The sequence below is a fragment of the Streptomyces sp. SJL17-4 genome, from assembly GCF_036826855.1.
Lineage (GTDB): Bacteria > Actinomycetota > Actinomycetes > Streptomycetales > Streptomycetaceae > Streptomyces.
In genome coordinates this window covers 4241802-4298906 of the sequence record NZ_CP104578.1, presented here as the reverse complement: position 1 = coordinate 4298906, position 57105 = coordinate 4241802, and the positions used below count along the sequence as shown (strand labels likewise).

Annotated in this window: 51 protein-coding genes and 3 tRNA genes (2 of these 54 running past the window's edge); 34 read left to right on the top strand and 20 right to left on the bottom strand. The window is 72.0% G+C overall.

What is annotated here, in order from left to right:
• Both N5875_RS19235 and N5875_RS19230 read right to left on the bottom strand, forming a co-directional pair.
• Positions 1–841, bottom strand: the 5' portion of a protein-coding gene (locus N5875_RS19235; protein WP_318208302.1) for an SDR family oxidoreductase. It extends 953 nt beyond the left edge of the window; the window shows 841 of its 1794 coding nt (coding positions 1–841); the start codon lies at positions 839–841; the stop codon falls past the left edge of the window.
• Entirely contained in the window at positions 841–1686 is an 846-nt protein-coding gene (locus N5875_RS19230; protein WP_318208303.1) for a M24 family metallopeptidase, read from the bottom strand. Before N5875_RS19230 ends, N5875_RS19235 begins: the two co-directional genes overlap by 1 nt.
• 263 nt (positions 1687–1949) lie before the next feature.
• Here N5875_RS19230 and N5875_RS19225 point away from each other — a divergent pair, with 263 nt between their 5' ends.
• Genes N5875_RS19225 through N5875_RS19210 form a run of 4 tightly spaced genes read left to right on the top strand, consistent with a single transcriptional unit; the run spans position 1950 to position 5495 of the window.
• Complete coding sequence (locus N5875_RS19225; RefSeq protein ID WP_338499202.1) at positions 1950–2945, top strand: ABC transporter ATP-binding protein; 996 nt, start codon at positions 1950–1952, stop codon at positions 2943–2945.
• On the top strand, positions 2942–3853 hold the full coding sequence (locus N5875_RS19220) for an ABC transporter permease (protein ID WP_318208304.1): 912 nt from the start codon (positions 2942–2944) through the stop codon (positions 3851–3853). Before N5875_RS19225 ends, N5875_RS19220 begins: the two co-directional genes overlap by 4 nt.
• Entirely contained in the window at positions 3850–4761 is a 912-nt protein-coding gene (locus N5875_RS19215) for an ABC transporter ATP-binding protein (protein WP_318208305.1), read from the top strand. The genes N5875_RS19220 and N5875_RS19215 overlap by 4 nt, the downstream gene beginning before the upstream one ends.
• A 14-nt stretch (positions 4762–4775) precedes the next feature.
• Positions 4776–5495, top strand: a complete 720-nt coding sequence (locus N5875_RS19210) for an ABC transporter permease subunit (protein WP_318208306.1) — start codon at positions 4776–4778, stop codon at positions 5493–5495.
• An 87-nt stretch (positions 5496–5582) separates the two neighbouring features.
• Here the strand turns inward: N5875_RS19210 and N5875_RS19205 are convergent, their stop codons facing one another.
• Together N5875_RS19205 and N5875_RS19200 are read right to left on the bottom strand one after the other, a co-directional pair.
• Positions 5583–6881, bottom strand: a complete 1299-nt coding sequence (locus N5875_RS19205) for an MFS transporter (protein ID WP_338495090.1) — start codon at positions 6879–6881, stop codon at positions 5583–5585.
• Positions 6881–7558: a FadR/GntR family transcriptional regulator gene (locus N5875_RS19200; RefSeq protein WP_318208308.1), complete on the bottom strand. Its 678-nt coding sequence runs from the start codon at positions 7556–7558 to the stop codon at positions 6881–6883. The genes N5875_RS19205 and N5875_RS19200 overlap by 1 nt, the downstream gene beginning before the upstream one ends.
• 123 nt (positions 7559–7681) lie before the next feature.
• Between N5875_RS19200 and lpdA the strand changes: the two genes are divergently transcribed.
• Positions 7682–9085, top strand: coding sequence for a dihydrolipoyl dehydrogenase (gene lpdA, locus N5875_RS19195; protein ID WP_318208309.1), 1404 nt, complete (start codon positions 7682–7684; stop codon positions 9083–9085).
• Positions 9086–9120: 35 nt separating this feature from the next.
• Positions 9121–9780, top strand: coding sequence for a rhomboid-like protein (locus tag N5875_RS19190; RefSeq protein WP_338495088.1), 660 nt, complete (start codon positions 9121–9123; stop codon positions 9778–9780).
• Between the two features lie 136 nt (positions 9781–9916).
• On the opposite strand, the gene N5875_RS19185 is transcribed toward N5875_RS19190, so the two are convergent.
• The 9 genes from N5875_RS19185 to N5875_RS19145 all read right to left on the bottom strand — a co-directional run bounded on the left by N5875_RS19185 (position 9917) and on the right by N5875_RS19145 (position 19783).
• Positions 9917–10723, bottom strand: coding sequence for an HAD family hydrolase (locus N5875_RS19185; protein ID WP_338495087.1), 807 nt, complete (start codon positions 10721–10723; stop codon positions 9917–9919).
• Positions 10720–12009, bottom strand: coding sequence for a serine--tRNA ligase (gene serS, locus N5875_RS19180; protein ID WP_318208312.1), 1290 nt, complete (start codon positions 12007–12009; stop codon positions 10720–10722). The genes N5875_RS19185 and serS overlap by 4 nt, the downstream gene beginning before the upstream one ends.
• Before the next feature lie 498 nt (positions 12010–12507).
• The gene (gene pheA / locus N5875_RS19175) at positions 12508–13443 is read right to left on the bottom strand and encodes a prephenate dehydratase (protein WP_318208313.1); all 936 of its coding nucleotides are present in this window, start codon (positions 13441–13443) and stop codon (positions 12508–12510) included.
• Positions 13444–13524: 81 nt separating this feature from the next.
• Positions 13525–14793 (bottom strand): iron uptake transporter deferrochelatase/peroxidase subunit, encoded by a 1269-nt coding sequence (efeB, locus tag N5875_RS19170; RefSeq protein WP_318208314.1) that lies wholly within the window; start codon positions 14791–14793, stop codon positions 13525–13527.
• 3 nt (positions 14794–14796) lie between these two features.
• Positions 14797–16779: a copper resistance protein CopC gene (locus tag N5875_RS19165; protein ID WP_338495085.1), complete on the bottom strand. Its 1983-nt coding sequence runs from the start codon at positions 16777–16779 to the stop codon at positions 14797–14799.
• Positions 16780–16824: 45 nt separating this feature from the next.
• On the bottom strand, positions 16825–17301 hold the full coding sequence (locus N5875_RS19160; RefSeq protein ID WP_338495083.1) for a copper chaperone PCu(A)C: 477 nt from the start codon (positions 17299–17301) through the stop codon (positions 16825–16827).
• Positions 17298–18029 carry an SCO family protein gene (locus tag N5875_RS19155; RefSeq protein ID WP_318208317.1) on the bottom strand — a complete coding sequence of 244 codons (732 nt, stop codon included), beginning with the start codon at positions 18027–18029 and terminating at the stop codon, positions 17298–17300. Before N5875_RS19155 ends, N5875_RS19160 begins: the two co-directional genes overlap by 4 nt.
• A gap of 47 nt (positions 18030–18076) precedes the next feature.
• Positions 18077–18877 carry a YcnI family protein gene (locus N5875_RS19150; protein ID WP_318208318.1) on the bottom strand — a complete coding sequence of 267 codons (801 nt, stop codon included), beginning with the start codon at positions 18875–18877 and terminating at the stop codon, positions 18077–18079.
• Positions 18878–18988: 111 nt separating this feature from the next.
• Complete coding sequence (locus N5875_RS19145; protein WP_318208319.1) at positions 18989–19783, bottom strand: hypothetical protein; 795 nt, start codon at positions 19781–19783, stop codon at positions 18989–18991.
• A 213-nt stretch (positions 19784–19996) separates the two neighbouring features.
• On the opposite strand from N5875_RS19145, the gene N5875_RS19140 reads away from it, so the two are divergent.
• The gene (locus N5875_RS19140) at positions 19997–20446 is read left to right on the top strand and encodes an ATP-binding protein (RefSeq protein WP_318208320.1); all 450 of its coding nucleotides are present in this window, start codon (positions 19997–19999) and stop codon (positions 20444–20446) included.
• Between the two features lie 119 nt (positions 20447–20565).
• Here N5875_RS19140 and N5875_RS19135 read toward each other — a convergent pair whose 3' ends face one another.
• Positions 20566–22026, bottom strand: a complete 1461-nt coding sequence (locus N5875_RS19135; RefSeq protein ID WP_318208321.1) for an aminopeptidase P family protein — start codon at positions 22024–22026, stop codon at positions 20566–20568.
• Between the two features lie 140 nt (positions 22027–22166).
• Positions 22167–23558 carry a PP2C family protein-serine/threonine phosphatase gene (locus tag N5875_RS19130; RefSeq protein WP_318208322.1) on the bottom strand — a complete coding sequence of 464 codons (1392 nt, stop codon included), beginning with the start codon at positions 23556–23558 and terminating at the stop codon, positions 22167–22169.
• Positions 23559–24183: 625 nt separating this feature from the next.
• On the opposite strand from N5875_RS19130, the gene N5875_RS19125 reads away from it, so the two are divergent.
• Both N5875_RS19125 and N5875_RS19120 read left to right on the top strand, forming a co-directional pair.
• A complete protein-coding gene (locus N5875_RS19125) occupies positions 24184–24864 on the top strand; it encodes a bifunctional DNA primase/polymerase (RefSeq protein ID WP_318208323.1) in 681 nt (226 codons plus the stop codon).
• Between the two features lie 257 nt (positions 24865–25121).
• Positions 25122–25766, top strand: a complete 645-nt coding sequence (locus N5875_RS19120) for a hypothetical protein (RefSeq protein ID WP_318208324.1) — start codon at positions 25122–25124, stop codon at positions 25764–25766.
• A gap of 219 nt (positions 25767–25985) precedes the next feature.
• Here the strand turns inward: N5875_RS19120 and N5875_RS19115 are convergent, their stop codons facing one another.
• From N5875_RS19115 to N5875_RS19105, 3 genes are all read right to left on the bottom strand, one after another.
• On the bottom strand, positions 25986–26963 hold the full coding sequence (locus N5875_RS19115) for a DUF5926 family protein (RefSeq protein WP_318208325.1): 978 nt from the start codon (positions 26961–26963) through the stop codon (positions 25986–25988).
• A gap of 331 nt (positions 26964–27294) precedes the next feature.
• Positions 27295–27810, bottom strand: coding sequence for an ATP-binding protein (locus N5875_RS19110; protein ID WP_338495078.1), 516 nt, complete (start codon positions 27808–27810; stop codon positions 27295–27297).
• A gap of 230 nt (positions 27811–28040) precedes the next feature.
• Positions 28041–28862: a glycerophosphodiester phosphodiesterase gene (locus N5875_RS19105; RefSeq protein ID WP_318208327.1), complete on the bottom strand. Its 822-nt coding sequence runs from the start codon at positions 28860–28862 to the stop codon at positions 28041–28043.
• Positions 28863–29069: 207 nt separating this feature from the next.
• Here N5875_RS19105 and N5875_RS19100 point away from each other — a divergent pair, with 207 nt between their 5' ends.
• The 13 genes from N5875_RS19100 to N5875_RS19040 all read left to right on the top strand — a co-directional run bounded on the left by N5875_RS19100 (position 29070) and on the right by N5875_RS19040 (position 41547).
• On the top strand, positions 29070–30572 hold the full coding sequence (locus tag N5875_RS19100) for a trypsin-like peptidase domain-containing protein (protein WP_338495076.1): 1503 nt from the start codon (positions 29070–29072) through the stop codon (positions 30570–30572).
• Between the two features lie 48 nt (positions 30573–30620).
• A tRNA-Ser gene (locus tag N5875_RS19095) sits at positions 30621–30707 on the top strand.
• A gap of 212 nt (positions 30708–30919) precedes the next feature.
• Positions 30920–31135 carry an antitoxin gene (locus tag N5875_RS19090; RefSeq protein ID WP_318208329.1) on the top strand — a complete coding sequence of 72 codons (216 nt, stop codon included), beginning with the start codon at positions 30920–30922 and terminating at the stop codon, positions 31133–31135.
• Positions 31136–31319: 184 nt separating this feature from the next.
• On the top strand, positions 31320–31844 hold the full coding sequence (locus N5875_RS19085) for an O-acetyl-ADP-ribose deacetylase (RefSeq protein WP_338495074.1): 525 nt from the start codon (positions 31320–31322) through the stop codon (positions 31842–31844).
• Between the two features lie 508 nt (positions 31845–32352).
• The gene (locus N5875_RS19080) at positions 32353–32658 is read left to right on the top strand and encodes a hypothetical protein (protein ID WP_015034951.1); all 306 of its coding nucleotides are present in this window, start codon (positions 32353–32355) and stop codon (positions 32656–32658) included.
• Between the two features lie 199 nt (positions 32659–32857).
• Positions 32858–34024, top strand: coding sequence for an acyl-CoA dehydrogenase family protein (locus tag N5875_RS19075; RefSeq protein ID WP_338495071.1), 1167 nt, complete (start codon positions 32858–32860; stop codon positions 34022–34024).
• Complete coding sequence (locus N5875_RS19070) at positions 34021–34974, top strand: bifunctional MaoC family dehydratase N-terminal/OB-fold nucleic acid binding domain-containing protein (RefSeq protein ID WP_338495069.1); 954 nt, start codon at positions 34021–34023, stop codon at positions 34972–34974. Before N5875_RS19075 ends, N5875_RS19070 begins: the two co-directional genes overlap by 4 nt.
• 1 nt (position 34975) lies before the next feature.
• Entirely contained in the window at positions 34976–36085 is a 1110-nt protein-coding gene (locus tag N5875_RS19065; protein ID WP_338495067.1) for an acyl-CoA dehydrogenase family protein, read from the top strand.
• Positions 36082–36489: an acyl dehydratase gene (locus N5875_RS19060; protein ID WP_338495065.1), complete on the top strand. Its 408-nt coding sequence runs from the start codon at positions 36082–36084 to the stop codon at positions 36487–36489. The genes N5875_RS19065 and N5875_RS19060 overlap by 4 nt, the downstream gene beginning before the upstream one ends.
• Positions 36486–37652 carry a lipid-transfer protein gene (locus tag N5875_RS19055; RefSeq protein ID WP_318208335.1) on the top strand — a complete coding sequence of 389 codons (1167 nt, stop codon included), beginning with the start codon at positions 36486–36488 and terminating at the stop codon, positions 37650–37652. The genes N5875_RS19060 and N5875_RS19055 overlap by 4 nt, the downstream gene beginning before the upstream one ends.
• Before the next feature lie 337 nt (positions 37653–37989).
• Positions 37990–38901: a DUF1906 domain-containing protein gene (locus tag N5875_RS19050; RefSeq protein ID WP_338495063.1), complete on the top strand. Its 912-nt coding sequence runs from the start codon at positions 37990–37992 to the stop codon at positions 38899–38901.
• 296 nt (positions 38902–39197) lie between these two features.
• Positions 39198–39743, top strand: a complete 546-nt coding sequence (locus N5875_RS19045) for a SigE family RNA polymerase sigma factor (RefSeq protein WP_073908966.1) — start codon at positions 39198–39200, stop codon at positions 39741–39743.
• A gap of 151 nt (positions 39744–39894) precedes the next feature.
• Positions 39895–41547: a long-chain fatty acid--CoA ligase gene (locus N5875_RS19040; RefSeq protein WP_338495058.1), complete on the top strand. Its 1653-nt coding sequence runs from the start codon at positions 39895–39897 to the stop codon at positions 41545–41547.
• Positions 41548–41652: 105 nt separating this feature from the next.
• Here N5875_RS19040 and N5875_RS19035 read toward each other — a convergent pair whose 3' ends face one another.
• Both N5875_RS19035 and N5875_RS19030 read right to left on the bottom strand, forming a co-directional pair.
• Complete coding sequence (locus N5875_RS19035) at positions 41653–45726, bottom strand: PAS domain-containing protein (protein WP_338495056.1); 4074 nt, start codon at positions 45724–45726, stop codon at positions 41653–41655.
• A gap of 147 nt (positions 45727–45873) precedes the next feature.
• The gene (locus tag N5875_RS19030) at positions 45874–46299 is read right to left on the bottom strand and encodes an SSI family serine proteinase inhibitor (protein WP_318208338.1); all 426 of its coding nucleotides are present in this window, start codon (positions 46297–46299) and stop codon (positions 45874–45876) included.
• A gap of 293 nt (positions 46300–46592) precedes the next feature.
• Between N5875_RS19030 and N5875_RS19025 the strand changes: the two genes are divergently transcribed.
• The 12 genes from N5875_RS19025 to N5875_RS18970 all read left to right on the top strand — a co-directional run.
• Positions 46593–46683 (top strand) — tRNA-Ser (locus N5875_RS19025).
• A 232-nt stretch (positions 46684–46915) separates the two neighbouring features.
• A tRNA-Arg gene (locus N5875_RS19020) sits at positions 46916–46988 on the top strand.
• A gap of 225 nt (positions 46989–47213) precedes the next feature.
• Entirely contained in the window at positions 47214–47579 is a 366-nt protein-coding gene (locus N5875_RS19015; RefSeq protein WP_030318096.1) for a PH domain-containing protein, read from the top strand.
• A 131-nt stretch (positions 47580–47710) separates the two neighbouring features.
• Positions 47711–48541: a BRO family protein gene (locus tag N5875_RS19010; RefSeq protein ID WP_318208339.1), complete on the top strand. Its 831-nt coding sequence runs from the start codon at positions 47711–47713 to the stop codon at positions 48539–48541.
• 50 nt (positions 48542–48591) lie between these two features.
• Positions 48592–49506 carry a DUF2797 domain-containing protein gene (locus N5875_RS19005; protein WP_318208340.1) on the top strand — a complete coding sequence of 305 codons (915 nt, stop codon included), beginning with the start codon at positions 48592–48594 and terminating at the stop codon, positions 49504–49506.
• Positions 49507–49591: 85 nt separating this feature from the next.
• Positions 49592–49936 (top strand): antibiotic biosynthesis monooxygenase, encoded by a 345-nt coding sequence (locus N5875_RS19000; RefSeq protein WP_338495052.1) that lies wholly within the window; start codon positions 49592–49594, stop codon positions 49934–49936.
• A gap of 22 nt (positions 49937–49958) precedes the next feature.
• A complete protein-coding gene (locus N5875_RS18995) occupies positions 49959–50858 on the top strand; it encodes an amidohydrolase family protein (protein WP_338495050.1) in 900 nt (299 codons plus the stop codon).
• A gap of 87 nt (positions 50859–50945) precedes the next feature.
• Positions 50946–51689 carry a response regulator transcription factor gene (locus tag N5875_RS18990; protein ID WP_338495048.1) on the top strand — a complete coding sequence of 248 codons (744 nt, stop codon included), beginning with the start codon at positions 50946–50948 and terminating at the stop codon, positions 51687–51689.
• Between the two features lie 114 nt (positions 51690–51803).
• On the top strand, positions 51804–53306 hold the full coding sequence (locus N5875_RS18985) for a HAMP domain-containing sensor histidine kinase (protein WP_338495046.1): 1503 nt from the start codon (positions 51804–51806) through the stop codon (positions 53304–53306).
• A 170-nt stretch (positions 53307–53476) separates the two neighbouring features.
• A complete protein-coding gene (locus N5875_RS18980) occupies positions 53477–54760 on the top strand; it encodes a bifunctional glycosyltransferase family 2/GtrA family protein (protein WP_318208345.1) in 1284 nt (427 codons plus the stop codon).
• Positions 54757–56898 (top strand): glycosyltransferase family 39 protein, encoded by a 2142-nt coding sequence (locus N5875_RS18975; protein WP_338495044.1) that lies wholly within the window; start codon positions 54757–54759, stop codon positions 56896–56898. The genes N5875_RS18980 and N5875_RS18975 overlap by 4 nt, the downstream gene beginning before the upstream one ends.
• A gap of 87 nt (positions 56899–56985) precedes the next feature.
• Positions 56986–57105 carry the 5' end (the start) of an MFS transporter gene (locus tag N5875_RS18970; RefSeq protein WP_338495042.1) on the top strand. It continues 1407 nt past the right edge of the window, so 120 of the gene's 1527 nt are visible here — the first part of the coding sequence; its start codon is at positions 56986–56988; its stop codon lies beyond the right edge, outside the window.

Sequence of the window (57105 nt, the reverse complement as noted above, 5' to 3'; positions counted from 1 at the left end):
GCGGCACCCAGTGCTTCGCCGGCAGCGTGCGCCGGGTCAGGTCCGGCACCCAGTCGCCCAGGTCGTCGTAGAGCCGCTCGGAGAGGAAGGCGTCGCCGGTCGGCGTGATCAGCTGCACGGGCGCGTGTGCGTACGCGTCGGGGCGTGGCCTGCTGAGGCGGGCCCGGACGTTGTCCCGGTAGAGCCAGGCGCCGTGCGCCGCGTCGCTCGGCAGGGAGGGCGTCGGGTAGTCGCCGGCCGGGACCTTCTCGACGCGCTCCAGGATCTTCGGCCAGCGCTTGCCGAGCGGGCCGCGCCAGGCGAGCTCCGGCAGCACGGGCGTGTGCAGCATGTACACGTACCAGGACTTGGCGCCCTGGCCGAGGAGCTGGCCGACCCGGCGCGGGGTGGGCCGCGTCATCCGCCGCTTGATCCAGTGCCCGAAATGGTCGAGGGAGGGCCCCGACATCGAGGTGAAGGAGGCGATCCGGCCCTCGGTGCGCGGGACGGTCACGAACTCCCAGGACTGCACCGAACCCCAGTCGTGGCCGACGAGGTGCACCGGCCGGTCCGGGCTGACGGCATCGGCGACCGCGAGGAAGTCGTCCGTCAGCTTCTCCAGGGTGAAGCCGCCGCGCAGTGGTGCCGGCGCGGTCGAGCGCCCGTGGCCGCGGATGTCGTAGAGGACGACGTGGAAGTCCTCGGCGAGCCGGGCGGCGACCTCCGTCCACACCTCCTTGGAGTCCGGGTAGCCGTGCACGAGCAGCACGGTGGGCCGGCCCTCTTCGCCGAGTTCGGCGACACACAGCTCGATCCCGCCCGTACGGACCCAGCGCTCCCGCGCTCCGTTGAGCCCCGCCATCAGACCGCCCCCTCGTTCCAGCGCCGCACATGCGGCAGATCGTCGTCCAGCCAGAACGCGCTCTGCTCGGGGTCCCGGGAGTCGGTGACGACCAGGATCTCCTCGAACTTCGCGCCCGTCCCCCGGAATCCGAGGTGCGGCTCGACCGCCCACAGGCCGGGCTGCGGCGGGTGGTCGGAGAACGTGTACGGCGACCAGAGCGGAGACCAGCCGTCCCGGTGGCCGTGCAGGGCGTCGCTCGCGAGGCCCTTGAGCGCCTGGGTGCCGAAGCCGAAGACGCTCGGCGACCAGCGGCGCTCCTTCACCCGGTCGATCTTGTGGGCTATCACGCCGAAGGGATAGGCCCGGTGCCGGTTCGCGTACCCCTGGCGGACCATGAGCCGGTCGACGTCCTGGTAGATCTCGCGGAGCGAGCGGCGCTCGCGCACCTCGCGCAGGATCAGCTCGCGGTGGTCCTGGAGATCGGCGAGCAGCTTGTCGTGCAGGGGGTTGAGCCCCAGGCAGCCGCTGTAGCCGATGTCGGCCGTGTACCCCTTGAACACCGGGGCCATGTCGAGGATGAACGGCATCCCCGCCTCCAGGCGCCGGTTCGTCGGGAAGAACTGCAGCGGGATCTTGAAGTCGACGAAGGCGGTGCGGTCCCCGAACCAGGCGAACGGCCGGTGGAACCAGTCCCGCACCCCCCGCTCGTACAGCCACTCGCGCTGCATCCGTGCGGCCTCGCGCTCGGTCACCCCCGGCTTGAGCTGAGCCGCGACGGCCTCCGCGCACGCGTAGGAGAGCCGCTGTACTTCCCTGAACCCCCGCAGCTCCGCGGAGAGTTCGCCTGTCACTGCTGAGGCCATGCCACCCGCCGTCCCGTGTGAGCGCCCGACTGCGCTACGCGTCCGTAACTTGACACCGATGAATGTGACAATGCCCGGCGGCTGCGTCAAGAGGTCCGACGGCGCCCTGTGGAAAACCGACGGCCCGACCAGCCCGCCGGGCCTCTGGAAAAGACTTTGGTCGCGAGCTCCCCTACTGGCTTGTACTCCTCTGGTCGGACAAGGATCGAGCCGTTGGGCTGACGACCGCTGTGGCGCAGGCCACTACCGTCGAAGGCGTGACTGTGATCGCGACCGAAAGCCTCAGCAAGCGGTTCCCCCGGGTGACCGCTCTTGACCGGCTCTCCCTGGACATCGGACCCGGTGTGACCGGACTCGTGGGTGCCAACGGAGCCGGCAAGTCCACCATGATCAAAATCTTGCTCGGACTCTCCCCCGCCACGGAGGGCACCGCCCAGGTCCTCGGCATGGACGTGCGGACGCACGGCGCCGAGATCCGTGAGCGTGTGGGCTACATGCCCGAGCACGACTGCCTCCCGCCGGACGTCTCGGCCACCGAGTTCGTCGTCCACATGGCGCGGATGTCCGGGCTGCCCGCGACCGCCGCCCGCGAGCGGACCGCCGACACCCTGCGGCACGTCGGTCTGTACGAGGAGCGGTACCGCCCGATGGGCGGCTACTCGACCGGCATGAAGCAGCGCGTGAAGCTCGCCCAGGCCCTGGTCCACGACCCGAAGCTGGTCCTCCTGGACGAGCCGACCAACGGTCTGGACCCGGTCGGCCGGGACGAGATGCTGGGACTGATCCGCCGGGTCTGGACCGACTTCGGCATCTCCGTCCTCGTCACCTCGCACCTCCTCGGCGAGCTGGAGCGCACCTGCGACCACGTCGTCGTCATCGACGGCGGCCGGCTCCTCCGCTCCAGCTCCACCAGCGACTTCACCCGGACGACCACGACGCTCGCCGTCGAGGTCACCGACTCCGACAGCCACGCGGACGGTACGGCGGCCCTCCGCGCCGCCCTCGCCGCCGCGGGCGTCACGCTCCACGCGGGCGTGGAGGAGGGCCTGCCCGGCGCCGGCCACATCCTTCTCCTGGAGGCCCCGGGCGAGGAGACGTACGACCTCGTGCGGGACACCGTCGCCGACCTCGGCCTCGGTCTCGTCCGCATGGAGCAGCGCCGCCACCACATCGCCGAGGTCTTCCGCCCCGAGGCGTCCCAGCAGCACCAGGACCCGCAGCACGAGGACCCGCAGCACGAGGAGGTGCCGGCCCGATGAGCACCCAGATCCCGCAGCCCTCCCAGGCCGCTCCCGACACGACCCGCATCCACAACATCGGCTACCGCTCCTACGACGGCCCGCGTCTCGGCCGGGCGTACGCGCGCAGGTCGCTGTTCTCGCAGTCCCTGCGCGGCGCGTACGGCCTGGGCCGCAGCGCCAAGTCCAAGGTGCTGCCGATGCTGCTCTCCGGCGTGATGTGCGTACCCGCGCTGATCATCGTCGCGGTCGCGGTCGTCACGAAGCAGTCCAAGCTGTCGATCGAGTACACCCAGTACGCGATCTTCCTCCAGGTCGTCATCGGCATCTACCTGGCCTCGCAGGCGCCGCAGTCGGTCTCCCGCGACCTCCGGTTCAGGACCGTGCCGCTGTACTTCTCCCGGCCGATCGAGCGCGCGGACTACGTGCTCGCCAAGTTCGGCGCGATGGCCTCGGCGCTCTTCCTGCTGACCGCGGTCCCCCTCCTGATCCTCTGGATCGGCTCCCTGCTGGCCAAGATGGACTTCGGCACCCAGACGCAGATGTTCGGCCAGGGACTGCTCTCCGTGGCCCTGCTCTCGCTGCTCTTCGGCGGCGTCGGGCTGGTCATGGCCGCGCTCACCCCGCGCCGCGGCTTCGGTGTCGCCGCCGTGATCGGTGTGCTGACGATCTCGTACGGAGCGGTCTCGACGCTCCAGGGCATCGCCTACGGCACGGACAACCTGGGCGCCATCTCCTGGCTCGGCCTCTTCTCGCCGATCACGCTCATCGACGGCGTGCAGACCGCCTTCCTCGGCGCGCCCTCCTCCTTCCCCGGGGGCGAGGGGCCGGGCGCCGGTATCGGCGCGGTCTATCTGCTGGTCGTCCTCGCGCTCGTCGCCGGCTCGTACGGCATCCTGATGCGCCGCTACCGAAAGGTCGGGCTGTGACAACGCTCCACATCGACCACGTCTCCCGCTGGTTCGGAAACGTCGTGGCCGTGAACGACGTCACCATGACGGTGGGCCCGGGTGTCACCGGCCTCCTCGGGCCGAACGGCGCGGGAAAGTCCACCCTGATCAACATGATGGGCGGCTTCCTCGACCCCTCCACCGGCAGCGTCACCCTCGACGGGCAGACGATCTGGGGGAACGAGTCGGTCTACCGCGAGATCGGCGTCGTGCCCGAGCGGGAGGCGATGTACGACTTCCTCACCGGCCGCGAATTCGTCGTGGCCAACGCCGAACTGCAGGGCCTCGGTGCCAAGGAGGCCCAGCAGGCCCTGGCCACGGTCGAGATGGAGTACGCGCAGGACCGCAAGATCTCCACGTACAGCAAGGGCATGCGGCAGCGCGTGAAGATGGCCTCGGCCCTCGTGCACGACCCGTCGGTGCTGCTGCTCGACGAGCCGTTCAACGGCATGGACCCGCGCCAGCGCATGCAGCTGATGGACCTGCTGCGGCAGATGGGCGCGGACGGGCGCACGGTGCTGTTCTCCTCGCACATCCTGGAGGAGGTCGAGCAGCTGGCCTCCCACATCGAGGTGATCGTGGCCGGGCGCCACGCGGCCTCCGGCGACTTCCGCAAGATCCGCCGGCTGATGACGGACCGGCCGCACCGCTACCTGGTCCGCTCCAGCGACGACCGGGCACTCGCCGCGGCGCTGATCGCCGACCCGTCCACGGCCGGCATCGAGGTCGACCACGTGGATGGCGGACTGCGCATCCAGGCGGTGGACTTCGGGCGGTTCACCGAGCTGCTGCCGAAGGTCGCGCGCGAGCGGGGGATCCGTCTGCTGACGGTCTCGCCCTCGGACGAGTCCCTCGAATCGGTCTTCTCATACCTCGTCGCGGCCTGAAAGGAGCCTGACCGATGTACAACCCCACAGTCGCCCGGCTCACCTACCGGGCCCTCCTCGGCCGCCGCCGGGCCCTGATCCTCTTCCTGCTGCCCGGCATGCTGCTGGTCATCTCGGCGGCGGTGCGCGCCTTCAACGGGGCGGACGACCAGGTCGCGGCCGATGTCCTCGGCGGCTTCGCGCTGGCCACGATGGTCCCGCTGATCGGTGTGATCGCCGGTACGGGCGCGATCGGACCCGAGATCGACGACGGCTCGATCGTCTATCTGCTGTCCAAGCCGGTGAAGCGGCCCTCGATCATCTTCACGAAGCTGATCGTCGCGATCGCGGTGACGATGGTCTTCTCCGCGGTACCGACGTTCATCGCCGGCTTCATCCTCAACGGCAACGGCCAGCAGGTGGCCGTGGCGTACACGGTGGCGGCGCTCGTGGCCTCCATCGCCTACAGCGCGCTGTTCCTGCTGCTGGGCACGATCAGCCGCCACGCGGTGGTCATCGGCCTGGTCTACGCCCTGGTGTGGGAGGCCCTGTTCGGCTCCCTGATCGAGGGCGCGCGCACCCTGAGCGTCCAGCAGTGGGCGCTCGCCCTCGCGGAGAGGGTCACCGGTGACGGCCTGATCACCTCCGAGGTCGGCCTCACCACGGCGGTCGTGCTCCTCTCCGCGGTCACGATCGTGGCGACCTGGTTCGCCGGCTTCAAGCTCCGCACGCTGAAGCTGGCGGGCGAGGAGTAGAAGCGGACACGGAAGCGGTACGGCTCCGAGGCAGGGCGTCCCACCCCCGGGAGCCCCACCCCGGAGCCGCACCGCAACCCCCCGACCTCACACCGTCCGGTCCCGGGCGGCGAGGAGCCCCACGGTGAGCGCGGCCGCGCAGACGCCGAGGACCCCGCAGATCGGCAGCGTCCAGGAGCCGGTGGCCTGGTGCAGGGCGCCGGCCGCGAGCGGGCCCGCGGCGGCGAGCAGATAGCCGACCGTCTGGGCCATCCCGGACAGCCGGGCCGCGGTCACCGCGTCCCCGGAGCGCAGCACGATCAGGGTCAGGGCGAGACCGACGGCCCCGCCCTGACCGATCCCGAGCACCGCCGACCACAGCCAGGCACCTTCCACCGGCGCCACCATCAGACCGGCGTAACCGGCCGCGACCAGCGTGGTGACCAGCACGATCAGCGGACGCTGGCTCCGCATCCGGCCGGCCAGCAGCGGCACCACGAAGGCACCCGCGACCTGGATCAGGTTGTTGAAGGCGAAGACGACACCGGCCGTCGAGCGGCTCATCCCGTGATCGGTGAAGATCGTCGGCATCCAGGCGATCAGCACGTACGACCAGAGCGACTGCAGGCCCATGAAGAGCGTGACCTGCCAGGCGAGCGCCGAGCGCCAGACGCTCACCGGGCGGGCCCCGGCGGCCGGGACGGCCCGTACCTCGTGGCCGGTGCGGCCCCGGGCGATCAGTACCTGCGGCAGCCAGGCGACCGCGGCGACCACGGCGAGCAGGGACCAGAAGCCGAGCGAGCCCTCCCAGCCCCCGCCGAGCGCCTTCTCCAGCGGCACGGCGGCCGCCGCCGCGACCGTCGCACCGGCGATCATCGCGCCCGTGTAGACCGAGGTCATCGCCGCGGCACGGTCCGGGAAGTCACGCTTGATCAGGCCCGGCATCAGCACGTTGAGCAGGGCGATCGCGGTGCCGACGAGGATCCCGCCGCCGTACAGCGCGTACACGGAGGGCAGCACGCGCGCGAGGATCCCGACGGCGAGCAGCAGCAGCGCGGCCAACAGCACGCGTTCGGCGCCGAACCGGCGCCCCAGCCAGGGTGCGACGAGCGCGCCCACGCCGAGGAACAGCACCGGCACCGAAGTCACGAGCGAGCTCGCCGTGGAGGAGAGCCCGAGGGCCCCGGATATCTCGCCGACCAGCGGCGCCACGCTCGCCAGCGCGGCCCGCATGTTCAGCGAGGCCAGCACGATCCCGACCAGGAGCAGCGCCGGGTGCGCGAGCAGCGCCCGCCGCGCCGCCGCCCCGGCGGCCGACGCCGGGACCCCGGCCTCCGCGTCGACGAGTACGGGCGGCGGTACGGAGGAGGGCGCGGCGGAACCCGCCGTACGGGTCTCCGCGCTCATCAGGAGTTCTCCGTCAGCGCCGCGACCGTCTCCATCGGGAGCCGCAGCAGTTCGCGGGCCTGGCGCTCCGCCGCCTCCGGGTCGCCCGCCTCGATCGCCGTGACCAGGGCCTCGTGGGCGTCGATGTCGACCGGCGGCATCTCCCGGTCGCCGAGGGCCTCCACGAGCACCTCGTGGACCTGGGCGGAGAAGAACCGGTACACCTCGACGAAGGCCGCGTTGTGGGTGGCGCCGACGACCGCGAGGTGGAAGGCGAGGTCGGCGTCCGCGTTCCGGTCGCCCTCCTCGCGGAGCGTGGTGAGGGCCGCCCGGAGCCGCAGCAGGTCGTGGGTGTCCCGCCGGGCCGCCGCGAGCCGCGCGGCCTCGGCCTCCAGGGCGACCCGGAGTTCGAGGACGTCGGCCGCGCCCGCGTGCCGTACTCCGCGCAGCACGGCCGCCGGATCGGCGGTCGACCTGACGAAGGTGCCGTTGCCCTGACGGGATTCGAGCAGGCCCGCGTGGACCAGGACCCGGACCGCCTCGCGGACGGTGTTGCGGCCCACACCGAGCTGCTGGGCGAGCTCGTGCTCGGTCGGGATGCGGTCGCCGACCGCCCACTCGCCGTCCGCGAGCTGCGTCCGCAGCTGGTCCACCACGGAGTCCACCAACGAGGTCCGCCCCGTCGCCCTGAGTGCCATGCCGTTCCGACCTCTCCATTTGCCCGGTTGCCCGGTCATCCTACAACTGACCGTGGGCGGGACACCGGACTACTGTGGGCCCGTACGTGGACCGAACACCCTCACCACCCTCGGGAGTCAGTCATGTCAGACCGCTTCGACGTCGTCGTACTCGGAGCTGGCCCCGGCGGCTACGTCGCCGCCATCCGCGCCGCCCAGCTGGGCAAGCGGGTCGCGGTCGTCGAGGAGAAGTACTGGGGCGGTGTCTGCCTGAACGTCGGCTGCATCCCCACCAAGGCGCTGCTGCGCAACGCGGAACTGGCCCACATCTTCAACCACGAGGCCAAGACCTTCGGCATCAAGGTCGACGGCACCGTCTCCTTCGACTACACCGAGGCGTTCCGCCGCAGCCGCTCGGTCGCGGACGGCCGCGTCAAGGGCGTTCACTTCCTCATGAAGAAGAACGGGATCACCGAGTTCAACGGCCGGGGAACCTTCCTCGACGCGAACACCCTCCAGGTCGCCAAGTCCGACGGCACCTCGGAGACGATCCAGTTCGACAACTGCATCATCGCCACCGGCGCCACCCCGCGACTGCTCCCGGGCACCGCCCGCAGCGAGCGCGTCGTGTCGTACGAGGAGCAGATCCTCGCCGAGGACGCCCCGCAGTCGATCATCATCGCCGGCGCCGGAGCGATCGGCATCGAGTTCGCGTACGTCCTCAACAACTACGGCACCAAGGTCACGATCGTCGAGTTCCTCGACCGGATCGCGCCGCTGGAGGACGAAGAGGTCTCCAAGGAGCTGGCGAAGCAGTACCGCAAGCTCGGCATCGACGTCCTGACCTCGACCCGCGTCGAGGCCATCGACGAGACCGGCCCGCAGGTCCGCGTCACCGTCACCGGCAAGGACGGCGCCCAGAAGGTCCTGGAGGCCGACAAGGTCCTCCAGGCCATCGGCTTCGCCCCGAACGTCTCCGGCTACGGCCTGGAGGCCACCGGCGTCGCCCTCACCGAGCGCGGTGCGATCGACGTCGACGGCCGCTGCCGCACCTCCGTGCCGCACATCTACGCCATCGGTGACGTCACCGCGAAGCTGATGCTCGCGCACACCGCCGAGGCCATGGGTGTCATCGCCGCCGAGACCATCGGGGACGCGGAGACCATGGAGCTCGACTACCCGATGATCCCCCGCGCGACCTACTGCCAGCCGCAGATCGCCAGCTTCGGCTGGACCGAGGCGCAGGCCCGCGAGAAGGGCTACGACGTCAAGGTCGCCAAGTTCCCCTTCGTGGCCAACGGCAAGGCGCACGGCCTCGGCGACGCCACCGGCTTCGTGAAGATCATCGCGGACGGGACGCACGGCGAGATCATCGGCGCCCACCTCATCGGCCCCGACGTCACCGAGCTGCTCCCCGAGCTGACCCTGGCGCAGCAGTGGGACCTCACCGTCCACGAGGTCGCGCGGAACGTCCACGCGCACCCGACGCTGGGCGAGGCCGTGAAGGAAGCGATCCACGGCATTGCCGGACACATGATCAATTTCTGAGGTTTCCACCGGTTCGGGGTGATAGGCACGGACACGTGCCTCCCGAGACCTCCCCGGGTGGCGAACCGTCCCGACCGCTCAGGTCGTGGGTGCGTTCGTCACCCGGTACGCATCTCTGGCTCGCGGTCATCGCGATCACCAGCCTCGTCATCGCGCTGTCCCCCCACGGCATCGACACGTATCTGCTGCACCGCAACAGCAGCAATCTCCACCAGCTGTCCCACCACCCGCTGCGGGCGCTGCTCGGCAGCGCGTTCTGGATCGAGGACCCGGCCGATCTGCTGCTGTACGCGGCGCTGTTCGAGCTGATCCACGCGCCCGTGGAGCGGTGGCTCGGTACGGCGAAATGGGTCTTCACCGTCGCCACGGCCCATATCGCGGCCACTCTGATCAGCCAGCAGGTCGTCCTCGTGGCCATCCGCCTCCACGACGTGCCGCGCAGCATGGCGCATGTCGTGGACATCGGGGTCAGCTACGGTCTCGCCGCCTCGGCGGGCATCCTCACGTACCGGCTCGCCCGCCCCTGGCGTTGGCTCTACCTCGCGGGAGTGGTGGCCTTCTTCGTCGTACCGCTGCTCGCCGACCGCACGTACACCGATCTCGGGCACGCGATCTCCCTGGCCGTCGGCCTCGCCTGCCACCCGCTCACCCGCGGAAAACCAGTCGCCCCCGAACAGGGGCCCGGCGCACACTAGTTGTACGGGGGGAACGGGGGATCCCCCGAAAAGAAGGGGCGGCCGCTTCGAGCGCGTGGACCCGGTCCGCGCGGGCCGCCCCTTTTCTTTGTCCCGGGGCCTGTCGCGAGTCCTTTGCCCCGGAGGCCGGTCCCGGTCAGACCGACAGCAGGCGTTCCAGGACGACGGCGATGCCGTCCTCCTCGTTGGACGTCGTGATCTCGTCCGCCACCGCGCGCAGTTCGTCGTGCGCGTTGCCCATGGCCACGCCGTGGGCCGCCCAGCCGAACATCGGGATGTCGTTGGGCATGTCGCCGAAGGCGATCGTCTCCGCCGCCTTCACGCCCAGCCGGCGCGCCGCGAGCGAGAGACCGGTCGCCTTGCTCAGCCCGAGCGGAAGGATCTCCACCACCCCGGGCCCCGCCATGACGATGTCGACGAGACCGCCGACCGTCGCACGGGCGGCCCTGGTCAGCTCGTCGTCGGACAGCGTCGGGTGCTGGAGGTAGAGCTTGGTCAGCGGGGCCGCCCACAGCTCCGCCGGGTCCTCGTACGGCACGTACGGCAGCGGCCCCGGGTGCGCCCGGTAGCCGGGGCCCATCAGGACCTCGCCCTCCAGACCGTCCCGGCTCGCGGCCAGCGCCAGCGGACCGACCTCCGCCTCTATCTTCGAGAGGGCGAGCCCCGCGAGCTGCCGGTCCAGCGTCAGCGAGGTGAGCAGCCGGTGCTCCCCCGCGTGGTAGACCTGCGCGCCCTGCCCGCACACCGCGATGCCCTCGTAGCCGAGGTCGTCCAGGATGTGCCGGGTCCAGGGCACCGCCCGGCCGGTGACGACGATGTGCGCGGCGCCCGCCGCGGTGACGGCGGCGAGCGCGTCCCGCGTACGGGCCGAGACGGACTCGTCGGCGCGCAGCAGCGTGCCGTCGAGATCCGTCGCGACCAGGCGGTAGGGGAAGGGGCTCACTTGGCGATCGGCTCCAGGACCTCACGGCCACCGAGGTAGGGCCGCAGCATCTCCGGGACGCGCACCGAACCGTCGGGCAGCTGGTGGTTCTCCAGGATCGCCACGATCGTGCGCGGTACGGCGCAGAGCGTGCCGTTCAGCGTGGCCAGCGGCTGCACGGTCTTCTTGCCGCCCTGCTCGTCGCGCATGCGGACGGAGAGACGACGGGCCTGGAAGCTGTCGCAGTTCGAGGCCGAGGTCAGCTCGCGGTACTTGCCCTGGGTCGGGATCCACGCCTCGCAGTCGAACTTGCGGGAGGCGGAGGCACCGAGGTCACCCGTGGCGACGTCGATGACCTGGAACGGCAGCTCCAGAGCGGTCAGCCACTGCTTCTCCCACTCCAGGAGCCTCTTGTGCTCGGCCTCGGCGTCCTCCGGCGCGACGTACGAGAACATCTCGACCTTGTCGAACTGGTGCACGCGGAAGATGCCGCGGGTGTCCTTGCCGTACGTGCCGGCCTCGCGGCGGAAGCAGGGCGAGAAGCCCGCGTACCGCAGGGGCAGCTTGTCCGCGTCGATGATCTCGTCCATGTGGTACGCCGCGAGGGGCACCTCGGACGTGCCGACGAGGTAGTAGTCGTCCTTCTCCAGGTGGTACACGTTCTCCGCGGCCTGGCCGAGGAAGCCGGTGCCCTCCATGGCGCGCGGACGGACGAGCGCCGGGGTCAGCATGGGGATGAAGCCGGCCTCGGTGGCCTGCGCGATCGCCGCGTTGACCAGGGCGAGCTCCAGGAGGGCGCCCACGCCGGTCAGGTAGTAGAAGCGCGAGCCGGAGACCTTGGCGCCCCGCTCGACGTCGATGGCGCCGAGCGCCTCGCCGAGCTCCAGGTGGTCCTTGGGCTCGAAGCCCTCGGCCGCGAAGTCGCGGATGGTGCCGTGCGTCTCGAGGACGACGAAGTCCTCCTCGCCGCCGACCGGGACGTCGGTGTGGACGATGTTTCCGAGCTGGAGCAGCAGCTGCTTGGCCGTCTCGTCGGCCTCGTTCTGCTCGGCCTCGGCGGCCTTGACGTCGGTCTTGAGCTGCTCGGCCTTCTGGAGGAGCTCGGCGCGCTCCTCCGGGGTGGCCCTGGGGATCAGCTTGCCGAGCGCCTTCTGCTCGGATCGGAGCTCGTCGAAGCGGACGCCGGACGACCTGCGCCGCTCATCGGCGGAGAGCAGGGCGTCGACGAGCGCGACGTCCTCTCCACGGGCGCGCTGGGAGGCGCGAACACGGTCGGGGTCCTCACGGAGCTGGCGAAGGTCAATCACCCCACCAGGCTACCGGTGCGCGTTCACCCGCCCCCACCGGATAACGTCACGCGTGTTGTCACGCGTGACGTTATGCCCGAATTGACACCCGTGAGAATGCCGGGAGTCGGGCTCTGCATTTAGTTATCCACAGGCTGTGCGGAAGATCTGTGGACTACGGGGAAGATCGCGTGGATTTCCCGCCCCGGCCCTGGGAATTCCGTGATCAAACGTCATTCAGGCACTCATTTGGGTGGGAATTACTCGCTCCAAAGAGTTGGTCGAGCGAACCGTGCTGACGAGGGCCTCTTCCCCGCACTGTGGACAGTTGGGGTGGAGTCGAGGAGTGGCTAGGGCGATTTGTCGACCTTGTCGGGGTGAGCTGTCGACTTGTCCCCAGGCGGAGTGCAGGGCCTGTGGATAACCGCTGTGGGTAACTGAAAAATATGCAGGTAGGACTAGTGGTTCGCACCTGTGGACGAACGCTCCCGTCGACGGAAGCGTTCGGTCAGTATCGGGTCAGGCCCGACCGTCCTGGGCCCTCGCCAGCCAGTCGGAGGCCGCCATGAACTCCCCGTCCGAGGTGCCGCGCCGCAGCGCCGCCACGTCCTCGACCGCGACGCCCGCCCTCGGGTACGAGCCGAGGAAGCGCACCTTGGGGCAGATCCGCTTGAGCCCCATCAGCGCCTCGCCCACCCGCCGGTCCGAGATATGGCCCTCGGCGTCCACGGCGAAGCAGTAGTTCCCGATCCCCGCCCCCGTGGGCCGGGACTGGATCAGCATCAGGTTCACCCCGCGCACCGCGAATTCCTGGAGCAGTTCGAGGAGGGCACCCGGATGATCGTCACCCAGCCAGAGCACCACCGAGGTCTTGTCCGCGCCGGTCGGCGCAGCGGGCCGGGCCGGCCTGCCCACGAGGACGAAGCGGGTCTCGGCGTTCTCCGCGTCGTGGATCTCGGTGACCAGCGCTTCGAGGCCGTACGTCGCCGCCGCGAACTCCCCCGCGAAGGCGGCGTCGAAGCGGCCCTCCTGCACGAGCCGGGCCCCGTCCGCGTTGGAGGCGGCCGACTCCCACAGCGCCTCGGGCAGATGCGCCCGCAGCCAGTTCCGGACCTGCGGCTGGGCCACCGGATGGCCCGTCACGGTCTTGATGTCCGACAGCTTGGTCCCGGGCCGTACGAGCAGCGCGAAGGCGATCGGCAGGAGCACCTCGCGGTAGATCATCAGCGGCTCGCCGGAGGCCAGCTCGTCGAGGGTCGCGGTCACCCCGCCCTCGACCGAGTTCTCGATCGGTACGAGAGCGGCGGCGGCCTCTCCGTTCCGTACGGCGTCGAGCGCGGCCGGGACCGAGACCATGGGGACGAGTTCCCTCGTCGCGGCCTCGGGCAGCGTACGCAGCGCGGCCTCCGTGAAGGTGCCCTCGGGGCCGAGATACGTGTACCGGGTGGCGGACATACCGTCACCCTAATGGGCCCCGGAGCCGCGGGCCGCCCCGCCGACGGGACGCGCGTGCCCGTCGGCGGCCGACCCGACAGGTCAGGACTCCAGGAGCCGCTGTCCCACGTACTCGCCCTCGGCGGGACCGCCGGGGACCGCGAAGAGGCCGCTCGCCTCGTGACGGATGAAAGCGGACAGCGCGTCGCCCCGGTCGAGCTTGCGCTGCACGGGCACGAAGCCCCGCAGCGGGTCGGCCTGCCAGCAGACGAAGAGGAGACCGGCGTCCGGCGTCCCGTCCGGAGCGATCCCGTCGTGGAAGGAGAACGGCCTGCGCAGCATCGCCGCCCCGCCGTTCTGTTCGGGGGCGGAGATCCGGGAGTGGGCGTTGTCCGGGATGACCGTCGTCCCGTCGGGACCGCGCTTGTTCAGATCGAGCTCGGTGGTCTCACCGCCGCCGGTGAGCGGGGCCCCGTCGGACTTCCGCCGCCCGATCACCTTCTCCTGCCGGTCGAGCGGCAGCTTCTCCCAGTCGTCGAGCAGCATCCGGATCCGGCGCACCACCGCGTACGAGCCGCCGGCCATCCACTCCGTCGCGCCCCCGGCACCCGCCGGGACGAAGATCCGCCGGTCGAAGTCGGGATCGGTGACCTTCGGATTGCCCGTGCCGTCGATCTGGCCCATCAGGTTGCGGGCCGTCATCGGCTTCGCGGTGGCACCGGCCGAGCGGTTGAAGCCGTTCATCTGCCAGCGCACCCGGGCCGCGTCGCCCGCGTCCTTCTGGAGGGCGCGCAGCGCGTGGAAGGCGACGAGCGCGTCGTCTGCGCCGATCTGCACCCACAGATCGCCCTCCGAGCGCCGCGCGTCCAGGGCGTCGGCGGAGAAGGCGGGCAGCGGGTCGAGCGCGGAGGGGCGGCGGGCGACGAGCCCGGTCCGGTCGAAGAACGTACGGCCGAAGCCGAAGGTGACCGTGAGGGACGAGGGCCCCGCGTCGAGCGCCACTCCGGTGTCACCGGCCGGGGCCTTGCCCGCCATCAGTGCCTTCGCCGTCACCGACCAGCGGCGCAGCAGGGCCATCGACTCCTTGCGGCCGGCGCCGGGCGCGAGGTCGAAGGCGATCAGATGACCGCGGGACTGGAGGGGCGTGGTGATGCCGGCCTGATGTTTCCCGTGAAACATCACCTCGGTCGCGCCGACGGACGTCAGCGCCGGGGCGCCACCGGCTCCGGTCCCGGCGGTGTCGTCGCCCGACCCGGCCGCGGTGACTCCGACGCCACCGGCCGCGCCGATGACGAGCCCGGCCGCGCCGGCCGCACCGACGGTGCCGAGCAGGCGCCGCCGGGAGATCTCAAGGTTGTCGTTCTCGGTCACGGGTCAGCCGATCTTCACGTTCTTCTCGATGGTGGTCTGGTCGATCTCGGAGGTACGGACGGTCACCTGGATCCGCCATTCGCCGGGCATCGGGATCTGGACGCCGCTCGCGCTCCAGTGTCCGGTCTGGATCCGGTCGGGGGAGACGGGCAGCGGGCCGACGTCCTTCGCCTCCAGGGTGAGGGCGACCTTGATCTCGGGGACGTCCAGGGGCTTGCCGTTGGGGCGCTCGACGAAGAGGTGGAGCGCGTTGGCGCCGGTGCGGCCCGGGTCGAGGCTGAGCCGGACGACGCCCTTGCCGTCGATGCCACCGGTGTCGAAGGGCAGCCGGATGTCGACGGGCCGGTCGGGCACGGCGGCCGGGCCGGCGGCGGAGGTGCCACCCCGCCCCGCCTCCTCCTCGGTCCGGCCGGGCTCGGTCGAGGTGAGGACGGTGGTGACGGCGAGGAGCACGACGGCGACGGCAGCCTCGGTCAGCACCGAGCGGCGCAGCCCGGCCCGTTCGGGGTCGGCGTCCCGCTCCCGCTTGCGACGCGCGGTGGCGACGGCGGCCCGCTGCCGGGCGAGCTGAGCGGCCCGCTCGGGATCGGCGGCCTGAGCGGCCCGAGCGGCGTCAGAGGTCTCCTCGGCCTCCCCGGCTTCCTCGGCCTCCCCGTTCTCTTCGCCCTCTTCGCCCTCTTCGGCTTCCTGGGCGTGCTCGGCTTCCTGGGCTTGCTCGGCTTCGTCGGCGGCCTCGGTCGACTTCGGGTCGGCGAGGCGCTGGGTCCAGCGGCGCGATATCCAGGCGATGCCGATGAGGACGCACATCAGGCCGATCTTGACGAGCAGCAGCTGCCCGTAGCGGGTCCCGGTCAGCGCGGACCAGGAGCCGACCTGGCGCCAGGACTGATAGAGCCCGGTGGCCGCGAGGACGGCCACGGAGCCGAAGGCCACCTTGGAGAAGCGCTCGATCGCCGAGCGGTCGACGGACGGCGCCTTGTAGAGCGAGACGAGCAGCACCGTGAGACCGCCGAGCCAGGCGGCGACGGCCAGCAGGTGCAGGATGTCGACGGGCATGGCGACACCGGGCTGGATACCGGTCGAGGCGTGTTCGGCCAGCGCCCAGGTACCGGCGATGCCGGCGGCGACGACGGTGCCGCCGACGCCGAGCCCGAAGGCGAGGTCCTTCTTCTCCTTCGGGTCGGTCCGGCGGGCGTAGGCGCCGAAGAGGACCGCCACGAAGAGCGCGGCCGCGCCGAGCAGCAGCAGCCGCGAAGTGAGCGCGGCGCCGGTCTTCGTCTCCAGGACGGACTTCAGACCCGCCAGGTCGAAGGCGTCGGAGAGCTCACCGGAGCCGGTGTACGGGTTGCGCAGGAGCAGCATGACGAGCGTGGCGCCGGTGAGGGTCAGCCAGCCCCGGACCACGGTCTGCTGGACCGGTCGGACGCTCGCGCCGCGCGGCCAGCAGACGAGGACGAAGGCGCCGCCACCGACGAGGACGGCGAACCCGGCGTACGAGACGTAGCGCGCGATGCCGTAGAGGGTGCCGACGAGACCGCCGCCGGCCGTCCGGTCGGGCAGGGCGACGGATGTCGTGGAGGGGGCGCCGATGGAGAAGGTGAAGGCACCGGAGATGGGGTGGCTGTCGGCCGAGACGGTCTGCCAGGCCACGGTGTACGTGCCGTCGGGCAGCCCGGCCCGGAGCGTCACGCCGTAGCGGACGATCGAGCCGCTGCAGAGGTCGAGTATCTCGCCGGTGTCGGCCCGCCGGCCCGCCGGGTCGAGGACCCGGATCGAGTCGGCGCTCATGGCGACCTGTTCGGAGAAGGTGAGGTTGACCTCCTTGGGAGCGGTGGCGACCACCGCCCCGTCCTTCGGATCGCTTCCGGTCAGCGCCGCGTGCGCGGACGCGGGGGCGGCACCGGCGAGCAACGTGCCGAGCAGCGCGGCCGCGAGGATCAGCAGCCGGGCCAGGGCGGTACCGAGGCGCGGGGCGGTGGTTGTCATCTTCCGGTTCACTCCGTCAGTTCTGTGAGAACTCCGTCAACGCGCTCAGTGCTGCTGCGGGTTGTGGTTGGCGGCTTCGACGGGAAGGTCGACCTTGATCGGGTCGGACTTCTCGAAGTGGAGCTCGATGCTGACCTTCTCGCCCTGCTTGGGCTTCTTCTTCAGCTCCATGAACATGATGTGGTTGCCACCCCGGGCGAGCTTCAGCTCCCCGTTCGCGGGGATGTCGAAGGCCTTCACCTCCTGCATCTTCTGGTTCTTCGTCTCGTGGATCGTGACGTCGTCGGAGATGGCGCTGGTGACCGAGGTGAGCTTGTCCGCGGTGCCGCTGTCGTTCTTGATGGTGAGGAAGCCGCCGGCCATGTCCATCACCGGCTGCGGCATGAACGCGCCGCTGATCTTCAGGTCGGGCTTCCCGTCCCCGGCCGAGTCGGACGCGTCGGACGAGGACGAACACCCGGTCAGTGCGAGCGCGGCGGCGAGCGCCACGGAGGCGGACAGGGTGGTGGTGCGGCGGTTCACGGGTTCTCCCCCTTGATGAGCTTCGGCAGATCCTTGGCGTAGTCGTCGACGGACGTGTCCTCGCCGTACAGGACGTAGCCCTGGTCGGTGGTCGGCGAGAAGGCGATCACCTGTGCGCCGTGCATGGAGACGACCTTGCCGTCCACCTTCTTTGGCGGGTCGATGCCGATGCCGATCTGCCGGGCCCCCGCCTGGATGGTGGAGAACGATCCGGTGAGACCGGTGAAGGAGGCGTCGCCCGCGGCGGGCAGCCACTTGGCGAGCTCGGCCGAGGTGTCCCGCTCGGGGTCGGTGGTGACGAAGACGACCTGGAGCTTGTCCTGGTCGGCCTTGGGGAGCTGCTTCTTGGCGATGGCGATGTTGCTCATCGTCATGGGGCAGACGTCGGGGCAGTGGGTGTAGCCGAAGTAGAGGAGCGTCGGCTTGCCCTTGGTCCGCTCCCGCAGGTCGTACTTCTGGCCCTTGGTGTCGGTGAGGACGAGTCCGGGCTTGGTGAACGGCCGGTCGAGGACGGTCGCGGCCTTGGTGGTGTCGTCGCCGCCGGAGACCACGGCGACCGAGTCGGAGCCGTTGGCCGCGGACGTGTCGTCGTTGCCGCCGAGGCCGACGGCCACGGTGATGCCGATCGCGGCGACGATCGCGGCCGCGGCGACGAACAGCGGGGTGGAGCGCCCGGGCCGGGCCGGGCCGCTCCCGGGCTTCGGAGAGGTTGTCTTCTCTGCGGACATGCTGGTTCTTCCGCTTCCTTCAGGTTCTCGGGATGAGGGTGCGGCCGTCAGGCCGTGCGGCGGCGGCCGGCGAGGACACCGAACGCGACGCCGGCGATGCCGACGAGGATGCCGATGACGCCGAGGATCCGGGCCGTGGTGTCGGAGGAGCCGGCGGCGGCCGTCTCCTTCTTCGCGTCGGCCTCGTCGTGGTGGCCGGCCTTCTCGTCCGTCGCCGCGGAGGCCGAGGCCGAGGCAGAGGCGGACGGGGCGGCGGCGCCGTGGTGGTCGGCGGAGGCGGCCGAGAGCTTCAGGACGGGGGCGGGGTTCTGGGGCTCCTCCGCGCCCTCCTTCTGCTCCTCGATCCAGCGCACGACCTCCTTGTTGTCGTACGTCTGGATCGCCTTGAGGACCAGCTGGTCGGCGTCCTCGGGCAGCTGGCCGAGGGAGAGCGGGAACTGCTGGAACTGGCCGGGGCCGATCTTCGAACCGTCGGCGGTCCACGTCACCTTGGAGACGGCCTCGTTGATCGTCTTGCCGTGCAGCTCCAGCGGCTTGCTGAGCTTGCTCTTGGTCACCTCGGCCTTCCAGCCGGGGACGGGCTGCGGCATGACGGAGGCCAGCGGGTGGTCGAGCGGGAAGTTGACCTCGACCTTCACGGTGGAGGCGTTGTCGCGCTCGTTCGGGACCTTGATGTTGACGGTCGCGTAGCCGCCCTTGGCGGCCTCGCCCTGCGGCTGCACGCTCACGTGCGCGAACGCGGTGCCGGACAGCAGCACGACGGAGGAGAGGGCGATGCCACCGGCGAGGGCGACCCGGGTGGCGGAGACACGGGACGAGGCACGGGACGAGGCACGGGAAACGGTCATGGCAGAAGACACTCCAGCTCGGAGGAAGGCGAGGGAGTCCGGCGCGCCGGGGGACGGACCCTGGACCGGCGTGCGGACGAGCACGGCCCCGCTCCCTGTGAGCGGTCCGCGTCAGGCTGCGAGAACGCAGTCGGCGGCCGGCGGGCCGCGCCTGATCACCGTGTCCTTGAGCGCCTCGGCCACCGGTGGCGGCGAGGAGTCGAAGGCCGTACGGACCGTCCGCCGCGGGCCCGTGCCGGGCGCGGCGGCAAGGCCGTTGAGCAGCGCGCGTACGAGCCGGAGCGCGGCCCGCAGCGAGCGGACGAGGGCGCACTCGGCGAGCTCCGTCGCCCCCTGCCCGGAGAGTTCGACGAGACGGCCGAGGGCCCGGTCGCCGCGCCGCAGCAGCCAGCCCGTGGCCACGGCGGCGAGCAGATGGCCGAGGAGCATGGGCAGACCGGGCAGCAGCTCACCGGCGGGCGCGGTCGCCGTGGCGGCCGTGTGTCCGAGGTGGGCGTGGGCACCGGACTGGGCGGTGGCCGGGTCGAGTCCGGCGTCGCGGATGATCCTGGTGGCGTCGGCGGAGGTGAGGGACGAGGTCCCCGCGCCGCAGACGAGCCGCGCCGCCATCCGTACGAGGGCGTCGTCGGCCTGGGTGCTCAGGCCGAGCTGGCGCTGGCCGAGGCCGAAGAGGACGTGCAGCCCGAGCTGTCCGCCGGCGAGGGCGCCGACGACGAAGCCGAGGGAGCGTTCCCGTCCGGTGAAGAGGACGGTGATGCCGAAGACGCCGAGGAATCCGGCGAGCAGCGTCCACACGGCGATGCCCGCGCAGGCGGCGATGGCGTGCCCGAGCGCGGACAGCACGACGCAGACCGCGGTGAACACCGCGGCCCTCAGCAGCCGTGGAGCGAGCGCGGGGGCATTCATGGCGGGCCCATCATCGCACCACGGGCCCCACCGGCATGAGGCAGGTCCAGAAGGTCGTTCTTGGGCCTCTTGGGGGTCTTCGGGGTGACATACACCGGCGCGTGGACCCGGTGCATCCGCCGAACGAGCGCTCTTGACGCTTCCGCGCGCTTACGAAGGGTTCTGTCCGGCAATAGGTATCGGTATGTCGAGCCGCTGCCGGGAGGCTGGAGCATGAGCATCTGGTGGTCACTCCATCTGCGGCGCGAAGCCGCGAGCGTGCCGCTCGCCCGAAGGCTTCTGATGGGCACGATGGAGACGGCGGGTGTCGATCCCGACGTGTCGTACGAGCTGTCGGTCGCGCTGACCGAGGCGTGTGCGAACGCGGTCGAGCACGGCGGCGACGGTTCCGACGGGTCCGGTGCGGCCGGCAGGGCCTATCGGGTGACGGCGTACCTGGACGGTGAGACCTGCCGTATCGAGGTGGCGGACTCGGGCCCCGGTTTCCCCGGCGCCGAGCTGCCCGCCGCGCCGTCGGACGCCGAGCACGGCCGGGGGCTGCGCCTCATCGAGGAGCTCGCGGACCATGTGCAGTTCGGCAACCGGTCCGGCCGCGGCGGGGCGGTGGTCAGCTTCGACAAGATCCTGAAGTGGAAGGACAGCCCTTCCCTGCTCATGGCGTGAGCCCCCGAGCCCCACAGAGCGTCGTGCGCCCCGCGGGTACGTCGTGCGCCCCGCGCGTACGGGGAAGGGCCCCCGCCGGTCGGTCGGCGAGGGCCCTTCGGTTCCAACGTACGCGGAGGTCAGCCCTTCAGCGCGGCCATCCACGCCTCGACCTCGTCGGCGTGGCGCGGCAGCCCGTCCGAGAGGTTCCGGTTGCCGTCCTCGGTGACGAGGATGTCGTCCTCGATCCGGACGCCGATGCCGCGGTACTCCTCCGGCACGGTCAGGTCGTCGGCCTGGAAGTACAGACCCGGCTCGACGGTCAGGCACATGCCCGGCGCGAGGGTCGTGTCGACGTAGGCCTCGGTGCGCGCGGCGGCGCAGTCGTGGACGTCCATGCCGAGCATGTGGCCGGTGCCGTGCAGGGTCCAGCGGCGCTGGAGACCGAGCTCAAGGACGCGCTCGACCGGGCCCTCGACGAGGCCCCACTCGACGAGCTTCTCGGCGAGGACGCGCTGCGCGGCGTCGTGGAAGTCGCGGTAGGCCGCGCCGGGCTTCACCGCGGCGATGCCGGCCTCCTGCGCCTCGTACACGGCGTCGTAGATCTTGCGCTGGAGCTCGGTGTACCGGCCGTTGATCGGCAGGGTGCGGGTGATGTCCGCGGTGTAGAGCTCGGTGGTCTCCACGCCGGCGTCGAGCAGCAGCAGGTCGCCGGAGCGGACGTCGCCGTCGTTGCGCACCCAGTGCAGGGTGGTGGCGTGCGGGCCGGCGGCGCAGATGGAGCCGTAGCCGATGTCGTTGCCCTCGACGCGGGCGCGCAGGAAGAAGGTTCCTTCGATGTAGCGCTCGCTGGTGGCCTCGGCCTTGTCGAGGACCTTGACGACGTCCTCGAAGCCGCGGGCGGTGGAGGCGCAGGCCTTCTCCAGCTCGGCGATCTCGAAGGAGTCCTTGATGAGGCGGGCCTCGGAGAGGTAGACGCGGAGTTCCTCGTCGCGCTCGGCGGTGACCTTGTCGGCCAGCGCGGCCTCGATGCCGGCGTCGTGGCCGCGGACGTTGCGGACGGGGCCGGTGGCCTCGCGCAGCGCCTCGGCCAGCTCGCGGACGTCCTTCGCGGGGACGCCGAGGAGCTGCTCGGCCTCGGTGAGGGAGTGGCGGCGGCCGACCCACAGCTCGCCCTGGCCGTCGAGCCAGAACTCGCCGTTCTCACGGTCGGAGCGCGGCAGCAGGTAGATCGTCGCCTCGTGGCCGCTCTTCGTCGGCTCCAGGACGAGGACGCCGTCCTGGGTCTGGTCGCCGGTGAGGTACGCGTACTCGGTGGAGGCGCGGAAGGCGTACTCGGTGTCGTTCGACCGGGTCTTCAGCTTGCCGGCCGGGATCACGAGGCGCTCGCCCGGGAAGCGGGCGGAGAGCGCCGCGCGGCGCTCCGCGGTCTTGTCGGCCTGGGCGATCGGCTCCAGGCCACGCAGCTCGGTGTCGGCCCAGCCGGACTTCATGTTCTCGGCCAGCTCGTCGGAGACGCCCGGGTACAGGCCGTTCTTCCGCTGCTTGATCGCCTGTTCCTCAGTCTCTTCCGGGGTCTCCGGCGTGAGCTCCTCGGCCACGGGTCTGCCTCCTCTTGGTACGACACTGAACCCCCACCATCGTACGGTCGTACGGAAGGGGGCCCAGGGCCGGAAGACCCATTACCGGAATGTCACGCTCCGATTACCGGTGCCCATGCGGGGCGGCCGCCCCGCGCCGCTCAGTCGAAGCGGGCGGCGAGCAGGACCACGTCCTCCCCGTCCACGGCGGTGTCGAGCCCCTCGGGCAGCAGGGTCCGCAGGACGTGGTCGGCGACGGCGCCCGGGTCGCCCCGGTCCGCCTTCGGCACGCTCGACGCCGCCGCGTGGAGCCGCGCGAAAGCCCGGTCCATGGCGTCGCCGGTACGGCGAAGCAGCCCGTCGGTGTAGAGAAGCACCGTTTCTCCGGGCTCCGGGGACAGCTCCACGCTCGGCGCCTCCCAGCAGGACAGCATCCCGAGCGGGGCCGAGAGCGAGGTCTCGACGAACTCGGTGCGGCGCTCCCCGATGACCAGCGGCGGCGCGTGCCCGGCGCCGGCGAGGACGATCCGGCGCCGCGCCGGTTCGGCGTACGCGAAGAGCGCGGTCGCCGAGCGGGCCGGTTCGGTGAGCCGGAGCAGGAGTTCCAGGTCGGAGAGGACGGCGACGGGGTCCTCGCCCTCCATCACCGCGTACGCGCGCAGGGAGGCGCGCAGCCGCCCCATGGCCGCGAGCGCGCTCGGTCCGGTCCCGGAGACCGAGCCGACGGCGAGGCCGAGGGCGCCCTCGGGCAGCGGAAGCGCGTCGTACCAGTCGCCGCCGCCGCGGGGGCCGGTGCGGTGACGGGCGGCGAGCTGGACGCCGGGGACGCGCGGGAGACGGCTGGGGAGCAGTTCCTCGGCGACGGTGGCGACCTGCACGCGGGCGCGTTCGACCTGGAGGAGGCGGGCGAGGTGCTCGGTGGCGAAGCGGCCGTAGAGCCCGATGAGGTGACGCTGGCGGTCGGTGGGTTCGGCGGGCTCGTCGTAGAGCCAGACGGCGGCGCCGAGCCGGCCGGCCTCCTCGGTGGCGAGGGGCAGGGCGTAGCTGGCGGCGTAGCCGAGACGGGCGGCGACCTCGCGGTGGCGCGGGTCGAGGCCCTCCTCGGTGCGGACGTCGCGGATGGCGATCGGATCGGGGACCCGCTCGGGGTGGACCGGATCGGGGAGGCCGTCGAGGAGGCGGCCGTAGCTGCTGGTGCCGCGCGGGACGGTCTCGATCGTGCCGAGATCCGAGTGGGCGAGGCCGAGACCGATGGTGGAGGCGGGGCCGAGCCCGTCGGCCGGTTCGAGGACGGCCATTCCGCGGCGGGCTCCGACGAGGGCGGCTCCGGCGCCGAGGACCTCACGGAGGGCCTCGTCGAGGGAGGCGGTCCTGATGAGGCGCTCGGTGAGTTCGTGGAGGGTGGTGAGGTCGGAGACCCAGGCGGCGAGCCGGTCCTGGATCAGCGCTCCCGGCGGGGAGACCGGTTCGGAGGGTGCTGCCGCCGCGGGGACTCCGGCGAGGGGCGCCGTAGTGTGCGGGGACCCGGGAACCGTGGAATCGATTCCGGCCACTTTCGGCATGTGTGGGGCGCTCATGTCAGTCGGCTTTCCGACCGGTGCGTTTGACGCCATAGCATCGCAAACCCCCATGTCATTCTGAGCCGCTCGATGCATCCACATGTACACGTACAAGAGGAACGATGTCCAGCATTGTCCCCACGGGACTTGTGGTGTCCGTGAGGTCGTGCGCAAGGGTTGAAGTCCCGGCGAAGTTGGCCGAAAATTGTCCCCGGTGTGCACCTTTTGCGGTCGACTGGCGTCGTTTGAAAGCGCGTCATTGCGAGCGTGCTGGGTACGTAATCGGTGACAGGCAGGGGCAGTTGGAGCTGCCCCGGAACGCGACGCGGAACCCCGGCGTCTTACATGCCGCAGGCCGCAGCCCGTCACCGAGTGGCGGGGAACGTGTTCTGACCCGCCTCTGGTGCTGACCCGGCTCCACCTCGTTCTGACCTGGCTCCACCTGGTACTGACCCGCTCCATCTGGTTTCCATGTGGTTCCACCTGGTTCCGGCCCGGCCGGCCCCGCTCCGACAGGGGTCATCGCCCCGCCGACCCGGTACGTGCTGATACGTACGGTGAAGTGTCCTGCACATGGTGTGATGTGGATTCGGCGTTCAACGGAAAGGAACGAGCGCTCATGCGCGAGATCCTCGGAAGGCGACGCAGGCTCCGGTTCCGGCGCAAGGCGAGGACCGCCCGGCTCGACGCGGCGGTCACCTTCGCCGTCGAATGGGACTGGCCCGTCCTGCCGGGAGCGGGCCTGAGAGCGACGACCCGCACGACCGCGGGAGCCGTCTGCTCCTGCCCCGACTCCGAGTGCGTGGTGCCCGGCGCGCACCCCTATGACCCCGGACTGCTCGCGGCCACCACCGACGAGCGGATGATCCGCTGGTGGTGGACCCGACGACCGGACGCCCCGGTCGTGCTCGCCACGGGCGGCGGCGCGCCCTGCGCGGTCAGCCTGCCCGCGGTGGCGGGGGCGCGGGCGCTCGCCGCGCTCGACGCGACGGGCATGCGGCTCGGGCCGGTGGTCGCGACCCCGACGCGCTGGTCGATCCTCGTCGCCCCGTACGGCCTCGAACGGCTCGGCGAGCTGCTGTACGCGAAGGACAGCGTCCCCAGCTCGCTGCGCTTCCATGGAGAGGGCGGCTATCTACTCCTGCCGCCCTCGGTCGCCGGGACCGGACAGGTCCGATGGGAACGGGCCCCTCTCGCGGGCTCGGCCCGGCCGTGGCTGCCGGATGTGGAAGCGGTGGTCGACGCCCTGGTGGAGGCGAGCACGAGCACACCGGGCGGCGGGAGCCGACTGGCGTACTGAGAAGGGCGGCACCCGGCGGGAGCCGACTGGCGTACTGAGAAGGGCGGCACCCGGCGGGAGCCGACTGGCGTACTGAGAAGGCCGCACCGGGACCGGCATCCGGGCAGCGGCGCGGCGGGACACCCTTCACCCGAACGGGTGTGTCCTGGTCCGACTTGTACGGGAAACGGGCGCGCGGCCGACCGCACGCCCTTGGGTCGCCGCTATGTTCACCCCACCGTTCAAGATCTCCAGCCGAGCAGGAGCAGGTGGGGCGCATGGGTCCGGTGAACCTCCGCGTGGTCGGACTCGGGGCCGCCGTCACGGTCGCCGTGCTGCTGCCGCTGGTCGCGATGGCGGGGTCGACGGGCGAGCCCGCGACGGGTGGGACCGTACGGCCGGGGGCTGCGGCCGCCGATGCCGCCGATGCCGCCGACGCGAAGCCGGGGGAGCTGCTGAAGGGGCTCGGTCTGGGCCCGCGTACAGGACCCGCCGCCGACCCGGCGACCCCCGCCATCCCCACCGGCCCCGTCACTCCCCGTGACACCCCGCCCGCTCCGGCGTCTCCGGAGCGGGTCACGCACTGTGGGCCGGAACTCGCCTCTCCTGAGGGGGTCGAGGCGCAGACCTGCGTCCTGGCGGAGGGTCCCGACACCTGGGGGCGTGCGTACTACCGGAACGCCACCGGCCGGGAGATCGACGCATTTCTGACCCTCATGGCCCCCGGCGGGCGGACCGTACAGGTCCGTTGTCCGGTCGCCGCACAGGACGAACCGGGAACCTGTGAAACGCCCAGGGAACGGGGCCGGGGCGTGGCCACGGCCTATACGGCAGTAGCGGAATTCGCAGGCACCGGCGAGGGTGACAACACCCCGCTGCTGCTGCGAGCGGGCAGCAACACGGCGGACAGCGAAGGAAGTTGAGCGTCGACGCCCCGGACCGGCCGGCGGCGGACATGGAAAGGCCCGATCGCTGGCGACGGGGGATGCACCAGCGACCGGGCTTCCAGAACGGTAACAAGAGATCTGCTGTTCGCAAATTCGATCTCGGTTATTCGGACAGGGATTTACCCGTCCACAGACCGGGTTGTGGCGGAAGTCACCGACTGGTCGGTCTGTCAGTCACCGATACCAGGTGGGGTATCAGCTGAGAGTCACCTGACGGTTCGTGAGGCCGCCACGTGCGCGCCGCTCCTCCGCGGTGAGCGGAGCGTCCGAGGCGAGCGCCTCGGTCAGCCGCTCGGCGAACTCGGCGGCGGGCTTCTCGCACTCCTCGGCTGTCATCGAGGTCGGCAGGTCCCAGACCGGCACCATCAGTCCGTGCGCGCGGAACGAACCGACGAGGCGGGTGTCCGCGCCGATGGAGGTTCCGTCGGCGGCCTGGAGGCGGGCGAGCGCGTCGAGAAGCTTCTCCTCCGGGTACGGCATGACCCAGCGCAGGTGGTTCTTGTCCGGGGTCTCGCACCAGTACGCCGAGTCGACGCTCGCCAGCTTCACGGTCGGGATCGCGGCCGCGTTGGCCCGCTCCAGGGAGGCGGCGACCTCCGGGTCGGCGCCGTCCGCGGACTTCGGGATCCAGAACTCGAAGCCCGAGTGGACCTCCGGGGCGAACGAGGCGTCCGCGTCGAGCAGGTCCTGCAGCCGCGGGCCCTCGGCCGGGACACGACGCGGCGGGACCGGGGTGCCCGGCTCGGTCTCCAGGGCGCGCTGGAGGGTGTCGGCGAGGTCGCGGGCGAGGTCGCCGGAGGTGGAGTCGTTCTGCAGGGCGAGCAGGACGGAGCCGTCGTCGCGGCGCAGCGCCGGCCACGCCATCGGCAGCACGGTCGCGAGCGTCACGGAGGGAACGCCCTCCGGGAGCCCGCCCTTGAGGGTGAGCGGCACGGTGGCGGCGGGCACCAGCTCGCGCAGCGCGACCCAGTCGCACTCGCCGGCCAGGCCCTCGAAGGGACGCTGGACGAGCTCGGTCACGGCGTGCGCGGCGGCCCGGCCGTGACAGGCCTTGTAACGGCGGCCCGAACCGCACGGGCACGGCTCGCGCGCCCCGACGACCGGGATCTCCCCGTTCGTGACCTGTGCCTGACCGGTCTTGCCGGCCTTCGTCTGGGGGCGCTTCTTGGCCATGGTGTGGCTTTCTCCCGATCGCGGCGGTGCGGTGCTTGTTCCGGGCGCGAGCCTAGCCGCACCGCGCACCGCTGCCCTTCAGGCGGGCCGCTGCCCCCGGGAGGGGGCACGGCCACGGGGCGCCGTGCGCGGTCGGGATCGCCGTCTGCGTCCACGGATCGCCGCTCGCGTCCGGCCGATCGTCGTACGGCGCCCCCGGGATGCCCGTACGCCGCCGGGATCCCCGTACGCCGCCGGGATGCCCGTACGTCGCCGGGATTCTCGTACCGCGCCGCCGGGCTCTCGTACGCCCGCCGGGATCCTCGTACGCCGCCGTGACTCCCGTACGGCGTCAATCCAGGTCGTCGTACGCGTCCAGGATGTCGAAGCGGGAGCCGCCGCCGACGCGGGACGCGAAGTCCTCGCGGCGGTGTCCCTCGGTCACCACCACCCAGACCGTGACCTCGCCGGTCGCGCTGTCCCGTACGCCCCAGTCCTGGGCCAGCGCGCTGATGATGTTCAGCCCGCGGCCTCCCCGTGCGGTGACCGACGGCGTCGCCGGAACGGGCCGGGTCGGACCGCCTCCGTCCGTCACCTCGACTCTGAGGCCGCCCGCCGGGTCCACCCGCCAGGCAGCCCTTACATCCCCGTCGCCCCGATCCGCGTGCCCCAGCGGCCTGCCGTAACGGCAGGCATTGCTGAGCAGCTCGGAAAGGATCAGTACCGCGTCGTCGACGACCGATTCGGACACCCCGCTGCGGTACAGCTCGTCCCGCATCCGGTGCCTCGCCTCACCCACGCCCGCAGGGCCATGGGGTACGGCCATGCTCGACGACGTGGGCACCTCCTGTGCCACCACCAACGCCACCCCCGAGACCTCCTTTGCCCCACGCCACCGTGTGGATGCCCCAATGGACTGGACCGGAAACCGGCCAATCCGTGTGCGATGAGGCACTCGTGACGATCGCGTACGTCTGGAACGCGCCGGTGCACACCCTGAAAGCGCTGTGAAGCCTTGTGGCGCAAGGGGAAAGCGGGACGGGAGGGGAGGCTGGGGGAGGCAGGGGAGGCGGAAAACGCGTCACCGGCCGGAGACGCTCAGTCGCGGCGCAGCTGGGAGAGCACCTGCTTGGGACGGTTGGTGATGATCGCGTCCACGCCGAGGCGCTCGCAGAGCTCGACGTCCTCGGCGTCGTCCACGGTCCAGACATGGACCTGGTGCCCGGCCTTCTTGAGCCGCAGGATCACGGCCGGGTGGTGGCGGACGATCCGGATCGACGGCCCGGCGATGCGCGCGCCCGCGGGGAGCCGCCCGTCGCGCAGCCGCGGCGAGACGAACTGGGCGAGGGAGACGGTGGGGAGCGTCGGCGACGCGGCGGCGATCCGGTGCAGGGAACGGGCCGAGAAACTCATGACGCGTACGGGCGATTCGGCGGGGGACGCGGGCGCGTCCAGGCCGAAACGCTTGAGGAGCTGGAGCAGCCGCTCCTCGACCTGCCCCGCCCAGCGGGTGGGGTGCTTGGTCTCGATGGCCAGCTCGACCCGGCGACCGGCGTCGGAGACCAGCTCCAGGAGCCGCTCCAGGGTGAGGACGGAGGTGTACCCGGGGTCGCCCCAGTCGGGGATCTCGCCGGAGTCGTCGCGGCCCTTCCAGGTGCCGAAGTCGAGGGCGGCGAGATCGGCGAGTTCGAGGGCGGAGACGGCGCCGCGGCCGTTCGATGTGCGGTCGACGCGGCGGTCGTGAACGCAGACGAGATGGCCGTCGGCGGTGAGCCTGACGTCGCACTCCAGGGCGTCGGCGCCGTCCTCGATGGCCTTCACATAGGCGGCCAGAGTGTGTTCCGGTGCGTCCTCGGAGGCTCCACGGTGGGCGACGACCTGGAGGGGGACGCGGTTCGGGTGCTGCCGTGCGTGAGTCACGGCGTCATGGTGCCATTGGCGGGGTGGAGAGGGCACGCCGGAAGGAGTCCGATCTGTCCGTATATAAAGGTAGGGGGGTGAACGCACAGCTCCGCCTTACAGCGGCCTGACGTCCTGTGGGAAAAGCTGGTGCAGCACCCTGGACCCTGTAGGTGACCAGTAGGTACCACCCACCCCACCCCGCGCAGTCAACGAGGAGAGCGAGCTGTGAGCACCGAGAACGAGGGCACGGCGGTACCGGCGGACCACCCGGCTGCCCCGGCTGCCCCGTCCACCCCTCCCACGCCTCCGACGCCTCCGACGCCTCAGTCGACCCCCTCGACGTCGACGCCGCCCTCCGCGCCCGCCCCCGCGCCCGCGCCGGCGGACGCTCCGACGGTCGCGCAGACTCCGGTTACGGAAGGGACGTCAGGCGCCACGCCGGAACCGGCTCCTGAACCGGCTCCGGCTCCGGCTCATACCCCTGCCCACGCCCCCGCCCCCGCGGCCGAGGGGGCCGGCTGGCCGCCGCCCCCGCCGACCGTGCCGGCCTGGGGCGCCCCGCTTCCGCCCGCACCCCCCGCCCCCGCGGCTCCGCGCCGACGGGCCGGCGGCCTGGTGGCGGCGGTCCTGGTCGCGGCGCTCGTCGCGGGCGGTATCGGCGGTGGCATCGGCTACTGGGCCGCCCAGCGCGGCGACGAGGGCGTCAGCTCCACGACGGTCTCCTCGGGCGAGGCGCCGGCGGCCTTCAAGCGCGACCCGGGGACGGTCGCGGCGGTCGCCGCGAAGGCGCTGCCGAGCGTGGTCACCATCCAGGCGAAGTCGGGCGGTCCGCAGGGCGGGAGCGAGGGCGAGGGCGGCACGGGCACGGGCTTCGTGTACGACCAGGAGGGCCACATCGTCACCAACAACCACGTGGTGGCGTCGGCGGCGGACGGTGGCACGCTCTCCGTGACGTTCCCGGACGGCAAGTCGTACGACGCGGAGGTCGTCGGCCGGGCCGAGGGCTACGACGTGGCCGTACTGAAGCTCACGAACGCGCCGAAGGGGCTGAAGCCGCTGCCCCTGGGCGACTCCGACAAGGTGGCGGTCGGCGACTCGACGATCGCGATCGGCGCGCCCTTCGGTCTGTCGAACACGGTGACGACCGGCATCATCAGCGCCAAGAACCGCCCCGTCGCGTCGGGCGACGGTTCGGGCGGCAGCAACTCGTACATGAGCGCGCTGCAGACGGACGCGTCGATCAACCCGGGCAACTCCGGCGGTCCGCTGCTCGACGCGAGCGGCGCGGTGATCGGCATCAACTCGGCCATCCAGTCCACCGGAAGCGGCTTCGGCCAGTCCCAGGCGGGCTCGATCGGCCTGGGCTTCGCGATCCCGGTGAACCAGGCGAAGAACGTGGCCCAGCAGCTGATCAAGACGGGCAAGCCGGTGTACCCAGTGATCGGCGCGACGGTGAACATGCAGGAGCAGGGCGAGGGCGCGACGATCGCCTCCCAGGGCTCGGGCGGCACCCCCTCGGTGACACCCGACGGCCCGGCGGCGAAGGCGGGCCTGAAGGCCGGTGACGTGATCACGGGCTTCGGCGGTCACCAGATCGACAGCGGCCCCTCCCTGATCAGCGAGATCTGGACCCACAAGCCGGGCGACCAGGTCAAGATCACCTACGAGCGCGACGGCAAGACCTCCACGGCCACGGTCACCCTCGGCGAACGCACCGGCGACAGCTGACCGGCTAGGCTGTCCCCCGCGCCGCACGTGGACACACCGCCGGCGCGGGGTGGGTTGCCCGAGCGGCCTAAGGGAACGGTCTTGAAAACCGTCGTGGCAGCGATGTCACCGTGGGTTCAAATCCCACACCCACCGCAGTGGATCGGCGAACGTGCTGGTCGGAAGGGGTGCTCCGATGTCGGGGCGCCCCTTCTTCGTGTGTGTGGGGGCGGGGGATTTCCGGAGGTGGGGTCGTTCTGAGGTCCTTCTGAGGTCCTTCCGGGGTCCTTCCGGTGCCTTCTGCGGATGCGGGACCCGGGTGGTGCCGTGATGCTGGAGGGGCTGGAACAGTGGCTAGGAGGGCCAGGATGTCTGTGTTCGACAAGCTCAAGGGAATGCTGAAGGGCCACGAGGAACAGGCCTCCAAGGGCGTCGACAAGGCCGGCGATTACGTCGACGGAAAGACGCAGGGCAAGTACAGCAGGCAGGTCGACACCGCCCAGGAGAAGCTCAAGGAGCAACTGGGAGGGACGGGCCAGCGGCCGGACTCGCCGCCCCCGCCCCCGAACCCGCCCCAGCAGTAGCGCGAGGCGCGAAGCGACCGTCAGGGGCGCCCCGGATCCGCATCCGGGGCGCCCCTTCGGGTGTGACGGGTGGGTTCTTCGGGTTTCATGGGGGCGCCGGAAGGGTGGGACCGGGCGAACCGGCTGACCCGGCTGACCCGGCTGACCCGGCTGAGCCGGATGAATCGGAAGAAGGAGTGCTGTCGTGGTGCGGATCGTGCTCGTGCAGGGGGACATCACCGCCGAGGCCTCGGACGCGATTGTGAACGCCGCGAACTCCTCGCTGCTGGGCGGCGGCGGGGTCGACGGCGCCATTCACCGCAAGGGCGGCCCCGAGATCCTCGCCGCCTGCCAGGACCTGCGCCGCTCGCACTACGGCAAGGGGCTGGCGACCGGGCAGGCCGTGGCGACCACGGCGGGGCGGTTGCCGGCCCGGCACGTGATCCACACGGTCGGGCCCGTCTGGTCGCGTGACGAGGACCGTTCGGACCTGCTGGCCTCCTGCTACCGCGAATCCCTACGGATCGCGGACGAGTTGGGCGACCGCACGGTCGCGTTCCCCGCCATCTCCACGGGGATCTACGGCTGGCCGATCGACGACGGCGCCCGGATCGCCGTGCAGACGGTACGAGCCACCCGCACCGACGTGGAGGAAGTCCGCTTCGTCCTCTTCGAAGCCCCGGCGTACGCGGCCTTCGAGGCGGCCGCGGGGGAGCGGGACGTCCCGTAGATCGGACGTTCCGTAGGACAGGCGTTCCGTGAGGCGGGCGTTCCGTAGATCGGACGTTCCGTAGGGCGGGCGTTCTGTAGGGCGGGCGTTCTGTAGGTCGAACCTTCTTCTCCTTCTGCCCGTCCGTTCGGTTTCCGTGTGCCGGGGACGCGCCGTCGCGATCTTCCGGTGGGGAGATTGGCGGGAAATCTGCCGAAACGCTTCCTCCCTTGGGGCGTACGAGCTCCCGCTGTCCTGAATGCCGTCCCTCCGGTCGAGCTGGGCCTTTGCGCGGTGCCGCCTGGTTTATCGGCTTGTCCTCACGCTTGCGGGGGAATCAGGTGCTCCGGGGTGGTTCGCCGGGGATTCGGTGGGCAACTCTGGATTCGCGACGTCGAGCACGAACGACCGGGGCGGTCGGCCAACTGCCTTGGACATGGCCGTACTTCAGATCACTTCAGTGCACTTCAGAGCAGTTCAGAGCAGTTCCGTGCAACAGCACCAGCTTTCAGTTCCCGGAGGAACAGACATGGCAAGCATCCGTACCGCCCGCATCCTCGCCGCTGCCGCCGCCCTGCCCCTCGCCGCCGCACTCTTCACCGGGGTGGCCCAGGCCGACAACGGTGGGTTCGCGGACGACGGATCGAACACGAGCGTCGCCACGATCATCGGCAGCGGCGTGGGTGGGGACAACTTCGGCAACTCGACCACGACGCAGCAGGTGGCGACCGGTTCCGGTGCCTCCAACCAGAACAACACGGCCAGCGTGAACGGCTCCGCCTTCACCCACATCGCCCAGAACAACGCGGTGGTCAACTTCAACCCGTGGTGGTGACCCGCCCCACACGGCAGCCGGCCCGACGGGGGGCGTGACCGCGATGTGAACGACGGCCTGTGCGTCGGTACTCGGGTACCGGCGTACGGGCCGTCGTGCGTTTTCCTCCAGGTGTGCACGGTCGGTCGTCGACCTTGACAGAGGTCCTGAATCTGACGGACAGTCAGAAACCTCAGTCGTCCCACGGGAGGCCGTCGCCGTGCACCTCGCCCCGACCGAGCGGCAGCTGCGGCTGCGCGCCGAACTCCGCGCGTACTTCCGGGACCTGATGCCCGGAGGGCCGCCCCCGGCCACCGACACCGACGCCCAGCGCCGGCTGCTCCGCCGGATCGGTGCCGACGGGCTGCTCGGTCTCGGCTGGCCCGAGGAGTACGGCGGTCAGGGCCGCGGCCCCGAGGAGCAGTTCGTCTTCTTCGACGAGGCGTACCGCGCGGGCGCCCCCGTCTCGATGGTCACGCTCAACACCGTCGGCCCCACCCTCATGACCTACGGGACCGCGGAGCAGAAGGCCTACTTCCTGCCCCGGATCCTGCGCGGTGAGACCGTCTTCGCCATCGGGTACAGCGAACCCGAGGCCGGTACGGACCTCGCCTCCCTCCGGACGCGCGCGGTCCGCGACGGCGGGTCCTGGCTGATCGACGGCCAGAAGATCTTCACCTCCAACGCCCAGAACGCCGACTGGATCTGGCTCGCCTGCCGCACCGACCCCGACGCGCCCCCGCACAAGGGCATCTCGATCGTCCTCGTCCCCACCGACGCCCCCGGCTTCTCCTGGACCCCGATCGCGACCGTGGGCGGGCTGACGACCACGGCCACCTACTACGACGGGATACGGGTCCCCGCCGGGAACCTCGTCGGATCCGAGCACGGCGGCTGGGGGCTCATCACCAACCAGCTCAACCACGAGCGGGTCGCGCTCGCCGCGATCGGGATGCAGGCCGAGGACTTCTTCGCCGCCGTCCTCGACCGGGCCCGTACCCCCGATCCGGTGACGGGCAGACGCCGCATTGACGAGCCCTGGGTGCGGATCCGAGCCGCCGAGGCGCATGCCCGGCTGGCCGTGACACGCCTGCTGAACTGGCGTTTGGTGGGGGATGTGGGGGCCGGCCGGCTGGCTCCGGGGGACGCGAGCGGCGTGAAGTTCGTGGGAACCGAATCGGCGGTGGAGGTGTATCGAATATGTCAGGAGATCGCGGGTGGGTCGGGGACGGTGCGAGCGGGATCGCCGGGGGAGTTCGACGGCGGTGAGCTGGAGCGCATGAACCGGGCCGCGCAGATCAACACCTTCGGGGGAGGGGTGAGCGAGGTGCAGCGCGAGATCGTCGCGAGGATGCGGCTCGGCATGAAGGGGAGGGGGCGGCGATGACCCTCACACAGAGGCAGGACGGTGCGGAGCCGTCGCCGGACGGGCTGTACGAGCGGCTCGCGGGGTTCGCGGGGCGGGCCGCGGCGACGGCCGGAGTCGGCAAGGACCCGGTCAACCTGCCCATGATCCGGCACTGGTGCGAGGCCATGGGGGACGCCCATCCCGCCTACCGGGGGCCCGACGCCGTCGCGCCGCCGACGATGCTCCAGGCCTGGACGATGGGCGGCCTCTCGGGGCACACGGGCCGCTCCTCCGCCCACGAGGAGCTGTTCGCCCTGCTCGACGCGGCCGGATTCACCTCGGTGGTCGCGACCGACTGCGAGCAGGAGTACCTGCGGCCACTGCGGCCAGGCGACGAGATCACCTTCGACACCGTCATCGAGTCCGTGTCGGCGCTCAAGACCACCAAGCTCGGGGCGGGGCACTTCGTCACCACCCGGACGGACGTCCGCGTCGGCGGACAGCTCGCCGGCACCCACCGCTTCCGCATCCTCAAGTACGCGCCCGCCGCCCGGCCGCGGAGGCCGGAGCCTTCTGCCGAGCCCGGGGTTCGGCGGCCCCGGCCCGTGGTCAACCGGGACAACGCCGGATTCTGGGAGGGCGTGGCCGCGCACCGGCTGCTCATCCAGCGCTGTGGCGACTGCGGGGCCCTGCGTCTCCCCTGGCTGCCGGGGTGCGCCGACTGCGGTTCGGGGGAGTGGGACACGGTCGAGGCGAGCGGCGCCGGGACGGTCTACTCGTACGTGGTGATGCACCACCCGCCGTTCCCGGCCTTCGATCCGCCGTACGCGGTCGGTCTCGTCGAACTCGCCGAGGGCGTACGGATGATCAGCAACGTGGTGGGGGTGCCGTACGACAAGGTGCGGATCGGGATGCCGGTGCGGCTGGAGTTCCTGCGGGTCGACGAGGAGCTGGAGCTTCCCGTCTTCCGTGCGGGAGGGGAGGACTGACATGGACTTCACCCCCACCGAGGAGCAGGAGGCGGCCCGCGAGCTGGCCGCCCGGATCTTCGCCGACCTCGCCACCCACGAGCGGCTCAGGGCGGCCGGCACCGGCAGCGACGCCGAGCTCTGGAAGGCCCTCTGCGCGGCCGGGCTGCCCGGCTCCGTCGAGGAGACCGGTCTGCTCGGCCTGGTCCTCCTCCTGGAGGAGCAGGGACGCGTGACGGCACAGGTGCCGTTCGCCGTGACCTGTGTGTACGGGATCCTCGCCGTCGCCCGGCACGGTACGGACGAGCAGCGCACCCGGCTCCTGCCCGGCCTCCGCGACGGTACGACGGTGGTGACGGGGGCCTTCCCGGCGTCCGGCGCGGTCACCTCGCGCGAGGGCCGACTCAGCGGGACGGTCGACTGGGTGCCGTGGCTCAGGGACGCCACCCATGTCCTCGTCCCCGACGAGGACCACGCCCTCTGGCTGGTCCGCACCGAGGACGCGGCCCGGGTGGATCCCGTCGAGCTCACCGCACCCTGGTCCGCCGGCAGGCTCGTCCTCGACGAGGCAGCGGGGGAGCGCCTTGGCGAGGCGGCGGGGGAGCGCCTCGGCGGGGCAGCGGGGGAGCGCCTTGGCGAGGCCGAGACCGAGGGGCAGCGGCGGCCCGTGAAGGGTGCCGCCTACGCGGATGTGCTCGGCGCCGCCCGGGTCGCCTTCGCCGGGCTCCAGGCCGGGGTCTGCGCCGGGTCGCTCGCCAGGGCCGTCGAGTACACCTCCGTGCGGGAGCAGTTCGGCCGCCCGCTCTCCACCCACCAGGCCGTGCAACTGAGGGCCGCCGACGCCCATATGGACACCGAGACCATCCGGGTCACCGCCTACGAGGCCGCCTGGCGCCACGACGAGGAGCTGGACGCCCGCGGGGCGGCCCTGACCGCCGCGTGGTGGGCCTCCGAGGCGGGGAAACGGGTCGTGCACGCCGGGCAGCACCTCCACGGCGGCATGGGCGCCGACCTGGACCACCCCGTGCACCGGCACTTCCTGTGGGGCCGACAGCTCGACGCGTATCTCGGCTGCGGTACCGAACTCCTCGCCGAACTCGGCGACCTGCTCGCTGAAGGAGACCTGTCATGAAGCCCGGCACGGGGACCTTCGTCCAGCCCGGGGACGAGCTGCCGCCGCTGACGATCCCGATCACCCGCACCCTGATCGTCGCCGGGGCCGTCGCCTCCCGCGACTACCAGGACGTGCACCACGACGTCGAACTGGCGTGGGAGAAGGGCTCCCCGGACATCTTCATGAACATCCTCACGACCAACGGCCTCGTCAGCCGGTACATCACCGACCACTTCGGCCCCCGCGCGGTCCTCCGCAGGGTCGCCATCCGGCTCGGCGCCCCCAACCACCCCGGCGACACCATGGTGCTGACCGGCACGGTCACCGAGGTCGACGGGGACATCGCGCACGTCCGGGTCATCGGTGCGAACGGGCTCGGGCACCACGTCACGGGGACGGTCACCGTGGAGGTGCCGCGATGAGCCTCCGCACCCGGGACGGGCTCGGCGGCCGGGCGGCCGTGGTGGGCATCGGGGCCACCGAGTTCTCCAAGGACTCGGGCCGCAGCGAACTCTCGCTCGCCGTCGAGGCGGTGCGTGCGGCCCTCGACGACGCCGGGCTGAGCCCCGCCGACGTCGACGGCATGGTCACCTTCACCATGGACACCAACCCCGAGATCACCGTCGCCCAGGCGTCCGGCATCGGCCAGCTGTCCTTCTTCTCCCGCGTGCACTACGGCGGCGGGGCCGCCTGCGCCACCGTCCAGCAGGCCGCGCTCGCCGTCGCCGCCGGGGTCGCGGAGGTCGTCGTCTGCTACCGGGCGTTCAACGAGCGCTCAGGGCGGCGCTTCGGCTCCGGAGTCCAGCAGCGCGAGCCCTCCGCCGAGGGCGTCGCACTCGGCTGGCAGCTGCCCTTCGGGCTGCTCACCCCGGCCTCCTGGGTCGCGATGATCGCCCAGCGGTATCTGCACACCTACGGGTTGACCCCGGACGCCTTCGGCCATGTCGCCGTCACCGACCGGCGCCATGCCGCCCGCAACCCCGCCGCGTACTTCCACGGGAAGCCGATCACCCTCGCCGACCACGCCGCATCGCGCTGGATCGTCGAGCCGCTCCGGCTCCTCGACTGCTGTCAGGAGACCGACGGCGGCCAGGCGATCGTCGTCACCTCCGTCGAGCGGGCCCGGGACCTGCGGCGTCCGCCGGCCGTGATCCTGGCGGCGGCGCAGGGCGCCGGCCGGAAGCAGGAGGCGATGACCAGCTTCTACCGGGACGAGCTGACGGGGCTTCCGGAGATGGGCGTGGTGGCCCGGCAGCTCTGGCGGACCTCGGGCCTCGCGCCGAGCGAGATCGATGTGGGCATCCTCTACGACCACTTCACCCCGTTCGTGCTCATGCAGTTGGAGGAGTTCGGCTTCTGCGGCCCGGGGGAGGCGGCCGACTTCGTCGCGGCAGACGCGCTCCCGCTGAACACGCACGGAGGACAGCTCGGCGAGGCCTATCTGCACGGCATGAACGGCATAGCGGAGGCGGTACGACAGCTGCGCGGGACCTCCGTGAACCAGATACCCGGGGCGGAGCGGACCTTGGTCACGGCGGGGACGGGGGTTCCCACGTCCGGGTTGATCCTGGGCACGGACGGCTGAGGCGACGGCCCCTGCGGTGGCCGGGCGGGGCGGGCGGTTCTTCACTCGCGCCATGAGCACACACGCACACGCGCACGCACGACGACCGGAGCCCACACCCGCGCCCGTAGCCGCAGCCGCAGCCGCAGCCGCAGCCGCAGCCGCAGCCGCAGCCTCAGTCGCACCCGCACCCGCCCCCGCGCCCGCCCCCGTAGCCTCAGCCGCGCCCGCAGCCTCACCGACCTCGTCATCGACCGTGCCGGCGGTCTCTCGGCAGTCCGCGTCGCCTCCCGGGGACCGGACCCCCACGCGGACCCGTGGCGGGGCCCGTGGCGGATCGCGGGCCCGGGTGCGGGTCGTGGTCGGGGCTGTCGTGGCGGCGCTGGCGGGGGCGGCCCTGTTCAGTGCCCCGGCTCCGGCCGCCGCCCCGGCTGCTGCCCCTGCCCCCGCTGCTGCCCCTGCCCCGGCCGCCGGTCCCGTGCCGGCCCCCGCCCCCGTGCACTACGTCGGGCAGGCCTTCGACACCTGTGAGGCGCCGTCCCTCGCGGTGATGAAGGCCTGGCGCAGTTCGCCGTACGGGGCCGTGGGGATCTACTTCGGCGGACGGGGGCGCGGCTGCCCCGACCAGCGGGAGCTGAGCCCCGCCTGGGTCGCCTCCGCCCACGCCATGGGCTGGCGGCTGCTGCCGCTGTTCGTCGGGTCGCAGGCGCCGTGTGTGGTCGCCGCCGCCAAGCGGCCGTTCGCCATCGGCAGCAGCCCCTGGAGCCAGGGGACCCGCGAGGGGGGCGAGGCGGTGCGTGCCGCGCGGGCCCTGGGTCTCGACGCGAGCAGCCCGCTCTACCTCGACATCGAGGCGTACCGGCAGGGTGACGCGCGCTGCACCGCGACCACCCTCTCCTTCGTCCGCGCCTGGAACAGGGAGGTGCGTCGCCTCGGCTACGTACCCGGGTACTACAGCAGCGCGGAGACGGGGGTGCGGGACATCGAGGCGGAGCGGCGGGCCGGGACGAAGGACCTGCCGGCCGTGATGTGGTTCGCGCGCTGGCGGGGGCGGCCCTCGCTGTACACCGAGTCGGCGCTGCACCCGGAGGCCTGGATGCCGCACGCGCGGATCCACCAGTACGCGGGCAATGTCGCCGAGGCGTACGGCGGCCGCCGCCTCGTCATCGACCGGAACGCGATGGACGCGCCCGTCGCCCGTGTCACCGCCACGGCCGCGCGCGGGGCCGGGGTTCCCGACGGGTCCGGTGCCGTGGCCGGGGTTTCCTGACCGGACCCGTGGAAGCGGCGCCCCGCGTCCGGGAAGCGGCGCCCGGCGTCCCGGGAAGCCGCGCCCCGCATCAGGGGAGGCGGCGCCCCGCGTCCGGGAAGCGGCGCCCGGCGTCCCGGGAAGCCGCGCCCCGCGTCCGACGAGGCGGCGCCCCGCGTCCGGCGACCCTGAGGTCGCACCGAGGGGTCTCCACCCAGAGGAGGTCGGGCCGTCCCCACCCCTACAACCTGAGGCGGACTGCGGGTCGGGACCTGGGGCCGATCCGCCGGGCACCCCTCCCCTCCTAGCGTGGAGTCATGACTCCGCCACCCTCTGGCCCCGTCTGCGCCGGTGCCTCGCAGTACGCGTCGTACTCGACCTTCTCCTCGTACGTACGGGCGCGTGGGCCCGTGCTCCTGCGCACCGCGCGCTCCCTGACCGCCAACCCCTGCGACGCCGAGGACCTGCTCCAGACCGCGCTGGCCAAGACCTTCGTCGCCTGGGAGCGCATCGAGGACCACCGCGCCCTGGACGGCTACGTCCGCCGCGCGCTGCTGAACACCCGCACGTCGCAGTGGCGCAAGCGCAAGGTCGACGAGTTCGCCTGCGACGAGCTGCCCGAGCCCTCCGGCGTCCCGGAACCGGACCCGGCCGAGCGGCAGGTGCTGCACGACGCGATGTGGCGCGCGGTGCTGAAGCTGCCCGAGCGTCAGCGCCAGATGGTGGTTCTCAGGTACTACGAGGACCTCAGCGAGGCCCAGACCGCCGAGGTCCTGGGGGTGTCCGTCGGCACCGTGAAGAGCGCGGTGTCGAGGGCGCTCGGCAAGCTCCGCGAGGACCCGGAGCTGACCCCCGTCCGGTAGCGGTCCCAAGCATGAGGAATCTGCACAAAGAGTGACCCGTGCCAGCGATCACTGGCAATTTCCGTACTCTCGGGTAGTGACATACCGAGCGGTACGTGCGCAGAATCTCCACACCCTTTCTGCCACGTAGCGCCCACCGGGAGGACGCCCCGTGTACAGCACCATGCAGGACGTACAGCTGACCGTGAGCCGCATTCTCAAGCACGGAATGACGATTCACGGGAAGTCGATCATCACCACCTGGACGGGCGAGCCCGAGCCGCAGCGCCGCACGTTCGCGGAGGCCGGAGCACGCGCGCACCAGCTGGCCAACGCCCTGCGCGACGAACTCGGCGTCACCGGCGACCAGCGGGTCGCGACCCTCATGTGGAACAACTCGGAGCACGTCGAGGCGTACTTCGCGATTCCCTCCATGGGCGCGGTCCTGCACACCCTCAACCTCCGTCTTCCCCCCGAGCAGTTGGTGTGGATCGTCAACCACGCCGCCGACCGGGTCGTCCTCGTCAACGGCTCCCTGCTCCCCCTCCTCGCCCCGCTGCTGCCGCACCTGCCGACGATCGAGCACATCGTGGTCGCGGGCCCCGGGGACCGTTCCGTCCTGGACGGCGTGGCCCCCCGCGTGCACGACTACGAGGAGCTGATCGCAGGCCGTCCGACCACGTACGACTGGCCCGAGCTGGACGAGCGTTCGGCCGCCGCCATGTGTTACACCTCCGGCACCACCGGCGACCCCAAGGGTGTCGTCTACTCGCACCGTTCGATCTACCTGCACTCGATGCAGGTGAACATGGCCGAGTCGATGGGTCTCACCGACAGGGACACGACCCTGGTCGTCGTCCCGCAGTTCCACGTCAACGCCTGGGGCCTGCCGCACGCCACCTTCATGACCGGCATCAACATGCTCATGCCGGACCGTTTCCTCCAGCCGGCCCCGCTCGCCGACATGATCGAGCGTGAGAAGCCGACCCACGCGGCCGCCGTCCCCACCATCTGGCAGGGTCTGCTCGCCGAGGTCACCGCCAACCCCCGTGACCTCTCCTCGATGTCCCAGGTCACCATCGGCGGCGCGGCGTGTCCGCCCGCGCTGATGGAGGCGTACGACCGTCTCGGTGTCCGTCTCTGCCACGCCTGGGGCATGACGGAGACCTCCCCGCTGGGCACGATGGCCCACCCGCCGCACGGCCTGACCGCCGAGGAGGAGTGGCCGTACCGCGTCACGCAGGGCCGCTTCCCGGCCGGCGTCGAGGCCCGCCTGGTCGGCCCGGCCGGCGAACACCTGCCCTGGGACGGCGAGTCCGCGGGCGAGCTGGAGGTGCGCGGCACCTGGATCGCGGGCTCGTACTTCGGCGGCATCGACGCCGAGGCGATCCGCCCGGCCGACAAGTTCAGCGAGGACGGCTGGCTCAAGACCGGTGACGTCGGCGTGATCAGCCCCGACGGCTTCCTCACCCTCACCGACCGTGCCAAGGACGTCATCAAGTCCGGCGGCGAGTGGATCTCCAGCGTCGAGCTGGAGAACGCGATCATGGCGCACCCGGAGGTCGCCGAGGCCGCCGTCGTCGCCGTGCCGGACGAGAAGTGGGGCGAGCGCCCGCTGGCGACCGTCGTCCTGAAGGAGGGAGCGACGGCGGACTACGAGACGCTGAAGGCCTTCCTCGCCGACGAGGGCGGCATCGCCAAGTGGCAGCTCCCGGAGCGCTGGGCGATCGTGCCGGCGGTGCCGAAGACGAGCGTCGGCAAGTTCGACAAGAAGGTCATCCGCAAGCAGTACGCGGAGGGCGAGCTGGACGTGACGGAGCTGTAGTCACGGATTACGAGTACGAGTACGAGTACGAGTACAGATGCGAGTGCGGGGAGGGCTTCGGCGGCGAAGCCCTCCCCGCACTCGCATCGCTGTACTCGTGCCCGGCTAGTTGGTGCCGATCTTCGCGAGCAGGTCGACGATCCGGGCCTGGACCTCGGTGCTGTTCGAGCGTTCGGCGAGGAAGAGGACCGTCTCGCCGGAGGACAGCTTCGGCAGCTCCTCCTCGACGAGGTCGGCCGAGGTGTAGACGACGAGCGGGGTGCGGTTGAGCTGCCCGTTCGCCCGCAGCCAGTCGATGATTCCGGCCCGGCGGCGGCGCACCTGCATCAGGTCCATCACCACCAGGTTCGGCCGCGTCTGGGTGGCGAGGGTGACCGCCTCGGTGTCCGTGGCCGCCCGTGCGACCTGCATCCCGCGCCGCTCCAGGGTGGCCGCGAGCGCCTCCGCGATGTCCTCGTTCTCCTCGATGAGCAGGACGCGGGACGGGTGCTGCTCGCTGTCGCGCGGCGCGAGCGCCTTGAGGAGTACGGCCGGATCGGCGCCGTACGCGGCTTCCCGGGTCGCCTGCCCGAGCCCGGCCGCGAGGAGTACGGGCACCTCGGCGGCGACGGCGGCCTGGCGCAGCGACTGCAGCGCGGTACGGGTGATGGGCCCGGTCAGCGGGTCGACGAAGAGCGCGGCCGGGAAGGCGGCGATCTGGGCGTCGACCTCTTCGCGGGAGTGCACGATCACCGGCCGGTAGCCCCGGTCGCTCAACGCCTGCTGGGTGGAGACGTCGGGAGCGGGCCAGACGAGCAGCCGGCGCGGGTTGTCGAGGGGCTCCGGGGGGAGTTCGTCGTCGACGGGGCGCGGCGCCGGCCGGTTGGCGACCTCGACGGCACCACCGGGGCCGTCGAGCGGCTCGGGACCCTCGTCGGAGCCCTCGGCGGGCGCTCCTATGGCGTACGCGCGGCCTTCGGGCGCGCGGGACGGCGCCTGCGCCGGGGCGTCCGCCTGCGGGTGCGGCCTGGCCTCGCTGGGGGCCGGGGCGGGGAGCGCGGCCGGGAGGGGCGGGTCGGCCTCCGGCGGGGTGGCGAGCCTGCGCCGCCGCCCGGAGCCGTTGGAGCCACCGGAGCCGTTGGAGGGCGCGCTGGGGGCCGCCGGGGCCGCAGGTACGGGAGAGATCGCCGGGGCTGCCGGGGCCGCCGGGGCTGCCGGAGTGGTCGGGGCGGGCGGGGCCATGGGGGCCGGTGGGACGAAGGGGACGCCCTGCCCGAGGGTGCGCACGCTGAACGCCCGCCCTTGGGTCGAGTCCTTCGGCATGGGCAGCTCGGGCGGCAGCGGTACGGAACCGGTGCCGGTCCCGGACACGGAACTGGTGCTGTTCCGGGGCTCGGGCCGCGCGGCGGGACCGGCCTGACCCGCGGCCTGACCCGCGGACTGAGCCGGGGCCTGAGCCGAGGACTGACCCGGGGTTTCGGCCTGCGACAACGAAGGCAGCGGCGGCAGTGAAGGCAGCGGCTGCGGCTCGGGCGGCGGGGGCGTGACGGCCCGGCGACGCCCGGTCGGCTCACCGAGCGGCGGTGCGTGCGGATGGGGCTGCGGAGGCGTGTGATCGGCGCCGGGGACACCCCGTACGGCCTCGTGCCGCGCCTCGTCGGAGATCGGCAGCGGCCCCGCGACGGGAGCCGTGGCACCCGGTCCCGCGAACGGCGCCGGACCCGGCTCGGAAGGACGGTCGACATCGGCGGGCGGGAGCGCGAACGGCGTCCGGGGCCCGGCCTCGGCCGCCGCCGCCCGCTCCTGCGCGGCGGCGAGCGCACGCCGGCGGCGCCCGCTCGGCTGCGCCTCGGGCGCGGCCTCGGCGGAGGCCACGGCCGGCAGGGCGCGAGCGAGCGCGGGAGCCGACGGAGTCCCCGTGGGCTCGACGGCGACACCCTGCGGCGGCACGGCGGCGCCGAGCGCTGCCCGTCCCTGCGCGCCCTCGGCGGCGGTCACGACGGACCCCTCGGCGGGCCGGCCGCGACGACGCCCGGTCGGCTCGACGACGGAAGGGAGGGAAGCGACGGGTGCGCCCGGGGCCGAACCGGCGGCGGGAACGGCCTGTTCCACGCCCGAGTTCTGCTGGGCCGGGATCAGTTCGGCGGCTCCGGCGGCGGCCGCTCCCGTACGGGCACGGCGGCGGCCACTGGGCTCGGCACCGCCCTCAGGGGCGACCGAGCTCTCCAGGAAGGCGTCCGTGGAGCCGCGCCGGGCCCGCCGCCGCCCCCCGCCGGAGGTCTCCGAGGAGTCGGCGGAGAGAGCGAGAGGACCGGAAAGACCGGAGGAACCGGAAGGACCGCCGGAGATGGCGGAGGAACCGCCGGAGGGAGCGGAGGAACCGGAGGGAGCCGAGACGGGCGGGGAAGCCTGCGCGGGCAGCGCGAGCGCCTCCCGACCACCACCGACCGGCCCACCGGCCGACCCGCCGACCGGTCCCAGTCCAGGCGCGCCCCCCGACCCACCGACCGGTCCGAGTCCGGGCGCGCTGCCCGATCCGCTCGCCGTCCCCTCATGGCTCGGCACCGTCGCGGGGACCGTGCCCCGCCCCGTACCGACCGGGACTTCGAGGACGTACGCGCCGCCGCTCGTCCCCGGGACCTCGTGGGTCTGCACGACGCCGCCGTGCGCCGCCACGATGCCGCGTACGACCGGCCCGTGGACCGGGTCGCCGCCCGCGTACGGGCCGCGGACCTCGATCCGTACGACGTCACCGCGCTGTGCGGCCGCGACGACGATCGTGGAGTCGGCCGGACCGGCGCCCTGGGCTGCGGCGCGGTTCTTGCCGGTCGCGTCGACACCGGCGACGTCCGCGACGAGGTGCGCGAGCGCGGTCGCGAGCCGGGCCGCGTCGACCTCGGCCTCGATGGGCGGCGCGTGCACGGCGAACTGGGCACGGCCGGGCCCGATCAGGTCGACCGCCCCGTCGATGCCGGCCGTCACGACCCCGTCGAGGAGCGCGACGCGCTTGTCCAGCGCCTCCGCGCCCGCGTCCAGGCGTTGGTAGCCCAGGACGTTGTCGACGAGCGCCGTCATGCGGGCGTACCCGGCGGCGAGGTGGTGCAGGACCTGGTTGGCCTCGGGCCAGAGCTGCCCGGCGTCGTCCGCGGCGAGGGCGCCCAGCTGGGTGCGCAGCTCCTGGAGGGGGCCGCGCAGGGACTCGGCGAGGACGGCCGTGAGCTGCTCGTGCCGGGCGGCGAGGGAGGCGTACCGCTCCTGCTGCGCCTCCCGGTCGGCGGCGTACCGCTCGGTGCGGTCGGCGAGTTCGGCGGCGTTCCGTTCGGTGAGTTCGGCGAGTTCGGCGGCGTGCTGCTCGGTGAGCGCCGCGACTTCGGCGGTGTGTTCCTCGACGAGCTGCTCGTACGGCCTGCGGTCGGTGAAGGTCATGACGGCGCCGACGAGCTGGTCGCCGTCGCGGACGGGGGCGGTCGTCATGTCGACCGGTACCCGGTCGCCCTTCTTCGCCCAGAGGACCTGCCCGCGGACGCGGTGCTTCCGGCCGGACTTGAGGGTGTCGGCGAGCGGTGATTCCTCGTACGGGAAGGGCTCGCCGTCGGAGCGCTTGGCGAGGATCAGCGGGTGCAGCTCCTGGCCGCCGAGTTCGCCGGCGCGGTAGCCGAGGATCTGGGCGGCGGCCGGGTTGACGAGAACGACGCGGCCGTCGGTGTCCGTGCCGACGACGCCCTCCGCCGCGGCGCGCAGGATCATCTCGGTCTGCCGCTGCGAGCGGGCGAGTTCGGCCTCGGTGTCGAGGGTGCCGGTGAGGTCGCGGACGACCAGCATGAGCAGCTCGTCGCCGGTGTAGCCGCCGTACGAGTCGTAGGCCTCGCGGCCGTCCTCCAGGCTGGCGCTGGTCACCTCGACGGCGAACTCGCTGCCGTCGGTGCGGCGGGCGATCATCCGGGTGGGCTTGGTGCGGCCGCGCTCGTCGGTGCCCTCGGGGCGGCGCATGGAGCCGGGGATGAGCCGGGAGTCGAAGCCGGGCAGGAGATCGAGCAGGCCGCGTCCGACGAGTGCGGTGCCCGGGGTCTCGAACATGCCGAGGGCGATGGTGTTGGCGTTGACGACCGTGCCGTTGCAGTTGACGAGCACGAGGCCGTCGGGGAGGGCGTCGAGTATGGCTGCGAGGCGAGCAGCGCCCCGGGATGGCCTGCTGCTCACGACGACGTTCCTCCCTGACGCACGGCAACGTGCATGCCCTATCGGCCGGCCGGCCCCATCTTGCCCCTCGGGCCGCACCCTGTCACGGAAGGGAGTCTAAGGGAGCCGCCGGGGGGTGACCCCGGTCTCATCCCGTCCCATCCCGTCTCATCCCCGGACAAGAGGAAGGACCGGCTCCAGATTCTCCCAGCGGTTGATCTCGCAGCCGTTGGCGCGGGAGAAACGGGCGTCGACGGTGCGGCCCTGCCAGGTGCCGGTGATGTGGGCGACGGCGGGGCCGCCGTACACCTGTGTGCAGAACTGGTCCGCGGGCACGGGCTTGAACGGGTTCCCGCCCTCCTTCGCGAGCTGCTCCAGGCGCTCACAGGCCTTCTCGCGCGCCGGGTGGTTTCCGCCGGCCTGGTCGTCGCACCTCAGCTCGAAGGTGCCGTCGGCATCGGGATAGCCGCTCTCGGAGACGGTCACGGTCAGCTTCTCGGGCGGTGAGAGCAGGGGCAGCGGCGGGAGCGGGCCGAGCCCCGCGGTGCCGGCGGCGGCGGTGGCGAGGGTCGCGAGGACGAGGCGGCGCAGCATGCGGATCTCCAGGAGCGGGGGAGAGGGGGAGCGGCGGAAAGCGGCGGTGTACGTCGGACGGGGGGCGCACGACGCACCCGCCCCCTCTAACGCTCCGGACGCCGGGGCGTTGCGCAAGCGGGGTGCGCCGGGCGGGCGGCGCAGGAGACCCGGGCGCTTCGACGGGCGCCACGTCGGGGCCGCTGGGCTTTGCCCTCGACCCCGGAGGGCTAGTACGGTGAGAATCGATTGGTGACAGCCGGTTCGCCTGTGTCATCATCTGCACGCACCACTCGCGTATGCGCGGGGTGCATGGAGGCGTCGCCTAGTCCGGTCTATGGCGCCGCACTGCTAATGCGGTTTGGGTTTTAAAGCCCATCGAGGGTTCAAATCCCTCCGCCTCCGCCCCTACCGAAGCCCCGGCCCCACAGGCCGGGGCTTCGGCCGTTTCGGGCTCGCCCACGCCCCGTCCAGACAGCCCCACCGCCCGGCCGCACGCGCGGCCCATGCGGCATTTCCGCAGGTCACAAGGGGTGTGGCCAATGGATTTCACATGGCGGCGGCAGTCATGTAATGTTCTGTCTGTCGCCGCGAGCGGGTCGAAAGACCGGGGAGCGAAGGCAAAACAAAAGAACAAGCACTCGTAGCTTAACGGATAGAGCATCTGACTACGGATCAGAAGGTTGCAGGTTCGAATCCTGCCGAGTGCACACAGATGAGAGGCCCGGACGAGAGTCCGGGCCTCTTGCGTTTCCGGGGCGTACAGCGAGCTGAGCGGTGCAGGGGATGCCACGTACCCGATCGCCGAAGTTCCGTACCGCGATCCCAGCAGCCGACCCCGTCCGACAGCCGCCTTCGGGGCCTTCGGTGCGGTGGGGTGTGGAGGGTTAGGGTCGGATGATCGTTCTTTTCTCTTCGAATGTGGGGGTTGGGGCATGGCGCTCTTCGGGAACGCGCACGCGATTGATCCGGCGCAGGCGCAGCAGGACTACGCGCGGCTGCTCGGGCAGGGGGAGCAGGTGCACGCCGCGTACCTGCTGATCCGCGACACCATCTTCTTCACCGACCGGCGGCTCGTGCTGGTCGACAAGCAGGGCATCACCGGCAAGAAGGTCGAGTACCACTCGATCCCGTACAAGAGCATCACGCACTTCGCGGTCGAGACCGCCGGCACCTTCGATCTGGACGCCGAGCTGAAGATCTGGATCTCGGGCAGCCAGCTGCCGGTCCAGAAGACCTTCACCAAGGGTGTCGACATCTACGAGGTGCAGGCGATCCTCACCCAGTTCGTCGCCCGGTAGGCAGCGGTAGGTGTGGGGAGGGATTTCCGGGGGTATACCCGGGAATCTCTCCCCTTTTGGGTGAACCTGTCTGATTTGCATGTCAGTTGAATATGCCCTCGGCCTAGCTTGCGAGGCGGAGGTGATGATCGATGGACGCGATCGACATCGATGACTTGGTGTACGCCGCCACCGGCGCGCCCCTGCGGAGGCTGACCGCGCCCGACGGAACCCACTGGTTCCCCGTCGTGGACGTGGCGAAGCGGCTGGGGTACGCGGGGACCCGGGAGGCGCTGCGGACGGTGGCGCTGCCCGGGACGTGCCTGGCGTCCGCGCGGGAGCTCGCCGGGGGCGAGGAGTTCTCCGGCCGGTGCGGGATCAGGGCGGCGACGCGGATGGTGAGCCTGCAGGGGCTCGTCCAGCTCGTCGGGGCCTGCCGGAGACCGGAGGCCGGGCCGTTCCGGGCGTGGACGGCCGAAGTCATAGCGGCGGTCCAGCGGTACGGGGGGTACGGGCTCGAACCCTCCCCCGCGCACACCGGGTTCGTGCTGCCGCCGGAGCTCGTCGACGTCCTCGTACGGCTCGACGGGCAGTTCGACGAGCGGGCGGCCGTCGCGTACGCCGAGCACGCCGAATACGCGGAGCTGCTCCGCGAGACCCGGCGGAGCCTCTCAAGGGTCGCCGACTCCCTTGAACGGCTCTCCGTGCCCCGTCAGCGCAGCGGCGCCGCCGCCGTCGCGCTCAGCCCCCAGGAGCTCGTCGAGTCCTGGGCCATCACCGGGGACATGCGCGCGGTCGCCAGCTGTCTGGCTCCCGCCCTGGTCCGCGGCGGCGTTCGCTACCGGGCCCAGGACGTCACCCGGCGCACCGGTCTCTCCGGCGAACGCGTCCGGGACTGCGTGCGCCTCCTGATCGAGCGCGGGTACATGCGGGAGGTCGGCGGGCCCGACGCCGACGGGGCACGGATCTACGTCCTGCCCTGAGCCGGCCGTCCCGCATGACGATGTCGTTCGCCTTTCGGTCCGCTCTGCGGATGTGGCGGAGACTGGACATCCGGGGATCACAGGGAGGCGTGGGCGTGGAGTGGCGGTGTCGGGGGATCACCTGGGGCGGAGGCGTCCCCGGGCTGCGGTGGCGGGGCGGGAGGGTCAGTGCCCTCGCCTACGGGCAGGGGCTCGCCTTCCGGGCCGTGGGGGAGCGGCGGTGCCCGGGAGCCCGGGGGAATCCCTGCCCGCTGGAGGCCGTCGTGCCCGGCCGGGCCACCGGCGGGCGGTGCGCGGAGTGCGCGCGGCTCGATCGGGCCCACTCCGTCGCCGCCGACACCTTCCTGGACGATCCGCAGCCGTACCGCGTGTACCTGGCGTGGTTCGGACCCGGGATGACCAAGGTCGGGATCACCGCGGAGGCCCGGGGCGAGGCCCGGCTGCTCGAACAGGGCGCCGTCACGTTCAGCTGGCTCGGGCGGGGGCCCCTGATGGCGGCCCGGCGGACCGAGGAGGTGCTCCGGCAGGCGCTCGGGGTCCCCGACCGGGTGGCGTACGAGCGGAAGCGCGCCGCCCGGCACCGCCTGCCGTCCGCCCCGGACCGGGCCCTGGAGGTCCAGGAGCTGTACGGGCGGGCGCGGGAGGTCGGCGGCTGGACGGAGACCCTGGAGCCGCTGGAGTTCACCGCGCGCGACCACGTCGCCGCCTTCGGCCTCGACGGGCTGCCGGCGTTCGCCGGCACGGTCACGGAGCTGGTCGACGGGGGTGTCGTCAGCGGGCGGCTGCTCGCCGCCGCCGGACCTGATCTGCACCTGCTCGACGCCGGCGGACGCTGTCTCGCGCTCGACACCCGGCTGATGGGCGGGTGGGTGCTCCAGGGCGCGGGGGAGGGGGACGCCTTCTCCGTGCCGGTGACGGAAGCGGTGTCCGCCGTCGACCCGAGCAGCCAGGGGGAGCTCTTCTGACGGCCGGCGGTCCCTTCGTAAAGTCTTGGATCCCTTTCCCCGGGTGCCGTGGACATCCCGCCACCTGCCCCGCGAGGGTGATCACATGACCCCCAAGCTGGTGGCGGACATCGAACCGCCCTACTACACCGCTGTGTTCACTTCGATCCGGCCCGACGCCCTCGACACCCCCGAGAGCTACGCCGACACCGCCGTCCGGATGCGCGAGATCGTCAGCGCGGTCCCCGGCTTCCTCGGCTACGAGACCGCCCGCACCCCCGGCGGCATGGGCATCTCCATCGCCTATTTCAGGGACCTGGAGTCCCTCGACGCCTGGCGCCTCGACACTCGGCACCAGGCCGCCAAGGCCTATGGACGGGAGCACTGGTACGACAGCTACAGCGTCCACATCGGCAAGGTCGAGCGGAGTTACAGCTTTGAGCGCGAGTAGCAGGTCCGGTAGCGGCTCCGCCGTGAGTGGCGGAAGCGGTGAGAACGGCGAGAGCGGAGACATCCGGGTGCTCGTCGAGCGGCTCGGGATTCCGGGGCTCGTCGATGTGCACACGCACTTCATGCCGCAGAACGTCCTCGACAAGGTCTGGGCCTACTTCGACGCCGTCGGTCCCCTGACCGGGACGGAGTGGCCCATCACCTACCGCGAGGAGGAGGAGCGCCGGCTCGCCCTCCTGCGGGGCTTCGGGGCGGTCGCGTTCACCGCGATGCTCTACCCGCACAAGCCCGGCATGGCCCCCTGGCTGAACTCCTGGGCCGCCGACTTCGCCTCCCGTACCCCCGACTGTCTGCACACCGCGACCTTCTTCCCCGAACCGGGCGTCGACCGGTACGTCCACGAGGCACTCGACGAGGGGGCCCGGGTCTTCAAGGTGCACCTCCAGGTCGGCGGTTTCGACCCGACCGACCCGGAGCTCGACGGGGCGTGGGGAGCGCTCGCCGACTCCGGTACCCCGGTGGTGGTGCACTGCGGCTCCGGTCCCACCCCGGGCCGGTTCACCGGACCCGGGCCCATGGGGCGCCTGCTCGCCCGCCATCCCCGACTCCGGGTGATCGTCGCCCATATGGGGATGCCCGAGTACGGCGACTTCCTCGACCTCACCCAGCGGTACGAGGGCGTCCACCTCGACACCACCATGGCCTTCACCGACTTCAGCGAGCGGCTCGCGCCCTTCCCCCGGGCGGAGCTCTCGCGGCTCGTGGACGTCGGTGACCGGATCCTCCTCGGCTCCGACTTCCCGAACATCCCGTATCCGTACGTGCACCAGCTCCAGGCCCTCGAACGCCTCGGGCTGGGGGACGACTGGCTTCGGGGTGTCCTGTACGAGAACGGCGCCGCGTTGTTTCACGTGAAACCCTGAGGGCCCCGCCGCTCCTTTCTCACGTTCTCAGGGAATTCACAGGAAAGGGAAAGAGACCTCTCAGCGGCGGCCTACAGCGTGGATTCCATGACCGTCACCACACGCCGTACCGGCACCCGCGCCGACATGCTCCGTGCCGACGGAACCGCCGTCCGTGTGCTCGTCGTCGACGACGAGGCCTCGCTCGCCGAGCTGCTCTCCATGGCCCTGCGCTACGAGGGCTGGCAGGTGCGCAGCGCCGGGGACGGGGCCGCCGCCCTGCGCTCCGCGCGCGAGTTCCGGCCCGACGTCGTCATCCTCGACATCATGCTGCCCGACGTCGACGGGCTGAGTCTGCTCGGCCGGATCCGGCGTGAACTGCCCGATGTTCCGGTGCTGTTCCTGACGGCGAAGGACGCCGTCGAGGACCGGATCGCCGGTCTCACGGCCGGCGGCGACGACTACGTCACCAAGCCGTTCAGCCTGGAGGAGGTCGTGGCCCGGCTGCGCGGGCTCATCCGCAGGTCGGGGGCGGCTCTCGCGCGCAGCGAGTCGCTGCTCGTCGTCGGGGACCTCACCCTCGACGAGGACAGTCACGACGTCACCCGGGGCGGGGTCTCGATCCATCTCACGGCGACCGAGTTCGAGCTGCTGCGCTATCTGATGCGCAATCCGCGGCGCGTGCTCAGCAAGGCGCAGATCCTCGACCGGGTCTGGTCGTACGACTTCGGCGGTCAGGCCAATGTCGTCGAGCTCTACATCTCGTACCTGCGGCGGAAGCTCGACGCGGGGCGCGCCCCGATGATCCACACCCGTCGCGGGGCCGGCTATCTCATCAAGCCGGGGGAGTAGCGGCTCGTGTTGCGGGGTGCGGGGCAGCGGCCACGGTCTCCGTGGACAGGGGCTGTGCGGCCACGGTCTGCGCGGGCAGGGGCTGTGCGGCCACGGTCTGCGCGGGCAGGGGCTGTGCGGCCACGGTCTGCGCGGACGCGGGGGCCGTGGTCGCTTCGGACCCGGCTCGTCGTCTCGGCGGTCGCGCTGATCGCGGTCGTCGCGGCCGTCATCGGCACGGTCACGACGATCGCGTTCCGCTCGTACCTGTACGACCGGGCCGACGAGGAGGTCCGGGCCGTCTCGAACCGGGCCGCCGGACCGCCGCCCGGGATGGCCGGCGGGCCCGCGCCGGACCGGGGCGGGAAGGACCCGCTCGGGTTCGTCGTGGGGCCCAGCATTCCCACCGGCACCCTGGGCGCGGTCCTCTCGGGCGGCGTGGTGACCTCGGCCGGGTACTCGGCGGAGGCCGAGGACGGCGGGGGGTACGGGCGGGACTTCCGGATCAAGACGCTCGACGAAGCCCAGCGGGCCGCGCTCGCGGCAGTCCCGCGCGACGGCGAGCCGCACACCGTCGATCTGCCCGGCGGCCTCGGCTCGTACCGGATCGAGTACGCCTCCGGGGACAACGGCACCTACCTCACCGGCATCCCGCTGGCCTCCGTCGACAAGGCCCTCTCCACCCTGATCCTCGTCGAGCTGAGCGTCACCGGCGCCGGGCTCTTCGCCGCCTCGCTCGCCGGGACCGTACTCGTCCGGGTCGCCCTGCGGCCGCTGCGACGGGTCGCCTCCACCGCCGGTCAGGTCGCCCGGCTGCCGCTGCACAGCGGCGAGGTGGCGCTCCACCAGCGGGTCCCGGAAGCCGAGGCCGATCCGCGGACCGAGGTCGGCCAGGTCGGCGCCGCCATCAACCGGATGCTCGACCACGTCCACTCGGCGCTCGACGCCCGCCAGCAGAGCGAGACCCGTGTCCGGCAGTTCGTCGCCGACGCCAGCCACGAACTGCGCACCCCGCTCGCCTCGATCCGCGGGTACGCGGAGCTGACCCGGCGCGGCCGTGAGGAGTGCGGGCCCGACACCCGGCACGCCCTCGGCCGCATCGAGTCCGAGGCGACCCGGATGACGGGCCTGGTGGAGGACCTGCTGCTGCTCGCCCGGCTCGACGCCGGACGCCCCCTCTCGTACGAGCCCACCGACCTCGTCCCGCTCGTCGTGGACGCGGTGAGCGACGCCCGCGCCGCCGGGCCCGACCACCACTGGAGCCTCGAACTGCCCGAGGACGGCGGCAGCCCCGTACGGGCGGACGGCGCCCGAATCCAGCAGGTCCTCGTCAACCTCCTCGCCAACGCCCGTACCCACACCCCGCCCGGGACCGAGGTCACCGCCCGGGTCCGCACCGAACCCGGCGCGGTGACCGTCCGGATCGAGGACGACGGGCCCGGCATCCCGGCCGCGCTCCTGCCCGCCGTCTTCGAGCGGTTCGCGCGCGGCGACGCCTCCCGCTCCCGCAACGCCGGATCCACCGGCCTCGGGCTCGCCATCGTCCGGGCGGTGGTGAGCGCGCACGGGGGCGAGGTGGGCGTAGAGAGCGCCCCCGGCCGGACCGTCTTCACCGTCCGGCTGCCCGCTGCCGCGTAGCCGGACCCCCGCGTCCCCGGCGGACCGCCGTGTCCTCGGCAGACCCCCGCGTCCCCGGCGGACCCCCGTGTCCTCGGCAGACCCCCGCGCCCCCCGGCGGAACCCCACTCACAGGCAGGCCACAGGCTCATCACACAGCCGTGACAGCGGCCCCGGCGAGTGTCGGTGGCATGCGAACCCCAACGATCGCGGGGCCCACGTCCGGGGCCCTCCCCGCCCGGGAGCACCTGCCGGTGAACATCGCGGGACGGCCCGTCCTGGACGTGGTGATCCCCGTCCACAACGAGGAGAAGGATCTGGAGCCGTGCGTCCGCCGGCTCCACGAACACCTCCTCCGGACCTTCCCGTACGGCTTCCGCATCACCGTCGCCGACAACGCCTCCACCGACAGCACCCCCGAGGTCGCCGCCGGTCTCGCCGCCGAGGTGCCCGAGGTGCGCTCCGTACGGCTGGAGCAGAAGGGGCGCGGCCGGGCGCTGCGGACGGTATGGTCGGGCTCGGACGCGCCCGTCCTCGCCTATATGGACGTGGACCTGTCCACCGACCTGAACGCCCTGCTCCCGCTGGTCGCGCCGCTCATCTCCGGCCACTCCGACCTGGCGATCGGCTCCCGGCTCGCCCGCTCCTCGCGGGTGGTGCGCGGCCCGAAGCGGGAGTTCATCTCGCGCGCGTACAACCTGATCCTGCGCGGCTCGCTCGCCGCCCGGTTCTCCGACGCGCAGTGCGGGTTCAAGGCGATCCGGCGCGATGTCGCCGAGCGGCTCCTCCCGATGGTGGAGGACACCGGCTGGTTCTTCGACACCGAGCTGCTGGTCCTCGCCGAGCGGGCCGGGCTGCGCATCCACGAGGTGCCCGTCGACTGGGTCGACGACCCCGAATCGACCGTGCACATCGTGAGCACGGCCGCCGACGACCTGAAGGGCGTCTGGCGGGTGGGCCGGGCCCTCGCGACGGGTTCGCTGCCGCTCGACCGGCTGGCCCGGCCCTTCGGGGACGACCCCCGGGACCGTGAACTCACCGGTGTGCCGGGCGGACTGGCCCGGCAACTGGTCGGCTTCTGCGTGGTCGGGGTGCTGTCGACGCTCTTCTACATCGCCCTGTACTCGCTCTTCCGGCTCGGCGTCGGCCCGCAGTTCGCCAACGCCGCCGCGCTCCTCGTCTCCGCCGTCGCCAACACGGCGGCCAACCGGCGGCTCACCTTCGGGGTACGGGGCCGGGACCGGGCCGTCCGCCACCAGGCGCAGGGACTCGTGGTCTTCGCCATCGGCCTGGCCCTGACCAGCGGTTCGCTCGCCGCCCTCGGTGCGGCGACCGGCGATCCGGCGCACTCCACCGAACTCGCCGTCCTGGTCGTCGCCAACCTCGCCGCGACCGTTCTGCGCTTCCTCCTCTTCCGTCTCTGGGTCTTCCCCGAGCGGTCCACCTCACGGAACGACCCAAGGAACGACCGATGACCTCGACCTTCCCGGAGATCTCCCCGGCCGCGCCGGCCGGCGGCGCGGCCCATGCGGCGCCGTCCCGCGGTGGCCCGCTCACCCGACTCCGGCGCGGCCGCGCCGAGGACGCCCCTTGGGTCCGGCCCGCCTTCCTCGGCCTGCTCGCCGTCACCGCCGCGCTCTACCTGTGGAACCTGAGCGCCTCCGGCTACGCCAACTCCTTCTACTCCGCCGCCGTCCAGGCGGGCGGCGAGAGCTGGAAGGCCTTCTTCTTCGGCTCGCTCGACGCGGCCAACGCCATCACCGTGGACAAGCCCCCGGCCGCCCTCTGGCCGATGGCCCTCTCCGTCCGCCTCTTCGGCCTCGGCTCCTGGCAGATCCTCGTGCCCGAGGTGCTCATGGGCGTGGCGACCGTCGCCGTGCTCTACGCGGCCGTACGGCGCCGCTTCGGCGCGGGCGCGGGCATGATCGCGGGCGTCGTCCTGGCGCTCACGCCCGTGGCGGCGCTGATGTTCCGCTTCAACAACCCGGACGCGCTGCTCGCCCTGCTCATGACGGTCGCCGTGTACTGCGTGCTGCGGGCCCTGGAGGAGGACCGGGGCGCGGCGAAGTGGCTCGTGTGGGCCGGGGTGGCCTTCGGGTTCGCGTTCCTCGCGAAGACCCTCCAGGCCTTCCTGATCCTGCCGCCGCTCGCGCTCGTGTACGTGGTGTGCGCGCCCGGCGGGTTGGCACGGAGGCTCGGCCGACTCGGCCTGGGCGGGCTCGCGATGCTCGTCTCGGCGGGCTGGTGGGTGGCCCTGGTCGAGCTGTGGCCGGAGTCCTCCCGCCCGTACGTCGGAGGCTCGCAGAACAACAGCTTCCTTGAGCTGACCTTCGGCTACAACGGCCTCGGCCGGATCAACGGCGACGAGACCGGCAGCGTCGGTGGTGGCGGCGGGGGAGGTGGTGGCGGTGGCCGATGGGGCGAGACCGGCATCGTCCGGATGTTCAACGACTCCATCGGCGGCCAGATCTCCTGGCTGCTGCCGGCCGCGCTGATCCTGCTCGTCGCGGGTCTCGTCGTCACCCGGCGGGCGCCCCGGACGGACACGGCACGCTCGGCGTTCCTGGTGTGGGGCGGGTCGCTGCTGATCACGTTGGCCGTGTTCAGCTTCATGGCCGGCATCTTCCACGAGTACTACACGGTGGCCCTGGCCCCGTACCTGGCGGCGCTCGTCGGCATGGGCGCGGCCGTGCTCTGGGAGGAGCGCACCCGTCCGCTCGCCTCGGTGGCCCTCGCGGTGGCGGTGGCGGTGACCGCCTGGTGGGGATGGACCCTGCTCGGCCGCACGCCGGACTGGCTGCCGTGGCTGCGCTGGACGGTCCTGGTCGCGGGCGCGGCGGCCGCGCTCGGGCTGCTGTTCGCGGGCCGGGTGGACCGTCGGCTCGGCCTCGCGGTCGCGGGCCTCGGCCTGGCGGCGGGGCTCGCGGGCCCGTTCGCGTACACCCTGGCGACGGTGGACGCCGGCCACCAGGGCTCGATCGTCACGGCGGGCCCGGCGGGCGGCGCGATGGGCGGCCGGGGTCCCGGCGGCGTGCGGATGATGGAGGGCGGGGGATTCCCGGGCGGCCAGGGTGGTGGCCAGGGTGGTCAGATGCCCGGTGGTCAGGCAGGCCAGGGTGGTCAGATGCCCGGTGGTCAGGCAGGCCGGGGCGGTCAGATGGCCGGTGGCCAGGGCCAGGGCCGAGGTCGGATGGCCGGTGGCACCCCGCCGCAAGGACAGGGCATGACCCGGGGCGAAGGCCCCGGCGGTGGCGGTGGCGGCGGTATGGGCGGATTGCTCAACGGCGCCCGCGTCGGTACGGAGGCCAAGACCGCGCTCCTCGAAGACGCCGACGCGTACACCTGGGTCGCGGCCACGGTCGGCGCCCAGAACGCGGCCGGCTACCAGCTCGCCACCGAGAAACCGGTCATGGCGATCGGCGGCTTCAACGGCAGCGACCCGTCCCCGACGCTCGCGCAGTTCAAGCAGTACGTCGCCGAAGGGAAGATCCACTACTTCATCGGCAGCGGTGGCCCCGGCGGCAACTCGGAGATCTCCACCTGGGTCGCGGAGACCTTCGAGAAGGTGACGATCGGCAACGCCACCTTCTACGACCTCACCACCGAGAAGTAACCGCGGAAGAAATCGCTATACAGCGTAAGAGAGTCCTTGTACGGTGTACGAGACCTGGTCCCGTACACCGTACAAGGAGTCCTGCCCATGACGGCGACGACCGCCGCGACCGAACCGACCACCACCGGTGGTCACCCTCAGCGCTGGCTGATCCTCGGCGTCATCTGCCTCGCCCAGCTCACCGTGCTGCTCGACAACACCGTCCTC

Excerpts from the sequence above, each read along its gene's own strand:
- N5875_RS19230 (WP_318208303.1), bottom strand. The coding sequence starts at position 1,686 with ATGGCCTCAGCAGTGACAGGCGAACTCTCCGCGGAGCTGCGGGGGTTC.
- N5875_RS19220 (WP_318208304.1), top strand. The coding sequence starts at position 2,942 with ATGAGCACCCAGATCCCGCAGCCCTCCCAGGCCGCTCCCGACACGACC.
- N5875_RS19210 (WP_318208306.1), top strand. The coding sequence starts at position 4,776 with ATGTACAACCCCACAGTCGCCCGGCTCACCTACCGGGCCCTCCTCGGC.
- N5875_RS19205 (WP_338495090.1), bottom strand. The coding sequence starts at position 6,881 with ATGAGCGCGGAGACCCGTACGGCGGGTTCCGCCGCGCCCTCCTCCGTA.
- N5875_RS19200 (WP_318208308.1), bottom strand. The coding sequence starts at position 7,558 with ATGGCACTCAGGGCGACGGGGCGGACCTCGTTGGTGGACTCCGTGGTG.
- lpdA (WP_318208309.1), top strand. The coding sequence starts at position 7,682 with ATGTCAGACCGCTTCGACGTCGTCGTACTCGGAGCTGGCCCCGGCGGC.
- pheA (WP_318208313.1), bottom strand. The coding sequence starts at position 13,443 with ATGTCCGCCACCCGGTACACGTATCTCGGCCCCGAGGGCACCTTCACG.
- N5875_RS19165 (WP_338495085.1), bottom strand. The coding sequence starts at position 16,779 with ATGACAACCACCGCCCCGCGCCTCGGTACCGCCCTGGCCCGGCTGCTG.
- N5875_RS19155 (WP_318208317.1), bottom strand. The coding sequence starts at position 18,029 with ATGTCCGCAGAGAAGACAACCTCTCCGAAGCCCGGGAGCGGCCCGGCC.
- N5875_RS19150 (WP_318208318.1), bottom strand. The coding sequence starts at position 18,877 with ATGACCGTTTCCCGTGCCTCGTCCCGTGCCTCGTCCCGTGTCTCCGCC.
- N5875_RS19145 (WP_318208319.1), bottom strand. The coding sequence starts at position 19,783 with ATGAATGCCCCCGCGCTCGCTCCACGGCTGCTGAGGGCCGCGGTGTTC.
- N5875_RS19140 (WP_318208320.1), top strand. The coding sequence starts at position 19,997 with ATGAGCATCTGGTGGTCACTCCATCTGCGGCGCGAAGCCGCGAGCGTG.
- N5875_RS19125 (WP_318208323.1), top strand. The coding sequence starts at position 24,184 with ATGCGCGAGATCCTCGGAAGGCGACGCAGGCTCCGGTTCCGGCGCAAG.
- N5875_RS19120 (WP_318208324.1), top strand. The coding sequence starts at position 25,122 with ATGGGTCCGGTGAACCTCCGCGTGGTCGGACTCGGGGCCGCCGTCACG.
- N5875_RS19115 (WP_318208325.1), bottom strand. The coding sequence starts at position 26,963 with ATGGCCAAGAAGCGCCCCCAGACGAAGGCCGGCAAGACCGGTCAGGCA.
- N5875_RS19090 (WP_318208329.1), top strand. The coding sequence starts at position 30,920 with ATGTCTGTGTTCGACAAGCTCAAGGGAATGCTGAAGGGCCACGAGGAA.
- N5875_RS19080 (WP_015034951.1), top strand. The coding sequence starts at position 32,353 with ATGGCAAGCATCCGTACCGCCCGCATCCTCGCCGCTGCCGCCGCCCTG.
- N5875_RS19070 (WP_338495069.1), top strand. The coding sequence starts at position 34,021 with ATGACCCTCACACAGAGGCAGGACGGTGCGGAGCCGTCGCCGGACGGG.
- N5875_RS19065 (WP_338495067.1), top strand. The coding sequence starts at position 34,976 with ATGGACTTCACCCCCACCGAGGAGCAGGAGGCGGCCCGCGAGCTGGCC.
- N5875_RS19060 (WP_338495065.1), top strand. The coding sequence starts at position 36,082 with ATGAAGCCCGGCACGGGGACCTTCGTCCAGCCCGGGGACGAGCTGCCG.
- N5875_RS19055 (WP_318208335.1), top strand. The coding sequence starts at position 36,486 with ATGAGCCTCCGCACCCGGGACGGGCTCGGCGGCCGGGCGGCCGTGGTG.
- N5875_RS19045 (WP_073908966.1), top strand. The coding sequence starts at position 39,198 with ATGACTCCGCCACCCTCTGGCCCCGTCTGCGCCGGTGCCTCGCAGTAC.
- N5875_RS19030 (WP_318208338.1), bottom strand. The coding sequence starts at position 46,299 with ATGCTGCGCCGCCTCGTCCTCGCGACCCTCGCCACCGCCGCCGCCGGC.
- N5875_RS19015 (WP_030318096.1), top strand. The coding sequence starts at position 47,214 with ATGGCGCTCTTCGGGAACGCGCACGCGATTGATCCGGCGCAGGCGCAG.
- N5875_RS19010 (WP_318208339.1), top strand. The coding sequence starts at position 47,711 with ATGGACGCGATCGACATCGATGACTTGGTGTACGCCGCCACCGGCGCG.
- N5875_RS19005 (WP_318208340.1), top strand. The coding sequence starts at position 48,592 with ATGTGGCGGAGACTGGACATCCGGGGATCACAGGGAGGCGTGGGCGTG.
- N5875_RS19000 (WP_338495052.1), top strand. The coding sequence starts at position 49,592 with ATGACCCCCAAGCTGGTGGCGGACATCGAACCGCCCTACTACACCGCT.
- N5875_RS18990 (WP_338495048.1), top strand. The coding sequence starts at position 50,946 with ATGACCGTCACCACACGCCGTACCGGCACCCGCGCCGACATGCTCCGT.
- N5875_RS18980 (WP_318208345.1), top strand. The coding sequence starts at position 53,477 with ATGCGAACCCCAACGATCGCGGGGCCCACGTCCGGGGCCCTCCCCGCC.
- N5875_RS18975 (WP_338495044.1), top strand. The coding sequence starts at position 54,757 with ATGACCTCGACCTTCCCGGAGATCTCCCCGGCCGCGCCGGCCGGCGGC.